General features: G+C 72.3%; 50 protein-coding genes and 1 pseudogene (2 of these 51 running past the window's edge). 28 read left to right on the forward strand and 23 right to left on the reverse strand.

From position 1 onward, the window contains the following. Together ACZ4N4_RS34755 and ACZ4N4_RS34760 are read left to right on the forward strand one after the other, a co-directional pair. Positions 1 to 580 carry the 3' portion of an acyl-CoA dehydrogenase family protein gene (locus tag ACZ4N4_RS34755; RefSeq protein ID WP_453565446.1) on the forward strand. Its footprint begins 290 nt before the window's first position, so the window shows 580 of its 870 coding nt (coding positions 291-870); its start codon lies off the left edge, out of view; its stop codon occupies positions 578 to 580. A 552-nt stretch (positions 581 to 1,132) separates the two neighbouring features. Beyond that, the gene (locus ACZ4N4_RS34760; protein WP_467596493.1) at positions 1,133 to 1,609 is read left to right on the forward strand and encodes an ATP-binding protein; all 477 of its coding nucleotides are present in this window, start codon (positions 1,133 to 1,135) and stop codon (positions 1,607 to 1,609) included. 326 nt (positions 1,610 to 1,935) lie between these two features. On the opposite strand, the gene ACZ4N4_RS34765 is transcribed toward ACZ4N4_RS34760, so the two are convergent. After that, the gene (locus ACZ4N4_RS34765; RefSeq protein WP_453565443.1) at positions 1,936 to 2,871 is read right to left on the reverse strand and encodes a cyclase family protein; all 936 of its coding nucleotides are present in this window, start codon (positions 2,869 to 2,871) and stop codon (positions 1,936 to 1,938) included. Positions 2,872 to 2,957: 86 nt separating this feature from the next. Here ACZ4N4_RS34765 and ACZ4N4_RS34770 point away from each other — a divergent pair, with 86 nt between their 5' ends. From ACZ4N4_RS34770 to ACZ4N4_RS34780, 3 genes are all read left to right on the forward strand, one after another. Continuing rightward, positions 2,958 to 3,872: an SDR family NAD(P)-dependent oxidoreductase gene (locus tag ACZ4N4_RS34770; RefSeq protein WP_467596309.1), complete on the forward strand. Its 915-nt coding sequence runs from the start codon at positions 2,958 to 2,960 to the stop codon at positions 3,870 to 3,872. 283 nt (positions 3,873 to 4,155) lie between these two features. Then, positions 4,156 to 5,310, forward strand: a complete 1,155-nt coding sequence (locus ACZ4N4_RS34775) for an acyl-CoA dehydrogenase family protein (RefSeq protein ID WP_467596312.1) — start codon at positions 4,156 to 4,158, stop codon at positions 5,308 to 5,310. Beyond that, complete coding sequence (locus ACZ4N4_RS34780; protein WP_453565436.1) at positions 5,310 to 6,359, forward strand: Zn-dependent alcohol dehydrogenase; 1,050 nt, start codon at positions 5,310 to 5,312, stop codon at positions 6,357 to 6,359. The genes ACZ4N4_RS34775 and ACZ4N4_RS34780 overlap by 1 nt, the downstream gene beginning before the upstream one ends. 22 nt (positions 6,360 to 6,381) lie before the next feature. Here the strand turns inward: ACZ4N4_RS34780 and ACZ4N4_RS34785 are convergent, their stop codons facing one another. Next, positions 6,382 to 7,416, reverse strand: a complete 1,035-nt coding sequence (locus ACZ4N4_RS34785) for a GlxA family transcriptional regulator (protein WP_467596315.1) — start codon at positions 7,414 to 7,416, stop codon at positions 6,382 to 6,384. A 71-nt stretch (positions 7,417 to 7,487) separates the two neighbouring features. On the opposite strand from ACZ4N4_RS34785, the gene ACZ4N4_RS34790 reads away from it, so the two are divergent. After that, positions 7,488 to 8,801 carry an MFS transporter gene (locus ACZ4N4_RS34790; RefSeq protein WP_453565433.1) on the forward strand — a complete coding sequence of 438 codons (1,314 nt, stop codon included), beginning with the start codon at positions 7,488 to 7,490 and terminating at the stop codon, positions 8,799 to 8,801. A gap of 342 nt (positions 8,802 to 9,143) precedes the next feature. On the opposite strand, the gene ACZ4N4_RS34795 is transcribed toward ACZ4N4_RS34790, so the two are convergent. From ACZ4N4_RS34795 to ACZ4N4_RS34815, 5 genes are all read right to left on the reverse strand, one after another. Beyond that, complete coding sequence (locus tag ACZ4N4_RS34795) at positions 9,144 to 9,794, reverse strand: flavin reductase family protein (RefSeq protein ID WP_467596318.1); 651 nt, start codon at positions 9,792 to 9,794, stop codon at positions 9,144 to 9,146. Between the two features lie 88 nt (positions 9,795 to 9,882). Continuing rightward, positions 9,883 to 10,719: an enoyl-CoA hydratase/isomerase family protein gene (locus ACZ4N4_RS34800; RefSeq protein ID WP_467596321.1), complete on the reverse strand. Its 837-nt coding sequence runs from the start codon at positions 10,717 to 10,719 to the stop codon at positions 9,883 to 9,885. 7 nt (positions 10,720 to 10,726) lie between these two features. Continuing rightward, a complete protein-coding gene (locus ACZ4N4_RS34805; RefSeq protein WP_467596323.1) occupies positions 10,727 to 12,955 on the reverse strand; it encodes an acetate--CoA ligase family protein in 2,229 nt (742 codons plus the stop codon). A gap of 295 nt (positions 12,956 to 13,250) precedes the next feature. Then, entirely contained in the window at positions 13,251 to 14,405 is a 1,155-nt protein-coding gene (locus ACZ4N4_RS34810) for a flavin-containing monooxygenase (RefSeq protein WP_467596326.1), read from the reverse strand. 304 nt (positions 14,406 to 14,709) lie between these two features. Continuing rightward, a complete protein-coding gene (locus ACZ4N4_RS34815; protein WP_467596496.1) occupies positions 14,710 to 16,335 on the reverse strand; it encodes a subtype B tannase in 1,626 nt (541 codons plus the stop codon). 213 nt (positions 16,336 to 16,548) lie between these two features. Here ACZ4N4_RS34815 and ACZ4N4_RS34820 point away from each other — a divergent pair, with 213 nt between their 5' ends. Both ACZ4N4_RS34820 and ACZ4N4_RS34825 read left to right on the forward strand, forming a co-directional pair. After that, the gene (locus tag ACZ4N4_RS34820; RefSeq protein ID WP_467596329.1) at positions 16,549 to 17,010 is read left to right on the forward strand and encodes a Zn-ribbon domain-containing OB-fold protein; all 462 of its coding nucleotides are present in this window, start codon (positions 16,549 to 16,551) and stop codon (positions 17,008 to 17,010) included. Between the two features lie 98 nt (positions 17,011 to 17,108). Continuing rightward, positions 17,109 to 17,714 carry a GNAT family N-acetyltransferase gene (locus ACZ4N4_RS34825; RefSeq protein ID WP_467596331.1) on the forward strand — a complete coding sequence of 202 codons (606 nt, stop codon included), beginning with the start codon at positions 17,109 to 17,111 and terminating at the stop codon, positions 17,712 to 17,714. A 54-nt stretch (positions 17,715 to 17,768) separates the two neighbouring features. Here the strand turns inward: ACZ4N4_RS34825 and ACZ4N4_RS34830 are convergent, their stop codons facing one another. Next, on the reverse strand, positions 17,769 to 18,440 hold the full coding sequence (locus tag ACZ4N4_RS34830; protein ID WP_467596334.1) for a pyridoxine/pyridoxamine 5'-phosphate oxidase: 672 nt from the start codon (positions 18,438 to 18,440) through the stop codon (positions 17,769 to 17,771). A 152-nt stretch (positions 18,441 to 18,592) separates the two neighbouring features. Between ACZ4N4_RS34830 and ACZ4N4_RS34835 the strand changes: the two genes are divergently transcribed. Continuing rightward, positions 18,593 to 19,060 (forward strand): hypothetical protein, encoded by a 468-nt coding sequence (locus tag ACZ4N4_RS34835; RefSeq protein ID WP_453565411.1) that lies wholly within the window; start codon positions 18,593 to 18,595, stop codon positions 19,058 to 19,060. A gap of 8 nt (positions 19,061 to 19,068) precedes the next feature. Here ACZ4N4_RS34835 and ACZ4N4_RS34840 read toward each other — a convergent pair whose 3' ends face one another. After that, a complete protein-coding gene (locus ACZ4N4_RS34840) occupies positions 19,069 to 20,082 on the reverse strand; it encodes an expansin EXLX1 family cellulose-binding protein (RefSeq protein WP_467596337.1) in 1,014 nt (337 codons plus the stop codon). Between the two features lie 267 nt (positions 20,083 to 20,349). Continuing rightward, positions 20,350 to 21,519: a thiolase C-terminal domain-containing protein gene (locus ACZ4N4_RS34845; protein WP_467596340.1), complete on the reverse strand. Its 1,170-nt coding sequence runs from the start codon at positions 21,517 to 21,519 to the stop codon at positions 20,350 to 20,352. A 99-nt stretch (positions 21,520 to 21,618) separates the two neighbouring features. Here ACZ4N4_RS34845 and ACZ4N4_RS34850 point away from each other — a divergent pair, with 99 nt between their 5' ends. Then, the gene (locus tag ACZ4N4_RS34850; RefSeq protein ID WP_453565404.1) at positions 21,619 to 22,803 is read left to right on the forward strand and encodes an acyl-CoA dehydrogenase family protein; all 1,185 of its coding nucleotides are present in this window, start codon (positions 21,619 to 21,621) and stop codon (positions 22,801 to 22,803) included. Then, positions 22,800 to 23,276 (forward strand): nitroreductase family deazaflavin-dependent oxidoreductase, encoded by a 477-nt coding sequence (locus tag ACZ4N4_RS34855; RefSeq protein WP_467596343.1) that lies wholly within the window; start codon positions 22,800 to 22,802, stop codon positions 23,274 to 23,276. Before ACZ4N4_RS34850 ends, ACZ4N4_RS34855 begins: the two co-directional genes overlap by 4 nt. Before the next feature lie 101 nt (positions 23,277 to 23,377). Here the strand turns inward: ACZ4N4_RS34855 and ACZ4N4_RS34860 are convergent, their stop codons facing one another. Beyond that, a complete protein-coding gene (locus ACZ4N4_RS34860) occupies positions 23,378 to 23,998 on the reverse strand; it encodes a LysE family translocator (RefSeq protein ID WP_453565400.1) in 621 nt (206 codons plus the stop codon). 82 nt (positions 23,999 to 24,080) lie between these two features. On the opposite strand from ACZ4N4_RS34860, the gene ACZ4N4_RS34865 reads away from it, so the two are divergent. Beyond that, the gene (locus ACZ4N4_RS34865) at positions 24,081 to 24,533 is read left to right on the forward strand and encodes an Lrp/AsnC family transcriptional regulator (protein WP_453565397.1); all 453 of its coding nucleotides are present in this window, start codon (positions 24,081 to 24,083) and stop codon (positions 24,531 to 24,533) included. A 63-nt stretch (positions 24,534 to 24,596) separates the two neighbouring features. Here ACZ4N4_RS34865 and ACZ4N4_RS34870 read toward each other — a convergent pair whose 3' ends face one another. Further along, positions 24,597 to 25,244 carry a TetR family transcriptional regulator gene (locus ACZ4N4_RS34870; RefSeq protein WP_453381389.1) on the reverse strand — a complete coding sequence of 216 codons (648 nt, stop codon included), beginning with the start codon at positions 25,242 to 25,244 and terminating at the stop codon, positions 24,597 to 24,599. Positions 25,245 to 25,389: 145 nt separating this feature from the next. Here ACZ4N4_RS34870 and kbpA point away from each other — a divergent pair, with 145 nt between their 5' ends. Further along, positions 25,390 to 26,112, forward strand: coding sequence for an AfsK-binding protein KbpA (gene kbpA / locus ACZ4N4_RS34875; RefSeq protein ID WP_467596347.1), 723 nt, complete (start codon positions 25,390 to 25,392; stop codon positions 26,110 to 26,112). A gap of 199 nt (positions 26,113 to 26,311) precedes the next feature. Then, complete coding sequence (locus tag ACZ4N4_RS34880; RefSeq protein ID WP_467596350.1) at positions 26,312 to 28,654, forward strand: outer membrane protein assembly factor BamB family protein; 2,343 nt, start codon at positions 26,312 to 26,314, stop codon at positions 28,652 to 28,654. A 185-nt stretch (positions 28,655 to 28,839) separates the two neighbouring features. On the opposite strand, the gene ACZ4N4_RS34885 is transcribed toward ACZ4N4_RS34880, so the two are convergent. The 3 genes from ACZ4N4_RS34885 to ACZ4N4_RS34895 are packed head-to-tail and all read right to left on the reverse strand — an operon-like array spanning position 28,840 to position 31,182. Then, positions 28,840 to 29,616: an enoyl-CoA hydratase/isomerase family protein gene (locus tag ACZ4N4_RS34885; protein WP_467596353.1), complete on the reverse strand. Its 777-nt coding sequence runs from the start codon at positions 29,614 to 29,616 to the stop codon at positions 28,840 to 28,842. Beyond that, complete coding sequence (locus tag ACZ4N4_RS34890) at positions 29,613 to 30,026, reverse strand: Zn-ribbon domain-containing OB-fold protein (protein WP_467596356.1); 414 nt, start codon at positions 30,024 to 30,026, stop codon at positions 29,613 to 29,615. Before ACZ4N4_RS34890 ends, ACZ4N4_RS34885 begins: the two co-directional genes overlap by 4 nt. 1 nt (position 30,027) lies before the next feature. Further along, positions 30,028 to 31,182 carry a lipid-transfer protein gene (locus ACZ4N4_RS34895; protein WP_467596359.1) on the reverse strand — a complete coding sequence of 385 codons (1,155 nt, stop codon included), beginning with the start codon at positions 31,180 to 31,182 and terminating at the stop codon, positions 30,028 to 30,030. A 108-nt stretch (positions 31,183 to 31,290) separates the two neighbouring features. On the opposite strand from ACZ4N4_RS34895, the gene ACZ4N4_RS34900 reads away from it, so the two are divergent. After that, positions 31,291 to 32,880: a FadD3 family acyl-CoA ligase gene (locus ACZ4N4_RS34900; RefSeq protein ID WP_467596362.1), complete on the forward strand. Its 1,590-nt coding sequence runs from the start codon at positions 31,291 to 31,293 to the stop codon at positions 32,878 to 32,880. Positions 32,881 to 33,060: 180 nt separating this feature from the next. Here the strand turns inward: ACZ4N4_RS34900 and ACZ4N4_RS34905 are convergent, their stop codons facing one another. From ACZ4N4_RS34905 to afsR, 5 genes are all read right to left on the reverse strand, one after another. Further along, entirely contained in the window at positions 33,061 to 33,861 is an 801-nt protein-coding gene (locus ACZ4N4_RS34905; RefSeq protein WP_467596365.1) for a hypothetical protein, read from the reverse strand. A gap of 181 nt (positions 33,862 to 34,042) precedes the next feature. Continuing rightward, the gene (locus ACZ4N4_RS34910; RefSeq protein ID WP_467596367.1) at positions 34,043 to 34,246 is read right to left on the reverse strand and encodes a DUF397 domain-containing protein; all 204 of its coding nucleotides are present in this window, start codon (positions 34,244 to 34,246) and stop codon (positions 34,043 to 34,045) included. Between the two features lie 284 nt (positions 34,247 to 34,530). Then, complete coding sequence (locus tag ACZ4N4_RS34915; protein ID WP_467596370.1) at positions 34,531 to 34,758, reverse strand: hypothetical protein; 228 nt, start codon at positions 34,756 to 34,758, stop codon at positions 34,531 to 34,533. A gap of 178 nt (positions 34,759 to 34,936) precedes the next feature. Continuing rightward, the gene (locus ACZ4N4_RS34920) at positions 34,937 to 35,128 is read right to left on the reverse strand and encodes a hypothetical protein (RefSeq protein WP_467596372.1); all 192 of its coding nucleotides are present in this window, start codon (positions 35,126 to 35,128) and stop codon (positions 34,937 to 34,939) included. Positions 35,129 to 35,333: 205 nt separating this feature from the next. Next, positions 35,334 to 38,282: an SARP-family global regulator AfsR gene (gene afsR, locus ACZ4N4_RS34925; RefSeq protein ID WP_453565374.1), complete on the reverse strand. Its 2,949-nt coding sequence runs from the start codon at positions 38,280 to 38,282 to the stop codon at positions 35,334 to 35,336. 298 nt (positions 38,283 to 38,580) lie between these two features. Between afsR and ACZ4N4_RS34930 the strand changes: the two genes are divergently transcribed. The 7 genes from ACZ4N4_RS34930 to ACZ4N4_RS34960 all read left to right on the forward strand — a co-directional run bounded on the left by ACZ4N4_RS34930 (position 38,581) and on the right by ACZ4N4_RS34960 (position 47,074). Then, positions 38,581 to 39,816 (forward strand): amidohydrolase family protein, encoded by a 1,236-nt coding sequence (locus ACZ4N4_RS34930; protein ID WP_467596376.1) that lies wholly within the window; start codon positions 38,581 to 38,583, stop codon positions 39,814 to 39,816. Next, positions 39,798 to 40,757 carry an LLM class F420-dependent oxidoreductase gene (locus tag ACZ4N4_RS34935; protein ID WP_453565369.1) on the forward strand — a complete coding sequence of 320 codons (960 nt, stop codon included), beginning with the start codon at positions 39,798 to 39,800 and terminating at the stop codon, positions 40,755 to 40,757. The genes ACZ4N4_RS34930 and ACZ4N4_RS34935 overlap by 19 nt, the downstream gene beginning before the upstream one ends. Positions 40,758 to 40,770: 13 nt before the next feature. After that, on the forward strand, positions 40,771 to 41,541 hold the full coding sequence (locus ACZ4N4_RS34940; protein ID WP_467596379.1) for an SDR family NAD(P)-dependent oxidoreductase: 771 nt from the start codon (positions 40,771 to 40,773) through the stop codon (positions 41,539 to 41,541). A 97-nt stretch (positions 41,542 to 41,638) separates the two neighbouring features. Continuing rightward, positions 41,639 to 42,757: an LLM class flavin-dependent oxidoreductase gene (locus ACZ4N4_RS34945; RefSeq protein WP_453565364.1), complete on the forward strand. Its 1,119-nt coding sequence runs from the start codon at positions 41,639 to 41,641 to the stop codon at positions 42,755 to 42,757. Between the two features lie 92 nt (positions 42,758 to 42,849). Then, the gene (locus ACZ4N4_RS34950; protein ID WP_467596383.1) at positions 42,850 to 44,571 is read left to right on the forward strand and encodes an N-acyl-D-amino-acid deacylase family protein; all 1,722 of its coding nucleotides are present in this window, start codon (positions 42,850 to 42,852) and stop codon (positions 44,569 to 44,571) included. After that, entirely contained in the window at positions 44,568 to 46,028 is a 1,461-nt protein-coding gene (locus ACZ4N4_RS34955; protein WP_467596386.1) for an aldehyde dehydrogenase family protein, read from the forward strand. Before ACZ4N4_RS34950 ends, ACZ4N4_RS34955 begins: the two co-directional genes overlap by 4 nt. A gap of 119 nt (positions 46,029 to 46,147) precedes the next feature. Beyond that, positions 46,148 to 47,074 (forward strand): NmrA family NAD(P)-binding protein, encoded by a 927-nt coding sequence (locus ACZ4N4_RS34960; protein ID WP_467596389.1) that lies wholly within the window; start codon positions 46,148 to 46,150, stop codon positions 47,072 to 47,074. A 49-nt stretch (positions 47,075 to 47,123) separates the two neighbouring features. On the opposite strand, the gene ACZ4N4_RS34965 is transcribed toward ACZ4N4_RS34960, so the two are convergent. Next, entirely contained in the window at positions 47,124 to 47,519 is a 396-nt protein-coding gene (locus ACZ4N4_RS34965; RefSeq protein ID WP_467596392.1) for a nitroreductase/quinone reductase family protein, read from the reverse strand. Between the two features lie 116 nt (positions 47,520 to 47,635). On the opposite strand from ACZ4N4_RS34965, the gene ACZ4N4_RS34970 reads away from it, so the two are divergent. Then, positions 47,636 to 47,794, forward strand: a complete 159-nt coding sequence (locus tag ACZ4N4_RS34970) for a hypothetical protein (RefSeq protein ID WP_467596395.1) — start codon at positions 47,636 to 47,638, stop codon at positions 47,792 to 47,794. A gap of 235 nt (positions 47,795 to 48,029) precedes the next feature. After that, entirely contained in the window at positions 48,030 to 48,869 is an 840-nt protein-coding gene (locus tag ACZ4N4_RS34975; RefSeq protein ID WP_467596498.1) for an endonuclease/exonuclease/phosphatase family protein, read from the forward strand. A gap of 33 nt (positions 48,870 to 48,902) precedes the next feature. Here ACZ4N4_RS34975 and ACZ4N4_RS34980 read toward each other — a convergent pair whose 3' ends face one another. Next, entirely contained in the window at positions 48,903 to 50,414 is a 1,512-nt protein-coding gene (locus ACZ4N4_RS34980; RefSeq protein WP_467596398.1) for a CehA/McbA family metallohydrolase, read from the reverse strand. A 154-nt stretch (positions 50,415 to 50,568) separates the two neighbouring features. Here ACZ4N4_RS34980 and ACZ4N4_RS34985 point away from each other — a divergent pair, with 154 nt between their 5' ends. The 3 genes from ACZ4N4_RS34985 (at position 50,569) to ACZ4N4_RS34995 (ending at position 54,933) form a co-directional block, all read left to right on the forward strand. After that, positions 50,569 to 51,414, forward strand: a complete 846-nt coding sequence (locus tag ACZ4N4_RS34985) for an LLM class F420-dependent oxidoreductase (RefSeq protein WP_467596400.1) — start codon at positions 50,569 to 50,571, stop codon at positions 51,412 to 51,414. Positions 51,415 to 51,673: 259 nt separating this feature from the next. Continuing rightward, positions 51,674 to 54,262: a bifunctional FO biosynthesis protein CofGH gene (locus tag ACZ4N4_RS34990; protein WP_467596402.1), complete on the forward strand. Its 2,589-nt coding sequence runs from the start codon at positions 51,674 to 51,676 to the stop codon at positions 54,260 to 54,262. Between the two features lie 110 nt (positions 54,263 to 54,372). Beyond that, entirely contained in the window at positions 54,373 to 54,933 is a 561-nt protein-coding gene (locus tag ACZ4N4_RS34995; protein ID WP_467596405.1) for a hypothetical protein, read from the forward strand. A 22-nt stretch (positions 54,934 to 54,955) separates the two neighbouring features. Here ACZ4N4_RS34995 and ACZ4N4_RS35000 read toward each other — a convergent pair. After that, positions 54,956 to 55,510, reverse strand: a pseudogene (locus tag ACZ4N4_RS35000) (MmyB family transcriptional regulator); the annotation flags it as partial. Here ACZ4N4_RS35000 and ACZ4N4_RS35005 point away from each other — a divergent pair. After that, on the forward strand, positions 55,489 to 55,689 hold the 5' end (the start) of the coding sequence (locus ACZ4N4_RS35005; protein WP_467596407.1) for an NADPH-dependent FMN reductase. The gene runs 354 nt beyond the window's last position; the window shows 201 of its 555 coding nt (coding positions 1-201); it begins with the start codon at positions 55,489 to 55,491; its stop codon lies beyond the right edge, outside the window. The pseudogene ACZ4N4_RS35000 and the gene ACZ4N4_RS35005 sit on opposite strands and share 22 nt — an antisense overlap.

Below are 55,689 nucleotides of genomic sequence, written 5' to 3' on the forward strand. Positions count from 1 at the left end.
GGGCGCGGCCACCGGGGAGGCCGTGGTGGCCCGCGTGGACGGCGGCCTGGTGGAGTGGCTTGCCGAGGCCGACGCCGTACGAGGGGACGCGTCCGGGGCCGTGGCACTGCGTTCCGTGGACCCGTTGACACCCCTGCACCGGGTGCCGGGGACGGCGGCCGCGGCACCCGACCCGGTCGCCGTGCTCCTCACCGCCGCCGAGCAGCTCGGCACCGCCACGCGCGCGTGCGAGCTCGCCGTGCAACACGCCCGGACCCGCGAACAGTTCGGGCGGCCGATCGGGGCCTTCCAGGCGGTCAAGCATCTGTGCGCCGAGATGCTGGTGCGCGCCGAGACCGCGCGTGCGGCCGTCTACGCGGCCGCCGTGACCGCCGACCCGGTGGACATCGCGGCGGCCCGGCTGCTCGCCGACGAGGCCGCCGTACGTGGCGCCCGGGACTGTCTCCAGGTGCACGGCGGGATGGGCTTCACCTGGGAGGCGGAGGTGCATCTGCACGTGAAGCGCGCGTGGGTTCGGGCGCAGCGTCGCGGAGGCGACACGGAGAGTGAGGAGATGCTCGCCGCCGACCTGCTCGGGTGAGCGTTCGAAACGGCTCTGGGCTGCGGAATCAGGGGTCCGGACGGTGGAGTGTCGCGGATCGTGGCATTTCGGTGTCACGGAGCGTCGATATCGGGTTGTGTCCAACGCGTGACTCGTCACGGCCTGGAGTCGGGTCTCCCCTCGGGTACCTTCTGTGGGATGCGAGTGGTTCCGAGGACGAGCCATGCCGGCGGTGCCGTCGAAGCGGCCCCGCGGCTCATGGTGCGTACCGCCGCTCGCAGGGCGGTAAGGGCTTGCGCCCCCGCCTGTTCGACTCCCCGCAGCGAGCGTCGCACAGTATGCCGTACGCGTACTCCTTCGCGTTGGAATATGCCCGAAGCGCTTGTTGGGGTGACTGTACGTCAACCATGCTGTCTCGTAAGGGAATCACGTTCCGTGACCCTTGCTCTGGCCGTTGTTCTGGCCATGCAGAAAATGGCTACGATCGTGGCCCTCGTCGTCCTTGTCGTCGCGGTCCTTGTCGCGGCGCTCGCTCGGCGCGGGTTCATGTGTCCGCCGGTTCGGATGGTGTGAGCGGTGCAGGTGCTTCAAGTGCAGCTGGAGATCCGGCCCGACCCCGCGGAGGTGGGACGGGCCAGGAGGTGGGCGCGCTCGCGCCTCGCCGGGTCCGGTATAGCGGCGGACGAGCCGCTGGCCGAGACGCTGATCCTGCTCGTCTCCGAGCTGGTCACCAATGCCGTGGTGCACACGGGCTGTCCGGCCGTGCTGCGGCTCTCGCTGCCGGGGGTGGACCGCGGGGGCGCCGAGGAGTCGGTCACCGTGCGGCTGGAGGTCGCCGACACCAGCGACCGCGCGCCCGTACCGCGGTGCGTCGACAGTGACGCGACCGGCGGCCGGGGACTTGCCCTCGTCGACGGCCTGGCCGACCGTTGGGGCTGGAGCCCCGAAGGCGGCGGCAAGCGCATCTGGTGCGAACTCGACCGGTGTTCGGAGCCCGGTCGGGGCGCGGCGGTGGCGTACGGAGGCGGGCTGGCCTCGTTCGAGGGGCTGGCGTTCGAGGCGGTGTGATCCCGCCGTGCGGTGATGCGCCGGGGAATGCATCCGTGCGCGCCCGTGATGAACCGGGGCATAACTCCTAAAACCTCGAACGGGTGTTGACGCCTTGTGATCGCATGCTCACGCTTGAGGTCTGCGATTCGCCGCGAGGGGACGGCGAGGGGCCTGTTGGCGGACGCCCTCGTCGAGCGTGGGTCGAGTCGGACGGCGGCGTGCGGGACCGGGCTCGGGGCGGGCCGGTGCGCGCAGCCGTCCGGGTTCCAGGGGGAATGGGGGAGGGGCGGTGTCACGCCGGTCTCGGCGTGACACCGGCCTCGGGCGGCGACGCGTGCGGACCTTCAGAACACGGCCACCGGGGCGACCGGCGTGCCCGTCGCCCCGACGAACGGCTCCGGCATCGCGGACAGCAGGAACGCGTACCGTCCGGTTTCTCCACAGGCTGTGGACAACTTTTCGAGATTCCAGTTCTGGCCCTGCAGCATCCCCATCTCCACCAGGTCCAGGGCGTGCACGGGCAGCCACAGGTCCTCGATCTCGGGCGGGAAGATCTCGAACGTCAGGGTGTCGTTGGCGACGGCGGCCACATCGCGCGCGTGGAACCACTCCGGGGTACGCACCGACAGCCCCGGCGACGGATAGCCGTACCCGTGCTTGTCCCCGGCGAGGTACACCTGCACCTGCCCGGTCCGCACCAGCACGATGTCGCCGGCGCGGACCGTGGTCCCGGCCAGTTCCTCGGCCGCTTCGAGATCCTCGGGCGTGACCGCGTGGCCGCCCGCCAGCCGGTCCACGCCACGCGCGCGTGCCACGTCCAGCAGCACCCCGCGCGAGACGATGTACGGCGCCTTGTCGATGCCGCCGAACTCGGCACCGCCGTGCGCGGTCACGGACTGCGCCGGGCGGCCGTTGTACACCTTCCCCGAGTGCGAGACATGGGTGAGCGCGTCCCAGTGGGTGCCCGCCTGCAGGCCCATGGTCACCGCGTCGTCGCTGCAGGCGACCGTTCCCGGGCCGAAGAGCTCCTGGTTGATCTGCACCATGACGTGCAGGGGGTTGACCCGCCCCGGGATCATGCCGGTCTGTACGCCGTCCTGCCGGAGCGGGAGGGCGAGCGGGACGCGGCGGCCGGTCCGGACGGTCGCCGCCGCCTCCCGCACCACCTCGTCGGTGATCAGGTTCAGCGTGCCGATCTCGTCGTCGGCACCCCAGCGGCCCCAGTTGTTGACGCGCTTGGCGATGTCGTGAAACGCCGAATGGGCTGCAGGCAGTGACATCTGGGTCCTCCCCGGGGCTTGTGTCCGCGCATCCGTCGCGCCATAAAATCTAACGGTCCGTCAGAAACCGCGGGAAGGGGCCGGGCGTGGGGAACTTCTTGGCAGGCAAGGTCGTCGCCGTGACGGGTGCGGGGCGCGGGATCGGACGGGCGGTCGGGCTGGCGGCCGCGGCCCAGGGGGCGAAGGTCGTCGTCAACGACTACGGCGTCTCGGTCGACGGCGGATCTCCCACCAGCGAGATCGCCGAGGCCGTCGTCAAGGAGATCGAGGCGGCCGGCGGGGACGCGGTCGCGGTCGCCGACGACATCTCCACGATGGCGGGCGGCCGGCGGGTCGTGGACACGGCGCTGTCGTCGTACGGCCGCCTCGACGGGGTCGTGTGCGTGGCCGGGATCCTGCGCGAGCGGATGCTGTTCAACATGGCCGAGGAGGAGTGGGACCCGGTGGTCGCCACCCACCTCAAGGGCACGTTCACGGTGTTCCGGGCGGCCTCGGCGGTGATGCGCGCCCAGCGCGCCGGCACCCTGATCGGCTTCACCAGCGGCAACCACCAGGGCTCGGTCTCGCAGGCCAACTACAGCGCGGCCAAGGGCGGGATCATCTCGCTGGTGCGCAGCGCCGCGCTGGGCCTGCACAAGTACGGGGTGACCGCGAACGCGGTGGCGCCGGTGGCCCGGACCCGGATGTCGGCGGGGGTCCCGACGGAACTGACCGAGATCGGTGAACCGGAGGACGTCGCGGCGTTCGTGGTCTACCTGCTGTCGGACGCGGCACGGGACGCGGGCATCACCGGGCAGGTGTACACGGTGGCCGGGCCGAAGATCGCGGTCTGGGCCCAGCCGAGGGAGTTACGCGCCGCGTACGCCTCGGAAGGGTCCTGGACGCCGGAGCGGATCGCCGAGTTCCTGCCGGGGAGCGTGGGGGTGGACCCGATGCCGATGCTGGCACGTCTGACGGCGATGGAGTCCGCCGCGCGGGCCGGGGAGCGGCCGAACGCCTGAAGGGGGTGGGATGCGGTGCGTTGTGCGAGTGCGGCGCCGTCGTGGTTGCTCGCGCGGTTCCTCCCCCAGCCTTCGGCCGGGGGTACCCCAGCGCCCCTGGGCCGGCTGTCCACACCGGCGTTCACGGTACCCGCCTGCCGGGTTGCCGATCAGCTCACCCGTTTCCGCGGTCCATGCATCCTGTCGGCCCCCGACTTCTCTCCGCCGCGACGGCGATCGGTCACGAGGCGGTCTCCGGCGGTTCTCGTACGGCCGTAGCCCCGACACCTTTCTGGAGGTCACCGTGGAGTTCGGCTTCGCGCCGGAGGACGACGCGTTTCGCCGCGAAGTCCGCGCCTGGCTCGACACGCACGTCCAAGCCGATGCGGACCGGCGCGGCTGGGAGCGCACGCTCGGGGCCGCCGGATGGATCGGGCTCGGGTGGGCCGAGGGCGGGTACGGGAACCGGACCGCCACGCTCACCCAGCAGGTCGTGTGGGCCGAGGAGTACGCCCGGTCGGCCGCGCCCCCGCGCTCCGGGCACATCGGGGAGAACCTGCTCGCCCCGACGCTCATCGCCCACGGCAGCGACGAGCAGAAGGAACGCTTTCTGCCCGCCGTCGCCGCCGGGGAGGAGCTGTGGTGCCAGGGGTACAGCGAACCCGGCGCCGGCTCCGACCTCGCCGGCGTGCGGACCGCGGCCGTACGCGAGGCGGACGGCTACCGCGTCACCGGGCAGAAGATCTGGACCTCGCTCGCGCACGACGCCGACTGGTGTTTCGTGCTCGCGCGGACCGAGCCCGGCTCGCGGCGCCACCACGGACTGAGCTTCCTGCTCGTGCCCATGGACCAGCCGGGCCGGATAGAGGTCCGCCCCATCCGCCAGATGACCGGCACCAGCGACTTCAACGAGGTCTTCTTCGACGGGGCGCACGCGCGCGTGGAGCACGTCGTCGGCGGCGAGGGCAACGGCTGGCGCGTGGCCATGAGCCTGCTCGGCTTCGAGCGCGGCGTGTCCACCCTCGCCCAGCAGATCGGGTTCGCCGAGGAACTGGGACGGGTGGTGCGGGACGCCGTGGCGACCGGCGCCGCCGACGACCCGGTCGTACGGGCGCGGCTCGTGCGGCAGTGGGCCGAGCTGCGGGTCATGCGCTGGAACGCCCTGCGCACGCTGGGCGGTTCGGCCGCCGAGCCCGGCGCGCCCAGCGTGGCCAAGCTGCTGTGGGCCGGCTGGCACCAGCGGCTCGGGGAACTCGCCGTGCTGGTGCGGGGCGCCGGCGCGGGCGTCGGGCCGGCCGACTGGTCGGCCGCGGCGCCGTACGAACTGGACACCGCCCAGCACCTGTTCCTCTTCTCCCGGGCCGACACCGTCTACGGCGGCTCGGACCAGGTCCAGCGCACGATCATCGCCGAGCGGGTGCTCGGTCTGCCGAGGGAACCCAAGGGGGTCGAGTCGTGATGCGCGCAGTGGTGTTCGACGGGAAACAGGTGCAGGTCGTCGACGACCTGGACGTACGCGAGCCGGGGGCGGGGGAGGTGCTGGTCTCCGTCGCGGCGGCCGGGCTGTGCCACAGCGATCTGTCCGTGGTGGACGGGACCATACCTTTCCCTGTTCCTGTGGTGCTCGGACATGAGGGTGCCGGGGTGGTGGAGGCGATCGGTGTGGGGGTCAGCCATGTCGCGCCCGGGGACCATGTCGCGCTGTCCACGCTCGCCAACTGCGGTGCCTGCGCCGACTGTGACCGTGGGCGGCCCACCATGTGCCGCAAGGCCATAGGGCGGCCGCAGAAGCCGTTCACGCGCGGCGGCCGGGCCGTCTACCAGTTCGCGTCCAACTCGGCCTTCGCGGAACGGACGGTCGTCAAGGCCGTGCAGGCGGTACGGATTCCTAAGGACATCCCGCTGACCTCGGCCGCCCTCATCGGCTGCGGCGTGCTGACCGGGGTGGGCGCCGTACTGAACCGCGCCCGCGTCGACCGCGGCGACACCGTGCTGGTCATCGGCACCGGCGGGATCGGGCTCAACGTCATCCAGGGCGCCCGGATCGCGGGAGCGCTGCGGATCGTGGCCGTGGACGCCAACCCGGCCAAGGAGGAGGTGGCCCGGCAGTTCGGCGCGACCGACTTCCTGACCTCGACGGACGGCGTCAGGGACCTGCTGCCGACCGGGGTGGACCACGCGTTCGAGTGCGTCGGCCGGGTCGAGCTGGTCCGGCAGGCCGTCGACCTCCTGGACCGGCACGGCCAGGCCGTCCTCCTCGGCACACCCGCCGCCACCGCCGAGGCGTCCTTCGTCGTCGCCTCGATGTTCCTCGACAAGTCCATCCTCGGCTGCCGCTACGGCTCCTCCCGCCCCCAGCGGGACATCGCCCTGTACGCCGAGCTGTACCGCCAGGGGCGCCTGATGCTCGACGAACTGGTCACCGCGGCCTACCCGGTGGAGGACTTCGAGAAGGCCCGCGCCGACGCGGAGGCGGGACGGGTGGCACGGGGGGTGCTCACGTTCTAGCGAACCGGGGCGGCCCGGGAGGTCAGTGCCGGACGCCGACGCCGGTGCCGCCGGGGTGCCGGGCTTCGCCGACGCCGGACCGGAAGGTCCGGCGGTAGGCGGTCGGGGTGACGCCGAGCGCTGTCTGCAGGTGCTGCCGCATCGACTGGGCCGTGCCGAAGCCGGCGTCCCGGGCCACCTGATCCATGGAGAGCTCGGTGGACTCCAGGAGGTGCCGGGCGCGTTCGACGCGCTGCTGGGTGAGCCACTGGCCGGGGCTGATGCCGGTCTCCTCACGGAAGCGGCGCGTGAAGGTCCGTACCGACATGGCCTCCTGCTCGGCCATGTCCCGCAGTTGGAGGGGCTCGTGCAGCCGGGCGAGGGCCCAGGCGCGGGCGGCCGTGGTGCCGGCGACCTGCGGGTCTGGGACCGGCCGGTGGATGTACTGGGCCTGGCCGCCGTCCCGGTGCGGGGGGACGACCGTACGGCGGGCCACCTCGTTGGCGACGGCCGTGCCGTGATCGCGGCGGACCATGTGCAGGCACAGGTCGATGCCGGCCGCCACCCCGGCGGAGGTCAGCACGTCCCCGTCGTCGATGAACAGGACGTCCGCGTCCACGTTGACCCGCGGGAACAGCCGCTGGAGATGGTCCGCTTCGGCCCAGTGCGTGGTCGCCGGGCGGCCGTCCAGGTAACCGGCGGCGGCCAGCACGTAGACGCCGGTGCAGATGGAGGCGAGCCGGGTGCCGGGGCGGATGCGGGCGAGGGCGGCGGCCAGTTCGGGGGTGAGGACACCCTGCTCGAAGACCGGGCCCAGCTCGTACGACGCCGGGATGACCACCGTGTCGGCGGTGGCCAGCGCCTCCGGGCCGTGCGGCACGTGGACCGCGAAGTCGGCGTCGGTCTCGACCTGCCCCGGCGGCCGGACCGAGCAGGTCACGACCTCGTACAGGTGCCGTCCCCGCGCGTCCTTGGGCCGGCCGAAGATGCGGTGCGGGATGCCCAGTTCGAAGGGGAGCAGACCGTCCAGGGCGAGGACGACGACTCGGTGCGGGCGGAAGCCGGGGTCACTGCTCATGGCCCGATCCTAGCGAATACTGTCCTCCGGGCCACTCGATGGAGTGAATCCGCTGGCCGAAGCTGTATGGCGTGACCCAGACAAGCGAAGCCGCAGCCGCCCTCGCCGAGGGCTCCGAGCCGACCCGCTCGCCGCGCATCAACCGTGCCTGGTTCGTCGCCGCCGTCACCTTCGTCACGATCGTCGGCGCGGCCGCCTTCCGCTCCCTGCCCGGCCTGCTCATCGACCCCCTGCACCAGGAGTTCGGCTGGTCGCGCGGCACGATCGGCGCGGCCGTCTCCGTCAACCTCGCGCTGTACGGGCTCACCGCGCCGTTCGCGGCCGCTCTGATGGATCGTTTCGGCATCCGTCGGGTGGTGGCCGTGGCCCTGACCGTGATCGCGGTCGGCTCGGGCCTGACCGTGTGGATGACGGCGGCCTGGCAACTGCTGCTGTGCTGGGGCCTGCTGGTGGGCCTCGGCTCCGGCTCGATGGCCCTCGCCTTCGCCGCCACGGTCACCAACCGCTGGTTCACCACCCGGCGCGGCCTGGTCAGCGGCATCCTCACCGCCGGCTCCGCCTCCGGCCAGCTGATCTTCCTGCCGCTGCTGTCCTGGATGGTCGAGCGACACGACTGGCGCCCGGCCGCCGTCACCGTCGCCCTCGCCGCCCTCGCGGTCGTCCCCTTCGTCTGGCTGCTGCTGCGCGACCACCCGGCCGACGTGGGCCTGAAGCCGTACGGCGCGGCGGACTTCGTACCGAAGCCGGCGCCGGTCACCGGAGCCGCGCGCCGGACGGTCGGGGTGCTGCTCTCCGCCGTCCGCACCGGGCCCTTCTGGCTGCTCGCCGGCACCTTCGCGATCTGCGGCGCCTCCACCAACGGCCTGGTCCAGACCCACTTCGTGCCCGCCGCCCACGACCACGGCCTGCCGGTCACCACGGCGGCCTCGCTGCTCGCGGTCATCGGCGTCTTCGACGTCGTCGGCACGATCGCCTCCGGCTGGTTCACCGACCGCTTCGAACCCCGCCGGCTGCTCGCCGTCTACTACGCCCTGCGCGGCCTCTCCCTGCTCTTCCTGCCGATGCTGCTGGGCCCCGCCATCCACCCCCCGATGATCTTCTTCATCGTCTTCTACGGCCTCGACTGGGTGGCCACCGTCCCGCCCACGCTGGCCCTGTGCCGGGAGCACTACGGCGAGGACAGCGCCATCGTCTTCGGCTGGGTCCTCGCCTCCCACCAGATCGGCGCGGCGCTCGTCGCCTTCCTCGGCGGTGTCGCCCGCGACGCCTTCGGCACCTACGACATGGTCTGGTACGCCTCCGGAGCGCTGTGCGCGGCGGCGGCCCTGATGGCCCTGGTGATCCGGCGCCGGCCGACGGCCGTGGTGCCCGCCCTGGCCGTCTAGAGGGAGACCGTCGGGCGCCGTCCGGGACCGGCTCGGGCCGGTGCGTGGCGTCCTATGGTTCCGGGATGAGCAACTCCGCCGCGGCCGCCGTCCTCACCACCGCCGACCTGCCGGAAGCGATACGCGCGGTGCGTACCTTGTTGGGCCTGGCGGACATCGATCAGGGAGAGGTCGACTTCGAAGCCGTGATCAGGTCGCCGGATGTCCTGGCGCGAGTACGTCAGGTACTGCCGCGGGCACTGGCTCGCCGATCAAGTGGGTGGCCGGTTCACGGGCAGGGTGGAGTTGGCACCTCTGTAACCCCTCTCCGTGACTCCTCGGCAAGCGGGCGGGACGGCCGCCTCATCCGCCTCCGCCACCTGACCGGCCGGACATGTCCTGGCCGTCCGCTCCGAGCCCGGTGAACCGCCCCCGGTGGAACAGCAGCGGTCCGTCGGCGGGGTCGGCCGCGCCCAGCGCGTTCACCCGCCCCACCACGATCAGGTGGTCGCCGCCCGTGTGGACGGCGTGGATCGCGCAGTCGATCCACGCGGCGGCGCCGGTCAGGCGGGGTGCGCCGGACACCGGGGCCGTGTCGTACGCGACCCCCGCGAACTTGTCCGCGCCGCTCACCGCGAAGGCGCGGCACAGCTCGCCCTGGCCCGCGCCGAGGACGTTGACGCAGAAGACGCCCGCGCGGGCGATGCGCGGCCAGGTGGCCGATGTGCGGCCGACCATGAAGCAGACCAGGGGCGGGTCGAGGGAGAGGGAGGAGAAGGACTGGCAGGCGAAACCGGCGGGGGAGGGTTCGCCTTCGGCGGCCGGTGCGGTGACAACGGTCACTCCGGTCGCGAAGTTCCCCAGTACCCGCCGGAACTCCGTCGCGTCGACCGGCGCCCGCTCGTCCGCGCGTACACACCGCAACTCCGGGCGCGGCAACGCCTCCACGGGCCCCGGCGCGGGGGCCGACCTGAGGTAGCGGACGGCGGCCGCGGCCGCCCCTGCGTGTCCCATCACAGCTTCATTGAAGCTGACGCAGCGTCAGATGGGAAGTCCGGTGCCGGACCCCCTACGGCCGCGGCCGTAAGGCGTCCGGCCGGCGTCACCGGCCCCGGAACTGCGGGCTTCTGCGCTCCACGAAGGCCCGCAGCCCCTCCTGGGCGTCCCGCGTCGTCATGTTGATCTCCTGGGCGGCGGACTCGGCCGCGAAGGCCGCTGCCCGGTCGTTGTCCAGGGACGCGTTGACCAGCTGCTTGGTCAGGGCGAGGGCACGGGTCGGACCGGTGGCGAGCCGGGCGGCCCAGTCCCGCGCCGTCCTGGCCAACTCCTCGTCCCGTACGACCCGGTTGACCAGGCCGAGGCGCTCGGCCTCCGGGGCGGACAGGGCGTCGCCGAAGAACATCAGCTCCTTGGCGCGGTGCGGGCCGATCAGGCGGGGCAGGAGATAGGCGCCGCCGCCGTCGGGGACCAGGGCGCGGCGGACGAACACCTCGATGAAACGCGCGGATTCGGCGGCCAGGACCAGGTCGCAGGCGAGCGCGAGATGGGCGCCGAGACCCGCGGCGGTGCCGTTGACCGCCGCGATCACCGGCTTCTCGCAGTCGAGGACGGCGGCGACCAGACGCTGGGCGCCGAGCCGGATGGTCCGGGCCACGTCGCCGGGAAGACGTTCGGCCGCGGCGCCGCCGCGCAGATCGGCGCCAGCGCAGAAACCCCGGCCGGTCCCGGTGACGACCACGGCCCGTACCGAGGGGTCCGCGGAGGCCTCGGAAAGCAGTTGGATGATGCGTTCCCGCTGGTCAGGGGTGATGGCGTTGAGGGATTCGGGCCGGTTGAGGGTGATCTGCGCGACCTGATTGTCAGTGGCGTGCAGTACCAATGACTCAACGGAAATTTCCGGCTCGTCATTCTTTGCGGGCTCACGGGGGGAATGGGACATGTTCATCTCAGCGGCACACCGCCAGCGCGTCCAGCGCCACCGCGCCCTGGCCCTCGGGCAGCACCATCAGGGGGTTGATGTCGAGCTCGGCGAGCTGGTCGCCGAGCTCCAGGGCCATCCGCTGGACCCGCAGGATCACCTCGACGAGCGCTTCGACGTCGGCCGGCGGCCGCCCCCGGACCCCGTCCAGCAGGGCCCGCCCGCGCAGTTCGGCGAGCATGGACCGGGCCTGCTCCTCACCGAACGGCGGCACCCGCACGGCCGCGTCGTGCAGGACCTCGACCAGGACCCCGCCCAGCCCGACGGTCACCGTCGGCCCGAACAGGGCGTCGTGCGTGACCCCGACCACCATCTCCACGCCCCGCTCGACCATCTGGCAGACCAGCACACCGTCGAGGGCGACGCCCTCGTAGCGGGCGATGTCGGTCAGCTCCCGGTAGGCGTCCCGGACCTGGCTGGCGGAGGTCAGCCCGACCTTCACCAGGCCCAGCTCGGTCTTGTGGGCGATCTGCGCGCCGGACGCCTTCATCACCACCGGGTAGCCGACCAGCCCCGCCGCGCGCACGGCGGCGGCCGCGCTGGTCACCAGCTGCTCACGCGGCACCCGTATGCCGTACGCGCGCAGCAGCTGCTTCGCCGCGTGCTCGCTCAGCTGCTGCCCCGGCCGCATCAGCGCGAGCGCCTTGCGGTACGAGGGCGAGGGCGTGCGCGGGGCCTCGTCGAAGGGGGAGTGGTAGGCGCGGACGAAGCGGTGGTGGTCGAGGTAGGCGCGGACGGCGGTGAGACAGTTGCCGACCGTGCGGAAGGTGGCCACCCGGGAGGAGCCCAACAGGACCTCCCGGTAGGCGGGTTCGGTGCCGACCGGCGAGCCCCACACCACGCACACCAGCTTGTCGGTCGCCTCCGCCGCGTCGACCAGGTCCCGCACCAGCCGGTCGCTGAGCGGCGGGAAGGGGCCGGTGATCGGGCAGATCAGCACCCCGACCTCGGGGTCGGCGAGGATCGCGTCGATGATCTTCCGGCCGCGCCAGTCGCCCACCGGATGCCCGCCGTTGTCGACCGGGTTGGCCACGCTCAGGTACTCCGGTATCCACTGGTGCAGCTCGGCCTGGAGTGCCTCGGACAGCACCGGCAGCTTCAGTCCCGCGCCGGACGCCAGGTCGGCGACGTGCGCGCCCGTGCCGCCCGAGATCGAGTAGACGACCACCCCGTCGGCGCGCGGCGCCCGCGCCCGGGCCAGCAGGGCCGCGGTGTCCTGGAGTTCGTCGAGGCCGTCGACGCGGATCACGCCGTACTGGCGCAGCGCCGCGTCGATCACGTCGTCCGCGCCGGTCAGCTTGCCGGTGTGGGAGGCGGCGGTGCGGGCACCGGCCTCGGTGCGGCCGACCTTCACGGCGACCACCGGCACCTTGCGGCGGGCCGCGCGGTCGGCGGCCAGCAGGAAGGCGCGGCCGTCCTTGATCCCCTCGACATAGCAGGCGATGGCGCCGACCTCGGGGCGTTCGGCGAAGTAGGAGATGAAGTCGGCGCTCTCCAGGTCGGCCTCGTTGCCGGTGGGCGCCCAGTGCGAGAGGCGGATGCCGAGTTCCTGGGCGGCGAAGACGGGCCGGCCCTGGTGCCCCGACTGGGTGATCAGCGCGATCGCCGGTCCGTCCAGGTCGTCCCGGAACCGCTCGAAGGCGTTCAGGTTGGTGTTCGGCCCGAGCAGCCGCAGCCCGGAGCGGCGTACGGCGGCCGCGAGCCGGACCTGGGCCGCCGCTCCCTCCACGCCGGTCTCGGCGAACCCGGAGGCGAAGGCGACGGCGAACTTCACCTTGGCCTCGGCCAGTTCCTCGATCACCGGAAGAGGGTCGGCGACCAGGAGTACGGCGAGGTCGACCTGCTCGGGCAGGCCGGCGACGGAAGGAGCGCAGGCGATGCCGAAGACCGACGGCCGGGTCGGATGCACCGGGTGCACCCGGGCCCCGACCCGCTCGGCCCAGTCGAGGAGCTGCCGGGTGATACCGGTGTTGGGCCGTCCTTCGGCGTCCGAGGCGCCGATCACGGCGACGGACTCGGGCCGGAAGAACCTGTCCAGATCCGGTACGTCCGCGTACAGCGGCCGTCCGCTGACGTCCTGCTCGTCCGCGTCGGCCGTCCGGCCGTGGACTGCGGGCCCGGGACGCTGCTCACCGCAGGCGATGACCCGGGCCCGGCGGGAGTCGGTGGTGAGGGTGCCGTGGGTTGATCCAAGCATCGTTCCGCCCGCTCCTGTGTGACAGCACAATTAACTGACGCAGTGTCAGATTACTGAACTGACGCTGCGTCAGGAACTGGTCTGCACGCAAAGTTGAGGCCGAAAGCGCTCCTCGCCTCTCCCGTCACCGCCGGCCGGGGGCGGCCCCCACCCCTGTGGCATCCGCTCGCCCGGCCACACCGCATCGCACGGCCGCGCGGGAAACCCTCATTGTCCCAGCGCCGCGGCGCACGGCAGGCGGGAGATCCGGCCTTGTCCCGGGGCGGTCGGCGAGGGGCCTGTCCGGGGCGGCGGCCTACGCCCTCCGCTGTCGCTTGGCGACCGCCTTCGCGATCTTCTCCGCGTCGATCGCCATCTCCCGGAACATGCCGCTGATGGGGTTGGTGTAGCCGGTGAAGTAGAGGCCGGAGGCGTTCTTCGGGGTGCGCGGGCCGTGGGTGACCGGGTGGCCGCGGTCGTCGAGGACGTCGAGGTGGCCGACCAGGCTCTCCAGGGCGCGCACGTATCCGGTCGCGGCGATCACCGTGTCGGGGGAGACGAGGGTGCCGTCGGCGAGGGTGATCTTGCCGTCCTCGAAGCCGTCCACGGCGGCCACGATCTCGACCTTGCCCTCCCGTACCGCGTCGACGAGACCGACGTCCAGGACCGGGATGGCGCCCTGGCCGACCCGGCTGTAGAGGCCGGTGTCGGGGCGGGGCAGGCCCTGGGCGGCCAGGTCGGGCACGCTGACCTTGGCCATCGTGCGGGCCAGCCGGTCGACGAGGGACACCGGGAGGCGTCGTACCAGGATCGAGTTGTACTGGGCGGCCCAGCCGGCGGTGGAGCGGCGCACGATGTGCGGGACCGTGCGGACGGCGAGCCGTACCCGGGAGGCGCCGCCCTCCACCAGGTCGACGGCGATCTCGGCGCCGGTGTTGCCGACCCCGATGACCAGTACGTCCTGGCCGGCGAAGGGCTCGGCGTTCCGGTACTCGCCGGCGTGCAGGAACCGGCCGCCGTAGGTGTCCAGGCCGGGCCAGCGGGGGATGTGCGGGGTGTGGTTGAAGCCGGTGGCGACCACCACCGCGGAGCCGGTCAGCTCCCGGCCGCCGGAGGCGTGCAGCAGCCAGCCGTCACCCTCGCCACGCTCCACCCGGGAGACCTCGACACCGGTGACGATCTCCAGTTCGTGGTGCTCGGCGTACTTCTCCAGATAGCGCACCACGTCGTCGCGGGAGACCCAGCGGCCGAAGCGGCGCGGCATGGGCAGCCCGGGCAGCGCGGAGAGGCGGCGGGTGGTGTGCAGCCGGAGGCGGTCGTAGTGCCGGCGCCAGGACGCGCCGACGTCGTCGGACTTCTCCAGGACGACGGCGCGGATGCCCCGGGCTCGCAGCGCGTACGCGGCGGCGAGCCCTCCGGGGCCGGCGCCGATGACGTAGACGGGCGAAACAGTGGGGGGAAACACGGCCATGGGCGGGAGCGTAATCACGCGTCAGGTTGATGGGTCTCGGTCAAGACCGGAATTGGTTGCGGATTGATCACACCCGTAGGAGAAGTGGGTGGGACTTGTGACGTAGCCCACTTCATCTGAACGGAAACGAAAGGGAAGGGGCGTGAAAAGGCCCGCGCCGCCGGGCTCCGGTGCGCGGGAGCCCGACGGCGCGGGTGGGCGGTGTCCTTGGACAGACGGGAAAGGACACCGCGTTCGGGGAGGCTATCGCGGTCGTGAGGGGCCTATCTCGATTGTGAGAGGTTCTTACTTCCGCGGTGGTTTCTCAGCCCTGCTTGCCCTTCTCGGCCTTGCTGTTTCCCTTGCCCTTGCGGAAGCCCGTCACCTCGGCGATCCAGGTGATGAAGTCGCCCGGGTCGGTGTTGGCGCCATGACCCTGGTCCCAGTAGTAGAGGTGGTTCACGTCATCGCCGAGATTGTCCAGGCGGGCCGCCAGGTTCGCGGAGATGACGTGCGAGGTGTCGGTGTCATTGGTGCCGAGACGGATCCACCAGTGCTTCGAGCGCCTCTCGTTGACCTTTTCCACCAGGTGGAACATCGGGTTCATCAGGTTCAGCTTCTCGGGGATGTCGCTCGCGACCCGCTTGGTGCTGAGACCGGTGGAGTCATTCTTCGCGCCGAAGGCGGTGAAGTGACGGCTTTCGGTCGTACCCGCTCCGAACTCATTGTTTTCGCCGGCCGACAGATCGAAGGCGTCGAAGGCGGGGGTGGTCTTCTTGCGGGCGCCGACGTGCGTGAGATAGCCGTCCCAGTCGAAGGTGGCCCTGCCGCCGGACCAGGTGATGAAGGTGTTGGCGGCCAGGTAGGTCTCGCGGTCCGAGTCCGACAGAGCGGCCAGATAGGTGGTGGCGGACGGCTCCAGGTACTGCTTGAGCAGGTACGCGTCGTAGTTGCGGGCGGTCAGCGGGCCGAAGCCGTCCAGACCGCGCAGCTTCAGGGCCGCCTGGTACTCGGCGAACTGGCCCCGCAGGTCCTTGGACACGGTCTGGTCGACGACCTTGCCGGTGGACTGGGTGGCGTTGGAGCCCCAGTTCCACTCGTAGGCGCCGTCGGCGTGCTCCAGGTCGGTGATCGGGCACCAGGCGCCGGTCGCGAAGATCGCGTCCGAGGCGTCGGCCGCGCCGATCTCCTCGAGGTACTTGTCGTAGACCGGGCTGTCGCCGGACGCGCCGAGCAGCGAGGACAGGGCGCCGCCGGCGCTGGTGCCGGCCGACACGATCCGGTCGACGTCGCCGGGGACGAGGCCGCGGTTGGCCTTCAGGTACCGGACGGCCGCCTTGAGGTCGACGATCGCGGCGGGAGCGGTCCCGTAGTACTCGCCGCCGGAGTTCTTGAGGGTACGGCCGCGGGCGCCGGGCTCCACGACGACGTAACCGGCGAGCAGTGCCAGCAGCTGGTTGGAGGCGGTGGCGCCGCCGGTGGCGTTGGTGTTGCCGTTCGCGTTGGAGGTGGTGGAGGCCGACGCGCCGGGCGCGGCACCGCCGGCGGGGGCACCGCTGGGAGCGCCGCCGCCGGCGCTCATGCCGCCGGCGCCGACACCGGTGGCGTCCGCCACGGAGGAGGGCATGTAGCCGCCGACGGAGTTGGCGAACAGGATCGGCGCGTTCGTCGGGTCGACCGTCTCGCCGTCGATCTCGACCGGGGCGCTGACGACGAGCGACTGGTAGGTCTCGTCCACCGGCTTGGCGACGTAGGTGATCGCCTTCCAGAAGTGGTAGGTCACCGAGTGGTCGTCGCCGTCCGTGTCCGTGACGGTCGTCGTCAGCTTCGTGTACGCGTCCGGGTCGAACTTCAGGGAGTCCGAGGAGCCCGACGAGGAGCCGCTCGACGCCTGTGCGCTGAGGGCGATGCCGCCGACTGCCGCGACACCGGCCGTGGTGCCGATGCCCATGACCACGGTCCTGCGTTTCACTGCCCTGTGCTTCACCTTGCTGCCTCTCGTGTGCGGGCTCCTTGGCCTTGCGCATGCGAACGTAGTTCGATGCCGACAAAATCGTCAACAATATGCCGGGATTCATGGCCGACCCACAGCCCCATGGGAATCACACAGCTTTTGCCCAGCGCCCTCTGGGCTCCCGCAGTCATCTGACATAACGTCAGATTCATGGATGCGACGAGTGCGACAGGTGCGCCGAGTGCGCCGCCGACCGCGACGAAGGGCGACCGGGACCGGCCGGCCGCCCGGCGGTACGACCTTCCCGAACCGGACGCCTTCACCCGCCCCTACTGGGAGGCGGCGGCAGAGGGCCGGCTCCTGCTCCGCCGCTGCCGCTCCTGCGGCCGGGCCCACCACTACCCCCGGGAGTTCTGCCCGCACTGCTGGAGCGAGGACGTCACCTGGGAGCCCGCGACCGGCCGCGCGGTCCTCTACACCTGGTCCGTCGTGCACCGCAACGACCTGCCGCCCTTCGGCGGCCGCGTCCCCTACGTCGCCGCCGTGGTCGACCTGGCGGAAGGCCCGCGCATGATGACCGAGCTGGTGGACACGCCCGAGCCGCGGGCCGGACTGGAGCTGGAGGTCGCCTTCCGGGCAGGCGTGCCGGTGTTCCGCGCCGCGCCACGCTGAAAAGACAGCCGGTGAAAGAGCCGGTGAAGGAGCCGGTGAAAACAGGGACGCGCCGGAACGGGTGGGCCACCACCCGGCACAGAGGCTTCAATGACCCCATGGCCCAGATCGACGAACAGCCCGCCGCCCGCCGCCCCGACGTCCCCCCGCACGGTCACGACCTGCGCCTCGACCGCTGGAACCCGGACTCCCCGGCCCACGCCGAGGCCTGGCTGCGCGGCCGTACCGACCTGGACTTCCTGCGCTGGAACACCCCCCTCCAGCCGGACATCGACCTCGCCGGGGCCCGTGCCGCCCTGCTGAGGCAGCGTGAGCAGGCGGCCGCCGGCGGCTGCGCGCCGTTCCGGATCGCGGACGCGGAGAGCGGTACGACCCTCGGGCACATCGGCATCAACATGATCGACCGGGTGTCCCGTTCGGCCCGGGTCGGCTACTGGGTGCTCCCCGAGGCACGGGGCCGCCGGGTCGCCACCCACGCCCTGACCCTGGCCGCCCGCTGGACCTTCACCGAACTGGGCCTCTACCGCCTGGAACTGGGGCACGCCCTCGGCCACGAGGCGTCCTGCCGGATAGCGCGGACGTGCGGATTCCCGTACGAGGGGACCCTGCGCGGCGCGATGTTCGAGGCGGGCCGGCCGAACGCGTTCCGGGACGCCCACCTGCACGCCCGCCTCGCCTCGGACCCGGAACCGTCCCTGGATTAGTTCACGTGCGGGGTGCGGCGGCCGACCGCGACCCGCGAGTAGCGGGCCCAGCCCCTAGGGCCACAGCAGGTGCTTGCGCCAGGTGCCGTCCTCCTCCGCGACGTACCGGAGCCGGACGTGCCGCCGCTCCGGGTCGCCCTGGAAGAACTCGGCCTCCTCCGGGCGCAGTCGGTAGAGGGTCCAGGTGGGGGAGGGGGCGGCCGGGTCGGCGCGGGCCCGTTCCCAGGCCGCCTCCGACTCCTCGCGCAGCTCCTCCAGCGAGGACAGGATCCCGCTCTGCCTGCCGGTGAGGGCCGCCGCCAGGGCACCCGTGGAGCGGGCGTGCAGGTCCGCCTGGCCCTCCTCCGAGGGGGCCGCGGTGACCGGCCCGCGGAGCCGGACCTGGCGGCCCAGCACCGGCCAGTAGAAGGCCAGCGCCGCGTAGGGGTGGGCGCTCAACTGATGGCCCTTGCGGCTCGTCACATGCGACGCGAAGGACCAGCCCTCCGGGTCCGCGCCGTGCAGCATCACGATCCGTACGTCCGCCCGGCCCTCCTCGTCCGCCGTGGCCAGCGACACGGTGTGCGGCTCCGGCTGCCCGGCCGCCACCGCCTCCGCGAACCACGTCGTGAAGAGGGGGAGCGGGGTGTCGGGTGCCGACGCCGGGTCGAACGGCCGTAGCTCCGTGATCTCGGGGGACCAGACCCGGAGCGACTTCAGGAGCGTGTGGAGATCCGTTGCTGCCATGTGCCGAGTATCACTCGGGGACCCTGGACAGCCGCACCAGCAGGACCTCGTACGGCGGCCCGGCGTGCCCGGAGGTGCCCGGGTGCCGGACTCCCGGGCACAACCGAGCAAATCCCTGCGAACACCTGTGCCCCGGCCCCACACTGTCCGGCATGAGGGGACCCGGGACCGTGCGAGTGGCCGTACGCCACGTACTCGGCGACGCCGGACGGCCCAGGGCGCGGACCGCCACCTGGGCCGCACGTGACTTCCGGCTGGTCCGGCCGGCCGTGGGCCGGGACCGCGTCGAGCTGGAGTGCCCGGTCTGCTCGGCCGCACTCGTCGCCGAGGTCCGCGACCACGCCCGTACCCGGCGCGTCCGCCTGACCTGGGGTGCGGTCTGCCTCATGACCCTGGCCCTGTTCGCCGCCTCGCTGGCCTACGCCGTCCACGAGGGCGGCCGGACCCTCCCGGCCGGGCAGTCGCCGCCGCTGCTCCTCCCGGTCAGCGTGGCCGCGGCCGTCGTGACCCTGGTCATCACGCCAGCCGCCTGGGCGCTCGCCCGCAACCACGTCGGCGTCGCCCTCGTCGACACCCCCGGTTCCCGTCGCGGCCACCGCATCGTGCCGGTGCGCCGCTGAGGCACTCCTCAGTGCCGGGCGAACTGGACCCCGGTCCGCTGGACCGTGTCCGGGCGCACCGGGAGCGCGGGCACGGTGAGCTGTTCCCCGTAGATGTCGGTGAGGCGGAGCCCGCCGCCGCAGCCGGTGCCCTGTTCGGAGAGGAAGTAGTTGTACCCGGTGCGGGTCAGCGCCAGCCAGCCGCCGCCGGTGCGGACCTCCAGGCGGGCCAGCGGGTTGCGGTGGCCGATCGCCTGGATCCCGCACCAGTACTGGGTGGAACCGGTCTTGTAGCGGATCGAGACCGTGTCCGAGGTGGCCGGGCTCAGCAGGCTCCAGGTGATCGCGATCCGGCCCACCGAGAGCGGCGCGAGCTTCGCGAACGCCTGGTGGCTGAGGTCGAGTTGGCCGACCGCGCAGGGCGCCGGGCACTCGTTGGTGATGCGTACGGTGAGGGACGCGCCGCTCGCCGCGCGGACCGATACGTACGCCCCGCACGCCTTCGCCGTCTCGTAGTCCGCGGTGTTCATCGCCGCGGTCATGACGTCGTCGGTCGGGCCGTACGAGCAGGCGCCGTCGCCGTTGCCGGCGTCGTAGGAGGTGGCGACCCCCTGGTAGGAGGCGCCGGGGCGGATCCGGCCGGCGGCGGGGGCCGTGGTGGTGGACGGGGTGCGGGCGGTGCCGGCCGCCGTGCGCCGGGCCGGGGTGGCGGACGGAGCCGCGGAGGCCGTCGGCGTGGTCCGTGCGCCCGCCGTGGGCTTCGCCGACGCGGAGGACCTCTTCGAGGGTGTCGGCGAGGCCGTCTCCGCCGCGCCCCCCTCGGCTTCCGACGAGGAGGACGACGAGGCCGAGGCCGCGGACACCGCCCGGTCAGCGGCCCCCTGCCCGGTGCCGGCCGCGTCGCCGGGACGGAAGGCCACGACCAGGGTCACGACCAGGGCGACGGCGGCCACGGCGGCCACCGCGAGCAGGGGGCCGCGGACCGGCCGCCACTCGAAGTTGCGTCCCGGACGCGGGCGTCGGCGATGTGAGGAGGAGGCCACGGAGCGATCCTTACGTGGTTCGGCGGTGCACGTCCTTCGAACGTCTGCTTCTGAACGTCGAAGCTTCCGGTACGCAGTCGCCGCCGCGGCCCGAAGGGTTGCCGCGGTCCGAAGAGTTTCCGCGGTCCGAAGGGTTGCCGCGGCCCGAAGGGTTGCCGCGGCCCGAGGCGTTGCCGCGGTCCGAAAGGCTGCCGCCGTCCTCCCTCGCCCTCCGTGTCACCCCGGCCCCTGGACCCCAGGGTCACCCAGGCCCCTGGCCTCCCGCTGTCACCCCCGCCCCAGCACCACCGTTCCCGAGGAGCAGAACCAGCCCCCCGTCCCGGACGCCACCGCCAGCTCCGGCAACCCCCCGGCCGGGCGGCGCACCTGCCGGTCGCCGGCCTCGCCGCGCAGCTGCCGTACCGCCTCCACCAGCAGGAACAGCCCTCGCATCCCGGGGTGTTGGGCCGACAGGCCGCCCCCGTCCGTGTTCACCGGAAGTTCGCCGCCCTCGACCCGCAGCCTCCCCTTCTCCACGAACGCCCCGCCCTCGCCCTTCGCGCAGAAGCCCAGGTCCTCCAGGGTTACCAGCGTCATGTAGGTGAAGGCGTCGTAGATCTCCGCGAAGTCCATCTCCGAGGGCCGGACGCCCGCCCGCCGGAAGGCCAGTTCGCCGCTGACCGCAGCCGGGGACACCGTGAAGTCCGCCCACTCCGACATGGCGGCGTGGGAGAGGCACTCACCCGTGCCCAGCACCCAGACCGGCGCGGTACGGCAGTCCGGTACGTACTCCTCGGCCGCCAGCAGCACCGCCGCGCCGCCGTCGGAGCGGATGCAGCAGTGCAGCTTGGTGAAGGGGTCCGCGATCATCGGGCCGGACAGGACCTCGTCGACGGTGACCGGGGTCCGGAACATGGCCTCCGGGTTCAGCGCCGCGTTCGCCCGTGCCTGGACCGCCACCTCGGCCAACTGCTCGATGGTCGTGCCGTGTTCGATCATGTGCCGACGGGCCGCCATCGCGTACTTGGCGATGAGCGTGTGGCCGTAGGGGACCTCGAACTGGAGCGGGCCCCCGGCGCCGAAGGAGAGGTTGCCGGTCCTGCGGCCCGCCTTGATGTCGGCGCGGGCCGTCGAGCCGTAGACCAGCAGGACCGCGTTGGCGTGGCCGGCCGCGATCGCGTCCGCCGCGTGCGCCGCCATGACCTCCCAGGTGGAGCCGCCGACCGAGGTGGAGTCGGCCCAGGTGGGGCGCAGGCCCAGGTATTCGGCCACCTCCACCGGGGCCAGGGTGCCCAGCCCCGCGGAGGCGAAGCCGTCGACCACCTCCCGGCCCAGGCCCGCGTCGGCGAGCGCGCGGCGGGCCGCCTGGGCGTGCAGGGTGTAGGCGGTGGCGTCGTCCACGCGACCGCAGTCGGACAGGGCCACGCCGACCACGGCGACCTTGCGGAGTCCGGTCATGAATCTGACGGTACATCAGATCCGCTCGACTCCGCCCCTGTGCATCTGCATCCAACACCCCTAGCATGACGGGCCGTCAGATCGTCAGGAGGTCCGGTCATGGACGCCCGCTTCACCGACGAGCAGGACGAGATCCGGCGCGCCCTGCGTGAACTACTCCACAAGCGATGCGGGACGGAGGACGTACGGACCGCCGTCGACCGGCCGGAGGGGCACGACCCCGCCCTGTGGACCGCCCTCGGCGAACAACTCGGCCTGCCCGGACTCGCCCTGCCCGAGGCGTACGGGGGCACCGGCTGCTCCGTCACCGAAGTCGCCCTCGCGGCGGAGGAATTGGGGCGCGTCCTCGCCCCCTCCCCGTTCCTCGCCACCGCCGTCCTCGCCGCCCCGCTGCTGCTGGAGCTCGGCACCGACGCCCAACGCGCCGAGCTGCTCCCGGGGATCGCCGACGGCCGGCTCACCGCCGCCCTCGCGGTCCCCGGCGCCCATCTCGGCACCGCCCTCGCGCTCACCGGCCCCGGCGGCGGCGACTGGGCCGGCGGCGGCCGGGCCGGCGGCGTCCAGGCGCGGCACCGGGGGGACCGGTGGCAGCTGTACGGGGAGGCCGACCAGGTGCTGGACGGGCACAGTGCCGGACTGCTGCTGGTCCCGGCGCACGCCGGCGGGTACGCCCGCTCGCGCGTCCTGCTCTTCCTGGTGGCGGGGGACGCCGACGGCGTCGTACGGACCCGGCGCACCACCCTCGACCCGACCCGCCCCCAGGCCAGGGTCCAACTGCGCCATGTGGCCGCCCAGCCGCTGGGCGACGAGGACACCGACGTCCGGCCCGCCCTCGCCGCCCTCGGCGACTTCGCGGCCGCCGTGCTCGCGGGCGAGGCGGTGGGGGCCGCGGACCGGGCGCTGGAGCGGACCGTGGAGTACGTCAAGCAGCGAGAGCAGTTCGGGCGGCCGATCGGATCGTTCCAGGCCGTCAAGCACCGGCTGGCCGATGTGCACGTGGCGGTGCGGGCGGCCCGGTCGGCGGCCTACTACGCGGCCTGGGCGACGGCCCACGGGGAGCCGGCGGGCCGACTGGCCCTCGCCCAGGCGCTGGAGGCGCTGCGGATGGCCGCCGCGGAGGGGATCCAGCTGCACGGCGGGATCGGGTTCACCTGGGAGCACGAGGCGCACCTGTCCTTCAAGCGGGCCGCCGGGGACGAGCTGCTCTTCGGGCCCGTGCACCGGCTGCGCGCGCAGGCCGCCGACGCGGCGGGGCTGTTCGGGGGACGGGAGGTGGCGGTGTGATCGGCGAACGCCTGGTGCGGAAGGTGGCGGCCAGCCGGGGGTTCCTGAAGGTCGCCCCGCATGTGGTCCCGGCCCTGGACCGGACCGTGCACCGGCTCAGCGGGGGCCGGGTGCTGCTCAGCGCGCAGATGCTGCCGGGGGCGATCCTGACGTCCACCGGCGCGCGCAGCGGGCTGCCCCGGCGTACGCCGCTCGCGTGCATGCCCCAGGAGGACGGCTGGCTGCTCGTCGGCTCCAACTACGGCCGGACCGACCACCCCGCCTGGACCTACAACCTCCTCGAGCACCCCGACGCCGAGATCAGCTGGAAGGGCCGGGACATACCGGTCACCGCCCGGCTGCTGACCGGGGCGGAACGGGCGGCCGCCTGGCGGCAACTCCTCGGTTTCTGGCCGCCGTACGCGACCTACCAGGAGCGGGTGGACAGGGAGCTACGGGTCTTCCGGCTCACCACGTCCCAGCGGGTGCCGTAGGGGGCGGCCCGAGGCGTGGCTCTCGTGGCGGGTGCCGTGGGGGCGGGCCGGGGTCTGGGTCTCGTGGCGGGTGCCGTGGGGGATCCGCCAGGGGGCGGCCCTCACAGCGCGTGCTGTGCCAGCAGCAGGGCGCCGATGCCCAGCATCGCCGCTCCCGAGGTGCGGGTGACCGCCCGGGCCGCCCGCGGCCGGGCCGACAGCAGGCGGCGGGCCAGGGTGCCGACGGCGAGGTAGACGGCTGCGCAGGCCGCCATGTGGAGGGCGCCGAGTACGGCCGTCTGGACGGCCACCGGGGCGTGGTCGCCCTTCGTCACCAGGAACTGGGGGAGCACCGAGAGGTAGAGCAGCAGGCCCTTGGGGTTGAGACCGCTGATCGCCGCGCCCCGCCAGAAGCCCGGCCCGGCCGTCGCCTCCTCCTTCTCCACCGGCTTCTCCACCGGTACCGCCGGGCGCCGCAGCACGCTCCACCCCAGCCACACCAGATACCCGGCTCCGGCCACCGTCAGCGCGGTGAGCAGTGTGGGTGAGCTCGCCACCAGCACCGCGAGCCCCGCGACCGCGAGCGCCGTGTGCAGCGCGTACCCGGCGACCAGGCCCGCCACCGCGCGCGGCACCGAGCGGCCGCGCACCCCGGCGGCGATCACGAACGCCCAGTCGGCGCCCGGCACGCACACCAGCAGCAGGTCCACGGCGAGGAAGGAAATCAGGTGTCCGGTGTCCATGGCAGGGACATTAGGCGCGAACAGCCCGAAAGTGTTGTCGAAATTTGCTCGGGACCAGCTGTTCCGGGGGAGAATCTTCTCCATGGACGACGTGGACCGGAAAATTCTTGCCGAGCTTCAGCAGGACGGGCGGCTGACCGTGACCGAGCTGGCCGGGCGGGTGCGGCTGAGTGTCTCGCCGTGCCACCGGCGGCTGCGCGAGCTGGAGCGGGCGGGGGCGATCAGCGGGTACCGGGCGGTGGTGGAGCCGGCCGCCGTGGGGCTGACCTTCGAGGCGCTGGTCTTCGTGTCCATGCGGCAGGAGGACCGGGACACGGTCGCCGACTTCGAGCGGGCGCTCGCGGAGATCCCCCATGTGCTGGACGCACAGCGGCTGTTCGGCGAGCCCGACTACCTGCTGCGGGTGGCCACCGCCGACCTCGCCGCCTTCCAGCGGCTCTACGACGAGCGGCTCGCGACCCTCCCGGGCGTGCAGCGTCTCACCTCGACCCTGGTGATGAAGCACGTGGTCCGGGACCGGCCCCTCCCGGCATAGCGCAACAGGCGGTGGCCCACCTCCGGTGAACCACCGCCTGCCAGACAGGAACCAGGGCGCGGACTACTTCGTGGGTTTCTTCCCGGTCACGCCCAGATGCACCAACAGCGCGAGATTCGGCTTGAGTTCGGCCTGTTTCACACCCCAGGACTGGAAGCCCTTCTGGTGCGAGGCGACCGCCGCGAGCATCGCGACCAGCGAACCGGCCATGGCCGCCGGGTTCACGTCCTTGTCGACCTTGCCCTTGGACTGCAACTCCGCGATGGAGTCGGTCAGGGAGTTGTTCACCGAGTTCAGGATCTTCATACGGATCTTGTAGAACCGTTTGTCCCCTTCGGCCGCGCCGAGGTCGACCACGCGCAGGATCGCGTCGTTCTTGCGCCAGAACTCCAGGAAACCGTCCACGAGTTCCTGCGCGGTCGCCCAGCCGGCCTTGCCGACCCAGGAGCGCCCTGCCAGCAGCTCGGTCAACTGGCCACCCTCGGTGGCCATTTGCTCGGCGATCTCCAGGACGGCGCCTTCGACGTCCGGGAAGTACTGGTAGAAGGTCGCGGGCGAAGTACCCGCCTTCCGGGCGACATCGATGACCTTGACGTCCCGGTAAGGGGAGGAGCTGAGCATCTCGCTTAGGCAGTCGAGCAGCTTCTGCCGGGTCGCCTGCCCACGCCGACCGGCCACGCGGCCGTCGACGGTACGCACTTGTCCTGTCATGCCGTCAGCTTACCGAGGGGTGATCGGAGCGCGATTCGGCCGACTGCAAATGGGGTGCACGGGTGTATGGGGGGTGAGTGGGGGGCGCCGTCCCAGGTGGTGCGGCTGGTCTGCGGGGTGCGGGCCGGGCGGTTACTTTGACGACATGGCCGAAAACAGGGCATCCGGATACACAGAGGGCGTTCCGTGCTGGGTGGACGTGCAGCTTCCCGACGTCGAGGCGGGCAAGCGGTTCTACGGCGGGCTCTTCGGGTGGACCTTCGAGGACGCCGGACCCGGGGCCGTGTGGGCCCGGCTGGACGGCGCGGCCGTCGCCAGGCTGGCGCGGAAGCGGGACGGCCGGATGCCCACCGTCTGGACGGTGTACTTCGCCACCCCGGACGCCCGGAACCTCGCCCGGCGGATCCTGGCCGCCGGCGGCCAGATCGTGAACGACCCGGTCCCCGTCCGTGACCTCGGCACCGCCGCCCTGGTCGCCGACCCCCAGGGCGCCGTCTTCGGCCTCTGGCAGGCCGCGAGCCACCCCGGTTTCGGCGTCCGGCACGCCCCTGGCACCTTCGCCTGGGCGCAGCTCTACACCAGCGACACCGACGCGGCCAACGTCTTCTACGGCCACCTCTTCGCCGACGCCCTGTTCGGCGCCGGCGCCGACCCGGACTTCGGCCGCGCCCCCCTCTCCGACGTCTTCTACGCCGGGATGCCGCCGCAGTTCGTCGTCCACTTCCGCACCGGGGAGGTGGAGGCCGCTGTCGAGGCCGTGCGGCAGCTGGGCGGCCGGGTCCAGGCGCCGCCCTTCGAGACGTCGTACGGAAAAGTGGCCGTCGTGACCGACAATCAGGGGGCGTCCTTCGCGCTGCTGCAACGCTGAGGCCGGAAACGGACGGCTCTCGGCGGATAAATGTCTCACTTTGTCATGTGACACCCCGATTGGTCGCCGGGTTCGCAACCTGTGCCCGGGCCAGGAAGAATCGGGGTGCGTGCCGCCATGGCGGTGCGGTGGTGAGACGCTGCACGGGGTCGCGTACATATGTGGGTGGACGTGGCCCGTACGGGGAGGTGGCAGGCAAGTGGTGGATCAGCTGACGCAGCACGATCCGCGGCGGATCGGGCCGTTCGAGGTGCTGGGACGGCTGGGGGCCGGCGGCATGGGGCTGGTCTATCTCGCGCGCTCGGCGTCCGGCCGGCGTGTGGCGATCAAGACGGTCCGGACCGAGCTCGCCGAGGACCAGCTGTTCCGGGTCCGCTTCACCCGCGAGGTGGAGGCGGCCCGCGCGGTCTCCGGCTTCTACACGGCGGCCGTGGTCGACGCCGACCCGCGCGCGGCGGTGCCGTGGCTGGCGACCGCGTACGTTCCCGCGCCCTCCCTCGAAGAGATAGTGAACGACTGCGGGCCGCTCCCGGCCCAGGCGGTCCGCTGGCTCGCGGCGGGCGTCGCGGAGGCGCTCCAGTCCATCCACGGCGCCGGGCTCGTGCACCGGGACCTGAAACCGTCGAACGTCCTCGTCGTGGAGGACGGCCCCCGGGTCATCGACTTCGGCATCGCGTCCGGTGTCTCGAACACCCGTTTGACGATGACGAACGTCGCCGTCGGCACCCCCGCCTACATGTCCCCCGAGCAGGCCAAGGACTCCCGCAGCGTCACCGGCGCCAGTGACGTCTTCTCCCTCGGCTCCATGCTCGTCTTCGCCGCCACCGGTCACCCGCCCTTCCACGGCGCCAACCCGGTCGAGACCGTCTTCATGCTGCTGCGCGAGGGTCCGGACCTCGAAGGCCTCCCGGAGGAACTCCGCCCCCTCATCGAGTCCTGCATGCAGATGGAGGCCGTCGGCCGCCCCAACCCGGCCGACCTCCAGGCCCAGCTGGCCCCCCATCTCTTCGGCTCCGGCTCCGACGACAGCGGTACGGCGTCCGCGTGGCTGCCCGAGAAGGCGGTCGCGCTGATCGAGTCCCGCCGCGGCGGCCGCCCGGCGGTGAAACCCTCCGCCAACCCGTCCGGCGCCCGCAGCGGCGGCCGGCTCGCCGTTCCCCCGCCGCCCTCCTACGACCCCGTCGTCCCGGCCCCGGTCCCGGTCGGCGCCCCCGACGCCGGCCCGGTCCGGCTGGCCGGCGCCCAGGTGCCGATCGGCCCCGGCCCACGGGTCGCCGACGCCCGCGCCGCCGCCGTCAAGGCACCCCCGCCCGAGGCAGGCCTGGTGGCCAACTGGGCCCGGCCGCGCCCCGGCGTCAACGGCCTCGACCCCGCCGTACCGCCGGTGCCCGTCCAGCCCCCGGAGACGGCGTCCGGCTGGCGGCCCTGGCGGTTCCGGATGTCCAACGACGTCTGGGGCACCCCGGCCGTCGACGACGACCTCGTCTACGTCACCTCCTTCGAGGTGCACGCCCTCGACGTCGCCACCGGCCGACGGCGCTTCAAGACGAGGGACGTCGCCTGGTCCATGGCGGTGGCGGACGGCCGTATCCACGCCTCCGACGGCCCCACCCTGTTCGCGCTCGAAGCCCGCGAGGGCGGCGACCTGTGGCGGCTGTCCACCGACGCCTGGGTGTACGCCCTCAAGGCCGACCGCGGCACCCTCGTCACCGGTACCCGGGGCGGCGGCGTCCAGGCCTGGGAGGCCTCCAACGGGCAGAAACTCTGGGAACTGTCCGGCGCCCAGACCGACTTCGAGGCCCCCGAGTCCGGGCCCTCGCTGCACGAGGGCACGGTCTTCGTCTGGCAGGACGCCCGCCTGCGCGCGCTGGACGCCCGGACCGGCGACGAGCGCTGGTCCTACCCCATCGGTGACGCGGCCTCCTGCGGCGGCGTCCCGGTCCGCCTCACCCACGCCCCCGACGGCTTCGTGTACGCCTCGGCGGGCAGCCGCGTCATCGCCCTCGACGCCGCGACGGGGCGCGTCCGCTGGCACTTCGAGGCGCCGGCGGTCTTCCTCTCCCCACCCGCCTTCGTGCCCGGCCCCGCGGTCACCGGCGGCGGCGTCTACCTCGCCGACTACCTCGGGACCGTCTACGCCCTCGACGCCGCCGACGGCCGCGACCGCTGGCGCATCGCGACGGAGGCCCGCGCGTCGATCGAGCCGGTACTGGTGGCCGCCGGGCACGTGCACGTCGGCAGCGGCAAGGGGCTGTACACCCTGGACGCGGTCACCGGGACACCCAAGTGGCGCTTCCAGGCGGGCGGCGACGTGGTGGGGGCACCGGCGGTGGCGGAGGGCCGGATCCACTTCGGCTCCACCGACCATCTCCTCTACACCCTGAAGGCCGACGACGGCCGGCTGCGGTGGAAGCTGGCGACCGGCGGGGAGATCACCGGGTCGCCGGTGGTGCGGGACGGGGTGGTGTACGCGTGCAGCAAGGACCGGTGCGTGTATGCCTTGGACGCCGAGAAAGGCACCGGTACGGCACGGACCGCGTGAGCGCCGTGGGGGTGGTGCGGGTCGTACGGCCACTGCGGCGCCGTGGGGCCGTTCGCGCAGTTCCCCGCGCCCCTAAAGGCGCACGAGAGCAGCGCCCCTTCTTTTAGGGGCGCGGGGAACTGCGCGACAAGCCACGACGTGCCCGCAGTCGCCCGGCGGCCGTCGGCCCCCCGCCCCGCGGCGACTCAGCGAATGCGGGGCGGCGCGGTCCGGGCCCGGTTCCCGAACAGTTCGGCCTGCCGGTCGGACGGCAGGTTCCCCAGCGCGATCAGGTACGGCGCCTGCCCGTACCCCCGCTCCCGCGCCGCCTCCTTCGCCGCCCACAGCGCCCGCACGCTCCCCTGCACCCCCTCGGCCGGATACCCGGCGATCACGGTCGCGCACCGTACGGCCGCCGCCAACGCCTCGCCCGGCGCGGTCACTTCGGACACCAGCCCCACCTCGTACGCCCGCCGGGCGGAGACGCGCTCGGCGTTGCCCATGAGGACCAGCCGGGCCACCTCCCCGTACGGCATGCGCTGCGCCATCAGCACCGACTCGTAGGCGCTGACCATGCCGTAGGAGGTGTGCGGGTCGAAGAAGGCGGCCGTCTCGTCGGCGACGACGAAGTCCGACTCCCCGAGGAGATAGAAGGCGCCCCCGCAGGCCATCCCGGCCACGGCGGCGATCACCGGCTTCCACAGGTCGTTCGACTTCGGGCCGACGGCGATCAGCGGATCGTCCTGCATGTACGGCGAGGAGGGCTGCGGCACGACCGCGTCCCGGTCGAGTCCGGTGCTGAAGGCGCGCCCGCCGGCCCCGGTGAGGACGACGGCCCGTACGGCGTCGTCGAAGCGCAACGCCCGCCAGGCAGCGGCGAGTTCGGCGGCGGTCTCCAGGTCGATGGCGTTGAGTTTCTCGGGACGGTCCAGGGTGACGACGGCGACCCCGGCGTCCTTGTCCGTGTCCAGGCGCAGGCTCACGGCCGCTCCAGGACCCACTGCGGAAGACCGCCCGCGAACACCGCCTGCACCCGGGCGCCGATCCGGATCCGGTCGGGGGGGAAGGAGTCGAGCGGCGCCCCCGCCGCGCTGACCAGGTTTCCCACCAGGCGGATGCGCGGTGCGTCCGCCAGTTCCACGACCACGACGTTGTACGGGGCCTGGGCCGCGTAGTCCGGGAGGAGCGGCGGGTGCGGGACGACGTACGACCAGATCCGCCCCCGCCCGCTCGTCGGCCGCCACTCGCTCGCGAAGGACTGGCAGTGCGGGCAGCACGGACGGGGCGGGAAGCGGGGCTCCTGGCAGTCGGCGCAGGCCTGGACGCGGAGTTCGCCGAGCGCCGCGTACTCCCAGAAGGGGGCGCCGTCGGTGTCGATGGCCGGTCGCAGCATCTCAGCTCCGGTTGGTGAGGAGGAGGGCGGAGGTCGGCACGCCCTCGCCCGCGGTGACCAGGCAGGTGGCGGCGCCGGGGACCTGGGCGGTACTGGTGCCGCGCAGCTGTTTGACGCCTTCGGTGATGAGGTTGAAGCCGTGGACGTAGGCCTCGCTGAGCCCGCCTCCGCCGGTGTTGACGGGCAGCCGGCCGCCGATCTCCAGCGCGCCGCCCTCGGTGAACGCCCCGCCCTCCCCCCGCCCGCAGAAGCCGTACCCCTCCAGGGAGAGCGGGATCAGCGCGCTGAAGGCGTCGTAGATCTGGGCGACGTCGACGTCCTCCGGGGTGAAGTCGGCGTGCTTCCACAGGTGCCGGGCGGCGGTCCAGGCGGGCCCGGTGAGCGGGTCGTCGTTCCAGTAGTTGACCATGCCGTGGTGCTGGGCGGGGAGGCCCTGGGCGGCGGAGTGGACGTAGACGGGTTTCCTGGCGCAGTCGCGGGCGCGCTCCCTGCTGACCACCACGCACGCCAACGCCCCGTCCGTCTCCAGGCAGTTGTCGAAGAGGCAGAGGGGCTCGCTGATCCACCGGGAGGTCATGTACATCTCGCGGGTCAGGGGGCGGTCGTACATGACGGCGGCGGGGTTCTGGTTGGCGCGGTTGCGGCAGGCGAGGGCGACGTTGAAGAGGTGGTCGCGGGTGGCGCCGTACTCGTGCATGTAGCGGCGGGTGAGCATGGCTATCTCGTCGGCGGGCCGGAGCAGCCCGAAGGGCCGGGTCCACTGGGCCGGGGTGGGCAGCTGGACGGTGGTGTTCGTCCAGGGACGGGGTCCGGAGCCGCGCTTCCGCGAGCGCCAGGCGACGCCGACCGAGGCCTGCCCGGAGGCGATGGCCGCGGCGAGGTGGGCGACGGTCGCGCAGGAGCCGCCGCCGCCGTACCCCACCTTGCTGAAGAAGGTCAGGTCCCCGAACCCGACCGCCTTGGCCAGCTCCACCTCGTCGGTCTCCTCCATGGTGAAGGAGGCGAGGGCGTCGACCTCACCGGGGGCGATCCCCGCGTCGTCGAGGGCGGCGAGGACGGCACGGCAGGCGAGGGTCCGCTCGTCCTCGTCGAGCCGTTTGGCGAAGGAGGTCTGTCCGATCCCGACGATGGCGGTGGCGTCCCGGATCCCGGCCATGTGCACACCTCCGCGCGCTGCTGAAGGGCTGCTGACAGTCCGTCAGGCTACAGCTAATCTGACGTACCGTCAGCTATGCGTTCTGTGCTCTCGCCTGGGGAGGCCGTTGTGCGCGGTGACATGGAGTGGGGGACCGTTCCGGGACTGGTGCGGTCGGCGGCCCGGCGGTACGCGGACACCGAGGCGGTGGTGGACGGCCGTACCCGGATCACCTACGCCGAGCTGGGCGACCGGGTGGAGCGGGCGGCCGCCGCGTGCCTGGCCGCCGGCGTCGAGACCGGCGACCGGGTGGCCGTCTGGGCGCCCAACTCCCTGGACTGGATCGTCGCGGCGCTGGGCGCGGTGTCGGCGGGCGGAGTGCTGGTCCCGCTGAACACCCGCTTCAAGGGCGCCGAGGCGGCGGACGTGCTGCGGCGGAGCGGAACGCGTCTGCTCTTCGTGACGGGGACGTTCCTGGGCACGTCGTACGTGGCCTCGCTCAGGCGGGCGGCCGGGGAAGGCGACTTCCCGGGCCCGCTGCCGGGGCTGCCGCTGCTGCGGGACGTGGTGGTGCTGTCCGACGACGCGCCGGCGGACTTCCGCACCTGGAAGGACTTCCTGGCGGCCGGGGAGGGGGTGGCGGCCGGTGAAGTCGCGGCCCGCGCGGCCGGGTTGGCCGGCGACTCGCTCTCCGACATCGTCTTCACCTCCGGTACGACGGGCCGCCCCAAGGGTGCGATGATCACGCACGCGCAGACCCTGCGGGCGTACGAGGTGTGGGCCGACCTGGCGGGCCTGCGCTCGGACGACCGGTATTTGATCGTGAACCCCTTCTTCCACACGTTCGGCTACAAGGCCGGGGTGATCGCCTGCCTGATGCGGGGCGCGACGATGATCCCGCAGCCGGTGTTCAACGTGGAGACGGTGCTGGCGAACGTCGCGGCGGAACGGGTCTCCGTACTGCCCGGTCCACCGACCCTCCACCAGTCGCTCCTCGACCACCCGGCGCGCGACACCCATGACCTCTCGGCGCTGCGGCTGGTGGTGACGGGAGCGGCGGTCGTGCCCCTGCGCCTCGTCGAGCGCCTGCGCGGCGAACTGGGCGTCGGGACGGTCCTCACCGCGTACGGCCTCTCGGAGGCGAGCGGCATCGTGACGATGTGCCGCCGCGGAGACGCCCCTGCGGTGATCGCGTCGACGTCGGGGCGGGCGATCCCCGGCACGGAGATACGGGTGGACGCGGCGCCGGGCGCACCGGGCGAGGTACTGGTCCGCGGCTTCAACGTGATGCGCGGCTACTACGAGGACGCGACCGCCACCGCCGAGACGCTGACGGCGGACGGCTGGCTGCGCACGGGCGACGTCGGCGTCCTGGACGCGGCCGGGAACCTGCGGATCACCGACCGGCTGAAGGACATGTTCATCGTCGGCGGCTTCAACGCCTACCCGGCGGAGATAGAGCAACTGCTCGGCCTGCACCCCGACGTGGCGGACGTGGCGGTGATCGGCGTACCGGACGGGCGGCTGGGCGAGGTCGGCAGAGCGTTCGTGGTACGCCGCCGGGGCTCGGTGCTGACCGGCGACGACCTGATCGCCTGGGCCCGGCGGGAGATGGCGAACTACAAGGTGCCGCGGGAGGTGGAGTTCGTGGCGGAACTGCCGCGGAACGCGAGCGGGAAGGTACTGAAGGGCGAACTACGGGGGAGGCGGGACACCTAGGCGCGGCCGAGGCGTGCCCCAGCCCGGCTTTGCGCGGCCCCGGACCCGCCCACCCCTCCCCGGCATCGGTGAAAAGTGCACGATTGGAGGATCTGTGCCAGAAGCGTGAGGCGAGGCCCGTGGAAACACCTGGTGATCGAGACCCGGGGGTGTCACCCCTTGGCACAGATCCTCCCATCACTACCTGCGGTAAAGGGCTGTGCGGATTTCGTGGATCATTTGGGCCGGGTGGTGGAAGACTTCGTCCGCAGTGAAGCGGAGGAGGTGTCGGACTTCCGGGCACTGGAGGATCTCGTTGAAGCGGGACACGTCCCGGCGGTGGGCCTCGCGGGTGCCGTGATAGGCGTAGCCCTCGATTTCCACGGCCAGCCCCTCGGCCCGGAAGAAGAAGTCGAGGTAACAGCGGGGGCCGCTACGGGGGCGCACCTCCGCCTGCGCCTCGGGGCGGAGGCCGGCGTCGTGCATGTGCAGGCGGGCGACCGTCTCGGCGGGGGAGCCGGAGCGGCGATCGACGAGGCTCAGCCATTGACGAGCCCTGGCCGCGCCGCGGAGCGGAACTTCGAGGGCGACAGAGACGGCGGCCGGCGCGGTGAGCGGAGCCCGGCGTTCCTGGCCCACCCGGCGGTAACCGAGCGCGGATTCCACGGCGACGATTGCGTCGTCCCGGGGACCGGCACGGAGGAGATCGGCGACAATGCGCGGCACTTCGGTGACCCGCAGCCCCCACCGTTCGACAACCTCGTCCTCGGTGAGAGGGGTGCGATGCACACGTACGCCTGCGATGCACTGCTGCCGGAAGCTGAGCTCGGGGTCGGTGAACTCCAGGCCCCCCTGCCGATGCGTGTCCAGCGTCTCGATCTGCCAGAGGCGGGCCGCCGAGCGGTGACTGACGACGAGCTTCGGGTTGAGGAGCTGGGTCGCCTTCAGCTGTACAAGCTGATCGATCCGCGTCCCCGGTTCGGCCCACGCCCCGGACCGCACCCTGTTCCACCCCTCCGTCTCCAGTCGCCGGAAAGAGGGAGCGACGAGGCCACCCAGCCGCCAGCGCCCGCGAGGTGAGCAACACGCCTCCCTCGACGAGCGCCCTCAACTCCTCGCGTTCCACGGGCCCAGTGTCCCGGGGGCAGAGACGGGGCCCCGGGCCCTGTGGACAACTCGGCCTTCAGCCCTTCAGGGTGGAGAGGAAAACGGCCCAGGCGGACGACGGGAAGACGAGCACGGGGCCGCCGCCGACCTGCTTCGAGTCGCGTACGGGGGTGACGTCGGGGACGTCTACGGCGACCTCGACGCATTCGCCGCCGCTGCCGTTGCTGTAACTGCTCCTGCGCCACACAGCGGTGCTCAGATCAATCCCGTTGCTTGCCATCTCGGTAGTCCTCTGCCGCTTGTTCGGTTGACGGCAGGGTGCCTGGTCCGCCGCCGGCTCTGGACCTCGACCTGCTCGCCGTGCCCGAGACGGTGCCGTATGAGGTTCGGGTTGTTGCGCTGTGACGGAGCCGAGGAAGTTGCGGGCTGCTTTGACGGCCGTGGAGGACGTGCTCGATGAGTACGGAAATCTCAGCGAGAGCGAGAGAGCCTGGCTGAGGCACACAAACGGGGCCGGGTGATAATCCGGCCCCGTTGGGCGATGAGTGTGTCGGTCGTACGGCCTTACACCGAGACCACGGTGGCGTGGAAGTCGGCCGGGGTGACCACGGTGGCGTGGAAGTCGGCCGGGGTGACCACGGTGGCGTGGAAGTCGGCGGGGGTGACCACGGTGGCGTGGAAGTCGGCCGGGGTGATGGTGGCGTGGTTTTCGGCCAGCGCCGGACTCGCAGCGGCGGCGGTTGCGCCGAGCGCCAAGGCGACGGCGGCGACGATCTTCTTGGTACGGCGCACTTCGACTCCTGTCAGGAGGGGAGTTCCGAATGCAAGTGACGTTAGTTCAGGAGATCAAGAGTTCGAGTGGATCGAATGGTTTACGCCACACATTGACGTGAACCTCTCCGTGAACACACTTCGGCCGCGACGGCTCCCCCTCCGCGCCGTCGCGGCCGATGCCCCCGTCGGGCTGGTCCTACCGCGGGTCGCCGACGGTGATGTGGCTCTCCAGCGTCTCCACCTTGCTGAGGTCCGTCTCGGCCGCGTCTTCGTCGGTGATGTGGCTCTCCTGCAGGGTGACCTCGTCCGTGCTGGCCGTGACCGTCTCCTCGCCGGTGATGTGGCTCTCCTGCGGCGTGACGTCCTCGGACTTCTTGGCGTCGCTCATCTTCGTGGACTCCGTTGCTTCGTTGTGTGCTGGGGCGGCGAGGCCCGTCCGGCTGCTCCCCCGAGCGCGTCCGGACGGGCCATCCACAGCCGAACGCGCTCAGGCGCTCGGCCACACAGTCGAATCGCCTGCCCCCCGACGCGACGAACCGACTGGCTAAAGACTGCTCCGGAACGATAAACGAACGATGAACGCCTCGTTGGGACTACCCTGCCGTCGCTGGGGACAGCAGTCGCCGCAGTGATTCCGCCTCCGTTGCCCCCAGTTGTTCGAAGACCGTCAGCGCGTCGCTCCAGCAGGCCCTGGCCCGGTCCGACTCCCCGAGCGCGTCCAGCGCCTTACCCAGGAGTGTGCGCACGTTGGCCCGCCGCCAGTCGCCGCCGACGTGCAGGAGCACCGACAGGGACTGTTCGGCCTGCTCGGCGGCCACCGCGGCGCGTCCGAGGTCGAGTTGGACCTCGGCGAGGCGGAAGAGGGTCATGCCCTCCCACAGCCGCTGCCGACTGTCGCGGAAGATGACCAGGGCCTCCGAGAGTTGCTGGAGCGCCTCTTCGGAGAGCCCGGACTGGGTCAGAGCGAGGCCGAGGGCATAGCTGCCGTTCGCGACGCGGACGGTGAGACCCATGTGACGGTAGATGGCGACGCCGGCCTCCGCCAGTTTCACGGCGCTCTCCACCTTGCCCATGGCCAGATGCACACGGGAGAGATTGCACAGGGCGCTCGCCTCACCGGGCAGGTTGCGATCCGCCCGGTACGCGGTCAGGGTCCGCTGCAGAAATGCTTCCGCCTCGGCGTTCTTGCTGCGGTAGGCGGCTACGATCCCTCGCTCGCTGGGCGCGTTGCAGTCCATCCACGGGTCGTTGGCGTCGGTGGTGAGGTCCACGGCGCGACGGGTCTCTTCCTCCGCCTCGTCGAATCGGCCGGCGCTGATGTGCGCCTGGGCCAGGGTCGTCCGGGCCCGCCCCTCGGCCCTGGCATCTCCCGCTGCCTGGGCCGCGTCGCGGATGACGGTGGCCACCGCGCCGAACTGATGGGCGTTCGCCCCGGACTCGGCGAGGTCCTTCGACGCGAGAAGCAGGTCGACGGAACGGCGCAGGGTCGTGGGGGACACGTTTTGCCGTACACACGCCAGCAGGCAGTCGGCCTCCGAGTACAGCCAGTCCAGTGCCTCGCGGTGGCCCGTGAAGGAGACCCCGGGATAACGGGTCGGCTCCAGATGCTCCACGGTCCGGTCCCCGGGCCGCTCGATCGCGTACACCCCCGCCGCCGTCGCCAGGTAGAAGTCCAGGAGGCGGGACATCGCCGCGGCTCGTTCGCCGGGGGGCTGTTCGTCGCGTTCCGCGCAGGCGCGTGCGTAGAGGCGGACCAGGTCGTGGAAGCGGTAGCGGCCGGGGGCCGCCGATTCCAGGAGGGACGTGTCGACCAGGGCCTCCAGGAGGTCCTCGGTGTCCTCCGCCGGGAGGTCCAGCACCGCCGCGGCCGCCGCCAGCGAGATGTCCGGGCCGTCGGCCAGGCCCAGCAGGCGGAAGGCGCGGGCCTGGGCCGGTTCCAGCTGGCCGTAGCCGAGTTCGAAGGTCGCCTTCACGGCCAGGTCGCCGGCCTGGAGTTCGTCCAGGCGGCGGCGTTCGTCGGCGAGCTTCGCCGCCAGCACCGAGACCGTCCAGGTGCGGCGGGCCGCGAGACGGGACGCCGCGATGCGGATCGCGAGCGGGAGGAAGCCGCACGCCGCGACCACGTCCAGCGCCGCCTCGCGCTCGGCGGCCACCCGCTCCGCGCCCACGATCCTCGTGAAGAGCTGGAGCGCCTCGTCGGGGGACATCACGTCCAGGTCCACCAGATGCGCCCCGGCCAGGTCGACCATCCGCACCCGGGCCGTCACCAGCGCCGCGCAGCCCTCCGTGCCCGGCAGCAGCGGACGTACCTGTGCCGCGTCCTTCGCGTTGTCCAGGAGGACCAGCACCCGGCGGCCGTCCAGGACCGAGCGGTACAGGGCCGCCCGATCGTCTAGCGAGTCGGGGATGGACGAGTCCGGTGTGCCCAGGGCGCGCAGGAAGGAGCCCAGGACCGTCTCCGGCTCCGCCGCCCGCGGGCCGGCGCCCTGGAGGTCCACGTACAACTGGCCGTCCGGGAAGGCCGACCTGGCCTGGTGGGCCACATGCACCGCGAGGGTCGTCTTCCCGACGCCTCCGATGCCCGCCAGCGCCGACACGGCCATGACCCGGCCGTCGGCCGATGCCAGCACCTCGCTCAGTTCGGTGACGAACGCGGCACGGCCCGTGAAGTCCGGCACGGTGGCCGGGAGCTGGGCGGGACGGACAGGGCTGGCGGGGGGCTCCGAAGCCGGGGCCGACGGTTCCGCCAGGGCCGGGTCGGCCTGGAGGATGCGCTGCTGCAGGTCGCGCAGGCCCGGGCGCGGGTCGACGCCGAGTTCCTCGGCCAGCAGGCGGCGGGTGTCGGCGTACACGGCGAGAGCCTCGGCCTGCCGGCCGCTGCGGTACAGGGCCAGCATCAGCAGCTCGCGCAACCGCTCGCGCAGCGGATGCGCCGCGGTCAGCGCCGTCAGCTCCGACACCGCCTCCGCGTGGCAGCCCTGCTCCAGGTCCATGTCCAGGCGGGACTCGAGGAGCTGCAGCCGCCACTCGTCCAGGCGAACCCGGTGCGCGTCGGCGTACGGGCCGGGGACGCCGGCCAGCGCCTCGCCGTCCCACCGGGACAGGGCCCGGTTCAGCAGGTCCCGGGCATGGCCCAGATCGCCGGCGCCCCGCGCCTTCTCCGCCTCCGCCGCCAGGTCCTGCACCGCCGCCAGGTCCAGGGCGCCGTCACCCAGGCCGCGCACCGCATAGCCGCCGGACTCGCTGACCAGGACGCCCGGGTCCAGGATCTTCCGCAGCCGGGACGCGTACGTCCGCACCGCCGCCAACGCCTGCGAAGGCGGCTCGGGGCCCCACAGCGCGTCGATCAGCTCGGCCGCGGTCGCCGTGCGGCCCTCGCGCAGCAGCAGGGCGGCGAGCAGCGCGCGTTGCTGGGGGGAGCCGGTGTTGAGCGGCTGCCCCTCGCGCCAGGCGCGCACCGGACCGAGCACACTGAAGCGCAACGCCGCCTCCGCCGAGGAGGAGGGGCGCCGCTGCTCCGGTACCCGCGGTCCACCGTCCATGTCCGTCCCCCTAGACATCCCGATCCACCCCGTCAGTCTGCCTTGTCCACGGGAGCCGCGTCAGCCTGGCGAGACCCCGATCACAGCCCGGAACACGGTGGTCCACACACCCTTCACATCGAAGTGGCCCGCGAGCAGGACAAGTTCGCGGCGGAACGATTCCGCCAGTAGCTCCGCACGGTGCGGAACGTGCGGCCCGGAGACCGCCCCCGGTCGGCCGGGCACGCCGCCGTGCCTGCCTGACGAACCGTCATCGCAGTAGCTGACGGTTCGTCAGATCGGCGCTACCGTGAGCGCCATGGACACCCAGGACGGCACCTTTCCGCTGATCATCTCCGTCGACGACCACACCGTGGAGCCGCCGGACGTCTGGCAGTCCCGCCTCCCGAAGAAGTACCTGGACACCGGGCCGCGGATAGTCCGCGCCCCGCTGAAGGAGATGAGCTTCCTCGGCGGCCGGTTCAAGCCCGTGATGGGCAGGGCCGGGGAGGACGGCCCCACGGGCGACTGGTGGATCTACGAGGACCTGCACCGCCCCCTCACCCGCCTCGACACCGCGGTCGGCTACAGCCGGGACGAGATCAAGCTGGAGGTGATCACGTACGAGCAGATGCGGGCGGGTTCGTACGACGTCCCGCAGCGGCTCGCCGACATGGACGTCAACCACGTCCAGTCCGCCCTCTGCTTCCCGACCTTCCCCCGGTTCTGCGGGCAGACCTTCACCGAGGCCAAGGACCGCGAACTGGCCCTGCTCTGCGTCCAGGCCTACAACGACTGGATGGTGGAGGAGTGGTGCGGCCCGCTGGCACAAGGCCGGCTGATACCCCTGATCCTCATCCCCCTGTGGGACGCCGGACTGGCGGCCGCGGAGGTCCGCCGCAACGCCGCCCGGGGCGTCCGCGCCGTCGCCTTCTCCGAGATCCCCCCGCACCTCGGGCTGCCCTCCGTGCACACCGACGACTGGGACCCCTTCCTCGCCGCCTGCGACGAGACCGGCACGGTCGTCGCCATGCACATCGGCTCCAGCAGCAGGATGCCCTCCACCTCCGCCGACGCCCCGCCGGCCGTCGGCTCCACGATCACCTTCGCCAACTGCTGCTTCTCGATGGTCGACTGGCTGATGAGCGGCAAGTTCGAGCGCTTCCCGAACCTGAAGGTGATGTACGCGGAGGGCCAGATCGGCTGGATCCCCTACATCCTGGAACGCGCCGACGTCGTCTGGGAGGAGAACCGCGCCTGGGGCGGCGTCGCCGACAAGGTCACCCGCCCGCCCTCCGAGCTCTTCGCCGAGCACGTCCACGGCTGCTTCTTCGACGACGCCTTCGGCCTGCGGAACCTCGACGCGATCGGCCTCGGCAACGTCCTCTACGAGACCGACTACCCGCACTCCGACTCCACCTGGCCGAAGTCCCGCGAGGTCGGCGAGGCCCAGATGGGCCACCTCGCCCCGGACGTGATCGAACGCATCGTCCGCGGCAACGCGATCGACCTGCTGGGCCTCACCCCGGAGGGCCTGTGGGGCGGTACGAGGTGACCGACTTCGGCATCCAGCTCCCCGTCCAGTCCCAGTCCACGATCTACGCCGAGGAGTGGGAGGCGGGCGCGGGCGCCGCGGACCTGGTCGAGATCGCCCGCGCGGTGGACCGGGCCGGCTTCGCCTACCTCGCCGTCTGTGACCACGTGGCGATCCCGCACCGGCTCGCCGCCGCCATGAGCACGGTCTGGTACGACCCGGTCGCCACCCTCGCCCACCTGGCCGCCGTCACCGAGCGGGTACGGCTGCTCAGCCACGTCGCCGTCGTCGGGCTGCGGCACCCCCTGCTCTCCGCCAAGCAGTACGCGACCCTCGACCACCTCTCCGGCGGCCGGCTGATCCTCGGGGTCGGGGCGGGGCACGTGCGGGAGGAGTTCGAGGCGCTGGGGGTGGACTTCGGGCAGCGGGGCGCGGTCCTCGACGAGGCGATCGACGCGCTGCGGGCCGCCCTCGGACCGGACGAGTTCCCCTCCCACCACGGGAAGTTCTACGACTTCGAGGGACTCGGGCAGCGGCCCCGGCCCGCGCAGCGCCGGGTACCGGTATGGGTCGGCGGGTCGTCACCGGCCGCCGTACGACGGGCCGCGCTCAAGGGCGACGGCTGGCTGCCGCAGGGCGACCCGAGGGACCGGCTGCCCGCCCAGATCGCCCGGCTGCGGCGGCTGCGCGAGGAGGCCGCCCGCGGCGGAGCCGCTCCGGGATGCGGCACGGAGCCACTGGTCATCGGCGCGATCGCCGAACCGCTGTACATCGGCACACCGCGCTGGGAGGTGGGCCGCCGCACCCTCACCGGCACCCCGGAGGCCCTCGCCGAGTCGCTGCGGGCCTACGGCGAGATGGGCGTGCACCAGGTCCAGGTGCGGTTCCGCAGCCGGAGCCGGGCCGAACTCATCGACCAGATAAGTGCGTTCGGGGCTGACATCGCGCCCCGGCTGAGCTGAGGAGCGGATGGCCATGGGCAAGCTGGACGGGCGGGTCGTCATCGTCACCGGGGCGGCGCGCGGACAGGGCGAGCAGGAGGCGCGGCTCTTCGTCGAAGAGGGCGCGAACGTGGTCGTGGCGGACGTGCTGGACGACCTGGGCGAGGCGCTCGCCAAGGAGATCGGGGCGCGCTACGTCCACCTGGACGTGGGTGTGGAGGAGGAGTGGCAGGCCGCCGTCACCGCCACGAAGCAGGCGTACGGCCGGCTCGACGGGCTGGTGAACAACGCGGGCATCCTGCGGTTCAACGCGCTCGTGGACACACCCCTCGACGAGTTCATGCAGGTCGTACAGGTCAACCAGGTCGGCTGCTTCCTGGGCATGAAGACGGTGGCGCCGGAGCTGGCCGACGGCGGGACCATCGTCAACACGGCGTCCTACACGGCACTGACGGGGATGGCCGCGGTGGGGACGTACGCCGCGACCAAACACGCGGTGCTCGGGCTCACCCGGGTCGCCGCGCTGGAACTGGCCGACCGCCGGATACGTGTCAACGCGATCTGCCCCGGCGCCATCGACACCGCGATGTCCAACCCGGCGCGGCTCGACCCCGCCGCCGACCCGGAGGAGATGAGCCGGGCCCTGGACGAGCTGTACCGCAAGCTGGTGCCGCTGGGCCGGATCGGGCGGGCGGAGGAGGTGGCCAGGCTGGCACTCTTCCTGACCTCGGACGACTCCTCGTACATCACCGGGCAGCCGTTCGTGATCGACGGGGGCTGGCTGGCCGGGGTCTCGGTAATCTGACGGGCCGTCAACTATTGACGGTGGCAGCGGCCGGTGCGACAGTCGGCCAACGAACGGTATCTGACGGAGCGTCAGGAAATTGGGACGGTGAACCGCCTTGGAATTCGGGCTCTTTGTACAGGGATACGTGGGCAAGCGAGCCGAGACCGACCCGCTGGCCGAGCACAAGGCACTGATGGAGGAGACCGAGTACGTCATCCAGGCGGACAGGTCCGGCTTCAAGTACGCCTGGGCCTCCGAGCACCACTTCCTCGACGAGTACTCGCACCTGTCGGCGAACGACGTCTTCCTGGGCTACCTGGCGCACGCGACGGACCGCATCCATCTCGGCTCCGGGATCTTCAACCCGCTCGCCCAGGTCAACCACCCCGTGAAGGTGGCCGAGAAGGTCGCCATGCTCGACCACCTCACCGGCAACCGGTTCGAGTTCGGCAGCGGGCGGGGAGCCGGGTCGCACGAGATCCTCGGCTTCCTGCCGGGCATCACCGACATGAACTACACCAAGGAGATCTGGGAAGAGACCATCGCCGAGTTCCCCAAGATGTGGCTCCAGGACGAGTACGCCGGCTTCCAGGGCAAGCACTGGCAGCTGCCGCCGCGCAAGGTCCTGCCGAAGCCGTACGGGAAGTCCCACCCGGCGATGTGGTACGCGGCGGGTTCGCCGCCGTCGTACGCCATGGCGGCGAGGAAGGGGCTCGGGGTCCTCGGCTTCAGCATCCAGAAGGTCTCCGACATGGAGTGGGTGCTGGAGCAGTACAAGACGGCGATCGTGAACGCGGAGCCGGTCGGTGACTTCGTCAACGACAACGTGATGGTGACGACGACGGCGATCTGTGCGCCGACGCACGACGAGGCGATCCGGATCGCCGCTGCCGGCGGCCTGCACTACCTCCCCTCGCTGGTGTTCCGCTACCACGACACGTTCCCGCGGCCCGAGGGCTTCCCGGTGTGGCCGGAGACGCTGCCCGAGTACACGCCGGAGTTCGTGGAGCTGCTCGTCGAGGAGGAGCTGCTGATCTGCGGGGATCCGGACGAGGTGCTGCGGCAGTGCAAGCGGTGGGAACAGGCGGGGGCGGACCAGTTGAGCTTCGGGCTGCCGGTGGGGGTGCCGAAGGAGGAGACGCTGCAGACGATCCGGCTGATCGGGGAGCACGTCATTCCGAAGATCGACACGGATCCCGTTCACCGGACGACCCGATTCCGGGGTGCCGCGTAATCGCCGCCGCGGGGTGCGGGACCGTCGTGGCTGGTCGCGCAGTTCCCCGCGCCCCTAGGTAGGCATGCCTCACGGACTCAAGGAGTCACCCCGTGTTCGATCACGTCATCAAAGGCGCGACCGTCGTCGACGGGACGGGCGCGCCCTCGTACACCGCCGACGTCGGGATACGTAACGGTCGTATCGCCGCCGTAGGGAAGATCGACGGCGAATCCCGTACCAGCGAGGACGCCGCCGGGCTCGTGCTCGCCCCCGGGTTCGTCGACCCCCACACCCACTACGACGCGCAGCTCTTCTGGGACCCGTACGCGACGCCCTCCCTCAACCACGGGGTCACCACGGTCGCCGCCGGGAACTGCGGTTTCACCCTCGCGCCCCTGAAGCCGGGGGACGCCGACTACACGCGCCGGATGATGTCCAAGGTCGAGGGGATGTCGCTGGTCGCGCTGGAGGAGGGGGCACCCTGGAACTGGCGTGGCTTCGGGGAGTACCTGGACGCGCTGGAGGGGCGGATCGCCGTCAACGCCGGGTTCATGGTCGGGCACTGTGCCCTGCGCCGGTACGTGATGGGTCCGGACGCGGTCGGCGGCCAGCCCAGCGAGGAGCAACTGGTACAGATCGTGCGGCTGTTGCACGAGGCCATGGACGCGGGGGCGTGGGGCTTCTCCACCACCCAGTCCTCCACCCACTCGGACGGCGACGGACAGCCGGTCGCCTCCCGGCACGCCCGCCCGAAGGAGCTGCTGGCCCTCTCGCGGGCCGTCGGGGAGCACGAGGGGACGCAGATCGAGGCGATCGTCGCCGGCTGCCTCGACCAGTTCAGCGACGCCGAGATCGAGCTGTTCGCCGAGATGAGCGCGGCGGCCGGGCGGCCCCTGAACTGGAACGTGCTGACCGTCGACGCCGCCGTGCCGGAGCGGGTGCCGCGGCAGCTCCAGGCCAGTGAGCGGGCCCGGAAGGCGGGCGGCCGGGTGGTGGCGCTGACCATGCCCATCCTCACCCCGATGAACATGTCGCTCGGCACCTTCTGCGCGCTGAACCTGATCCCCGGGTGGGGGCCGATCCTCGGGCTGCCGGTCCCGGAGCGGATCGAGAGGCTCCGGGACCCGGACGTACGCGCCCGGATGCTGGAGCGCGCCCACTCGAAGGAGGCCGGCGTCTTCCGGCGGCTCGCGAACTTCGGGCGGTACGTCATCGGCGACACCTACAGCGCGGCCAACGCCGGGCTGTCGGGCCGGGTGGTCGAGGACATCGCGGCGGAGCGCGGGCTGGACCCCTTCCACTGCCTGGTCGAGATCTGCGCGGCCGACGGACTCCGTACGGTCCTGTGGCCCATGCCCACCGACAACGACCCCGCCTCCTGGGCGCTGCGCGCCGAGACCTGGCAGCACGAGGACGTGCTGCTCGGCGGGTCCGACGCGGGGGCGCACCTGGACCGGATGTGCGGGGCGCCGTACACGACCCGGTTCCTCGGCGACTGTCTGCGCGGCCGCCGGCTGCTCGGCCTGGAACAGGCGGTGAAGATGCTGACCGACGATCCCGCCCGGCTCTTCGGGCTGCGGGAGCGGGGCCGGATCGCGGAGGGCTGGCATGCGGACCTCGTGCTCTTCGACCCGGAGCGGATCGCCGCCGGACCGGCCACCCTGGTGCACGACCTGCCGGGAGACAGCCCCCGCCTGGACTCGAAGGCGATCGGGGTACGGGCGGTCTGGGTGAACGGGGTCGAGGCCATCCGCGACGACGTGGTCAGCGGGACGGTACCCGGGAAGGTGCTGCGGTCCGGTCGGGACACCAGGACGGTGAGCACCCGGTGAGCGATGCGGCGGACGGGCAGCGGCTGTTCGTCGGGGGACGCTGGGTGGACCCCGGCGGCGGGCACTACGCGGTCGTCGACCCGGCGACCGAGGGCACCGTCGGCTGGGCTCCCGAGGCCTCCGGGGAGCAGGTCCTGGCCGCCTGCGCGGCCGCCCGGGAGGCCTTCGACGGCTGGTCACGGACACCGGCGCCGGAACGGGCCGCGGTCCTCGGCCGGGCCGCCGACATCATCCGCGCCCGGCTGAAGGAGCACGCCGACCTGGCCCGGGCGGAGACCGGCGCGACCACCGGGACCGCCCGGGCGATGCAGGTGGGGGTGGCGGCGGCCCGGTTCCGGCGGTACGCCACCGTGGAGCCCGCCGAGTGGGCGATCCCGCCGCAGATCAACGAGGCCGGGCCGATGGGGAAGGCCGGGGTGATGGGTGCGCTGGCCGTGCGCCAGCCGGTGGGCGTGGTCAGCTGCATCACGTCGTACAACAACCCCTGGGCGAATCCGGCGGGCAAGGTCGCGCCCGCGCTGGCCATGGGCAACACGGTGGTGGTCAAACCGGCCCCGCAGGACCCGCTCTCCGTCTACCGCATGGCGGAGGCACTGGAGGCGGCGGGCGCCCCGCCGGGCGTGGTGAACGTCGTCTCCGGCCGGGCGGCCGGCGTCGGCGAGACGGCCGTGGCCTCGCCCGACGTCGACATGGTGAGCTTCACCGGGTCCACGGCCGTCGGGCAGCGCATCGCCGAGGTGTGCGGGCGGGACATGAAACGGCAGCTGATGGAGTTGGGCGGGAAGGGCGCGGCGGTCGTCTTCGCCGACGCGGACGTCGGCTCGGCGGTGGCGGGCATCGGCACCACCTTCTCCTTCTACAGCGGACAGATCTGCACGGCACCCACCCGGGTGCTGGTGCAGCGGCCGCTGTACGACCGGCTGGTGGAGCAACTCGCGGCCTACGCCGACCGGTTGACGGTGGGTGACCCGGCGGCGCCGGACACGGTGGTCGGACCGCTGATCACGGCCGAACACCGGGCGCGGGTCGAGTCGTACGTCGAACTCGCCGGGAAGGAGGGCGCGACGGTGGTGACGGGCGGCGAACGACCCGGCCTGGAAAGGGGGTTCTACCTCAGGCCCGCGGTGCTCGCCGACTGCCGTAACGACATGCGGGCCGCCCGCGAGGAGATCTTCGGCCCGGTCGTCGCCGTCATCCCCTTCGACGAGGAGGAAGAGGGCATCGCCCTCGCCAACGACTCCGACTACGGCCTCATCGACTACGTCTGGTCGGGGGACGTGGCCCGCGCCTTCCGGGTGGCGCGGCGGCTGAGGGCGGGGGGCGTAGGGATCAACACCGTCGGGCGGAACATGGAGGCCCCCTTCGGCGGGTTCAAGAAGAGCGGGGTGGGCCGGGACGTCGGCTCGTACGCCCTGCACGCCTACAGCGAGGTCCAGGCCATCGTCTGGCCGGGATGAGGGGACCGGTCGGCGACGGGCCGCTACTCCTGCCGTGTGGTCCGCGCGGCGGGGTGTGCCGGGAGACGGTCGGCGTGCCGTAGAAAGGCGGGGCGGGTTGCCGACTGCGGGAGGACGTCTTGCCGAGTACTGATCCGATCCTGGTCACCGGTGCCGCCGGCGGCGTCGGGGGTGTGGGCGGGAGGGTCCTCACGCAGCTGCGCCGACACGGGTTGCCGGTCCGGGCCCTCGTCCACCACGACGACGACCGTGCCACCGCGCTGCGGGCCCTCGACGGCGTCGAGGTGGTCGTCGGTGACCTCACGCGGGGGGCGGACGTGGTGGCGGCCCTGGAGGGGTGCCGCAGGGCCTACTTCGGGATGAGCCCGTCGCCCGACTACCTGGAGGCCACGGCGACCGTGGCGGCGGCGGCCCTTGCGGGCGGGCACCTCGAACTGCTGGTGCACATGTCACAGATGACCGTCTCCCAGATGAGCCTCACCAGCAGCGCGGAGTCGCACCAGCAGCGGCTGCACTGGCTGTGCGAACACGTCCTCAACTGGTCCGGGCTGCCGGTCGTCCACGTCCGGCCGACGGTGTTCATGGAGAACCCGCTCTTCGGCATGCTCGCCGTGGCCTCCGTCCGCCGTGACGGCACCATCCGTCTCCCCTTCGGCACCGCACGCACCTCGCCGGTGGCCGCCGGCGACGTGGCCGCGGTGGTCGCCCGACTGCTGCTCGACCCCGCGCCGCAGGCCGGCCGGGTCTACGAACTGACCGGCGCAGCCTCCCGGGACATGACCGCGATCGCCGCCGAGATCTCCGAGGCGCTGGGACGCACCGTGACGTACGTCGACGTGCCGTACGACGAATGGGTCGAGCACGACCTCGAGCCGCTGGGCCTGACGCCGCATCTCTTCGACCACATCGCCACGATGGCCCGGCTGCACGGGGAGAACCGCTACGACCGGGCGACCGACGACGTGACGGAGCTCCTGGGCCGCCCGCCGTCGGGCTTCGACAGCATGCTGGAAGCCGTGCCGGGACTGCGGGCGGGGCAGGGGTAGCCGCCGGGGCGGCAGGGGCGCGGGCCCGGCGGCCGGCCCCGGTGACCCTTCAGCCGTCCAGGTCCACCCGCACCGTCAGGAGGTTCGTCCCGAGCAGCCGTACGGCGGTGCTGTTGCCCCGGGGCAGCGTGCGCAGGCGGGCCACCGGGTCGTCGTCCGGCATGAGGTGGGCGGTGCCCGCGTGCCACTTCCCCCCGATGCGGACCCGCACCCGGGGGTCGGCCTTGATGTTGCGGACGTACTGCGAGTGCTCGCCGAACTCCGACACCAGCCAGAAGGCCCCGCCGACCCGCCGGCCGCCCAGCGGCGTACGGCGGGGCAGCCCCGAGCTGCGCCCGGTGGTCTCCAGGAGGGTCTGGAAGGGCATCAGGCGCGTGAGCGGGTTGGCGATGTGCCGCTGGAAGGCGGTGGTGGCGCGGAATCGGGCGTCGGTGGGGCGGGACATGGTCCGTGCGACTCCTCATGGTTGCTGCCGTGGCTGCCTTTGCGTCCATGGTCCCCGACACGCACGCGAGGTGCTTGCGGCATCGGGAAACCGGGTGGCCGCCGACGCCGTCTCTCATGCCGACAGCAGGCATTTTTGTCGGAGGCACCGATGGCCCTGGTCGGCCTGTTCTGAACACGGAGGGCGGCGTCGCCCCGGCCGCCGCCTGCACCGGCACCGACCAGGTGTCGGTGCCGTACTCCGCGACGTACGCGTTCTCCAAGGCGACCGTGTGACCTGGTCGCTGAGATCGACCCGGGGCGTCAGCAGCTGCCTCCCCAGCGCCGCAGGGTCTGGAAGGGGAGCAGCCGGGTCACGGGGTTGGCGACGTGTCGCTGAAAGGCGGTGGGCATACGGAATCCGCGGTCCGACATGGTTCCTCGGTTTCCTCTTCTGCCGCCCTTCGGCGCCGGTGTCCTCTTCGATGGCTCTCGTGCTTCCCCGACGAGAGACGGTGGGTCCGTGCGGATCATGACCTGGAACCTGTGGTGGCGCTTCGGGCCCTGGGCGGAACGGCAGAAGGCGATCCTCGCCGTGCTGCGTGAGCTGCGGCCGGACGTGGTCGGCCTCCAGGAGGTGTGGGCGGCCGACGGCGAGAACCTCGCCGGGTGGCTCGCCGGTGAACTCGGTCTGCACTGGGCCTGGGCCGCCTCCCCGGCCTCCGAGCGCTGGCAGCGGCGGATCGGGGAGCCGGGCACCGAGATCGGCAACGCGGTGCTCAGCCGCTGGCCGGTGGTGGAGAGTGCGGTGCTGCACCTGCCGGCGCCACCGGAACTCGACGACGGCCGCCTGGCTCTCTACGCCCGCCTCGCCGCCCCCGCCCACCAGGTGCCCTTCTTCACCGTCCACCTGACCTCACAACTGCACCTGTCGGCCGTACGCACCGAACAGGTCACTGCTCTGGCCGAGTTCGTCGCCGCCCACCGTGCGGGCACCGACTTCCCGCCCGTCGTCACCGGTGACTTCAACGCCTGGCCGGACTCCGACGAGATCCGCCGGTTCGGCGGGGTCCGCACCGCGCCTGTCGTACCCGGCCAGGTCTTCTTCGACGCCTGGGAGTACGCCGACCCGGCCGCCCTCTCCGCCACCTGGGACAACACCAACCCGTACGTCCCCCCGGGCCTCGGCCCCAGCGTCCGCGTCGACTACATCCACGTCGGCGCACCGGCCGGCCCCGGCGGCATCGGGACGATCAAGGGGGTGCGACGGGCCGGGGACGGGCCGGTCGACGGGGTGTGGTCGTCGGACCATGCGGCGGTCGTCGCGGATCTGGCCGACGGTGGACCCGCGGGCTCACCGTCCGTCGGATGACTTCAGCAGACCGAGAAGGGCACCGGTGGGCTTCTATCTGCCCAGGAAGATCGGGTTCGTCAGGGCCGCCAGGGCGCCGGGTACCGGGCCCGCCGCCGTCTCGTGGCGCAACTCCGCGCGGACGTACGCCGCGTACTGCGGGGTCGTCCGCCACTCGACCACGCCCGAGCCGGTCACCGGGAGCGGGTCGCTGGTCAGCAGGACGCCCTCGTCGGTGATGAAGCGGACGGTGCAGCGCGGCACCCCGGAGGCCTCCAGGCGGACGGTCACCGAGGTGTCGGCGGCCACCTCCAGCCGCTCGCCGATCCCGGCCTGCTCGCCGCGCCCGCCCGTCGCCGTGAAGCTCACCTTCACGTTCTTCGACTCGGCGATGTAGGAGCGGCCCGCGCGCAGGCCCTCCTGGATGGCCTCACGGCTCAGGTCGTCGGCGAGGACGACGGTCTGGGGCACGCCGACGGGGTCCGGGTCGCGGTGCGCGTCGCTGTTGCCCATCGCCGGCAGCCACTGCTTGTTGTCGCGCACCGAGGCGACCAGCGTGGCGTCCCAGGCGGACAGGGCCACCTCGTCGTCGGGGGTGTAGGGGCCGTTCCACACCTCGACCGCGTCCGCGTCCCCGAACCCGAACTTCCAGGCGCAGCCCACGCACGTGGCGTGCGGATGCGCCGGTACGACCAGACCGCCGGCCTTGTGGATCTGGTGCGCGAACTTCCCGAACCGGTTGTCGCGGGCCCGGTAGCGCCAGTCGACGAAGGTCCCGGGGTCGGTGCCGAGGGCGACGACGTGGCCGTTGCGGGTGGTGATCTCCTCGCCGAGCATGATCAGCAGGTCGTCGCCGGCCTGGTCCGCCCAGTGCGCGTGCGAGGAGTGCGTGTTGTGGTCCGAGGAGTTGATGAAGTCCAGGCCGGCGGCACGGGCCAGCGCAGCGATCTCGGCCGGGGTGCGGCGGCCGTCGGAGTACCAGGAGTGCAGGTGGCAGTCGCCCCGGTACCAGTCCCGGCCCCGGCCCTTGGCCCGCTCGGGCGGGTACACCGGGCGGACGGGGGTGCCGGGCTCGCCGTACGTCAGCGTGATCGTCAGCTCGTAGGTCAGGCCCTGCGGGGCCACCGTGTAGGGGCCGAGGGCGACATACCAGGTGCCGGCGTGGACCGGGCCGGGGAGGTAGCCGGGGGTCGCGTCGTCGGCACGGACGAAGAACTCTGTGCGCGCCCCGCCCGACCAGCCCCGGAAGCCCTTGCCGCCCAGCTCGGTGCCGTGCTGGTCGAAGAGGCCGATGTCGAGCGCGTTGCCCGTGGTGCCGGCCGGGACGGCCGGCAGGTCGTAGGTGTAGGCGACCTTGAGCTCGCGGACGCCGGCGGGGACCTCGACCGGGACGTACACGAAGTCCGGGCAGCCGGGCGGCAGCGTGCCGCGTACCGTCTTCGTCTCCTGAGTCCCCTGGCCCTGACCGTCCGCCGCTGCGAAGCTCACGGTTCCCAACGTAAGGGCTGCCGCCGCCCCCGTCACGAACAGTGCGCGTCTGCCGATGCCGTGCGTGTCCTCACCCATGCCGGTGACTCTCCTCTCCTGACGTGAACTCCCATGGAAGGACAGGGAATCCACAGGCATCCTTATGTCATGCGCATAGCCGTGTGAAAGACGGGGCGCGTGATGCCGACCAGTCGGTATGGACATATCGCGCCACCCCCGGTACAGATGGCCCATGCGTATAGCCGTCACGATCTTCCTCACCGACGAGACCATCACCCCCGTCCGGCTCGCCCGTGAGCTGGAGGCACGCGGTTTCGCCGGGCTGTACCTGCCCGAGCACACGCACATCCCGGTCGAACGGACCACCCCGTACCCGGCCGGCGGCGACCTGCCCCGCGAGTACGGCCGTACCCTCGACCCCTTCGTCGCCCTCGGCCAGGCAGCCGCCGTCACCGAGCGCCTCGGCCTCGGCACCGGCATCACCCTGGTCGCCCAGCACGACCCGATCGACCTCGCCAAGCAGATCGCCACCCTCGACCACCTGTCCGGCGGCCGCTTCACGCTCGGCGTCGGCTTCGGCTGGAACGTCGAGGAGGCCGCGGACCACCGCGTGGCCTGGCGGACGCGGCGGGAGCTGTCCCGGGACCGGATGGCTCTGATGCGGGCGCTGTGGGCGGACGAACCGACCGCCTACGAAGGAGAGTTCGGGAGCGTACGGGCGTCGTCGGCGTATCCCAAGCCCGTCCAGAAACCGCGCGGCCCGGTCGCCGGCCCCCGCACGCTGATCGGCGGGGCGGCGGGGCCGAAGCTGTTCGCCCACATCGCGGAGTACGCCGACGGGTGGATGCCGATCGGGGGCCGCGGGCTGTCGGAGTCGATGCCGGTCCTGCGGGGCGTGTGGGCCGACGCGGGGCGGGATGCGGCCGCGCTCCAGGTCGTCCCGTACGCCGTCTTCCCGACCCCTGGCAAGCTCGCGCACTACGCCGCACTGGGCATCGAGGAGGTCGTGGTGCAGTTGCCTCCGGCGGGGGAGGCCGAAGTACTGGGGGCATTGGACGGTTACGCGGAGTACCTCTGAGCGGGTTGCGGACTGTCCGCCGGATCGGGGTGGTGGGCGGCTGCGGGTCGGGGGTGATCGCTCGCGCAGTTCCCCGCGCCCCTGAAAGAGGGGGCGCTGCAGCGAGCGCCTCCTCAGGGGCGCGGGGCTGTATCGATCCGCGGCTGCCGCCGCGTCGGCGCGACCAGCCACAACGCAGCGACACCCGGCAACGCACCGCAGCCCATTCCCGGAACCCCCGTCCCGGCTGAACCGGCGGAGCCCTCCGTATGCTCGAAGAATGACGACTTCCGCGAGTCCCGGAACCGGCGGCCCCACCGAGAACTCCATGCGTCGCGCCCTCAAACGCGCCCGGGACGGCGTCGCCCTCGACGTCTCCGAGGCCGCCGTGCTGCTCCAGGCGCGCGGCGCGGCGCTCGACGACCTCGCCGCGTCGGCCGCCCGGGTGCGCGACGCCGGTCTGGAACAGGCGGGCCGCCCGGGCGTCATCACGTACTCGAAGAGCGTCTTCATCCCCCTCACCCGCCTGTGCCGCGACAAGTGCCACTACTGCACGTTCGTGACCGTCCCCGGCAAGCTCCGCCGGGCCGGACACGGGATGTTCATGTCCCCGGACGAGGTCCTCGACGTGGCCCGCAAGGGCGCGGCCCTCGGCTGCAAGGAAGCCCTGATCACCCTCGGCGACAAGCCGGAGGACCGCTGGCCGGAGGCGCGCGAGTGGCTCGACGCGCACGGTTACGACGACACGATCGCCTACGTCCGGGCCATCTCCATCCGGATCCTGGAGGAGACCGGCCTGCTGCCGCACCTCAACCCGGGCGTGCTGTCCTGGACCGACTTCCAGCGGCTGAAGCCGGTCGCCCCGTCCATGGGCATGATGCTGGAGACGACGGCGACCCGTCTGTGGTCCGAGCCGGGCGGGCCGCACCACGGCTCCCCCGACAAGGAACCCGCCGTCCGGCTGCGGGTCCTGGAGGACGCGGGCCGTTCCTCGGTGCCGTTCACCTCGGGGATCCTGATCGGCATCGGCGAGACGTACGAGGAGCGGGCCGAGTCCCTCTTCGCGCTGCGCCGTGTCGCCCGCTCGTACCACGGCGTCCAGGAACTGATCATCCAGAACTTCCGCGCCAAGCCGGACACGGCGATGCGCGGGATGCCGGACGCCGAGCTGGACGAACTGGTCGCGGCGGTCGCGGTGGCCCGGCTCGTCATGGGTCCGGCCGGCAACATCCAGGCGCCGCCCAACCTCGTCGACAGCGAGTACGAGCGCCTGATCGCGGCCGGTATCGACGACTGGGGCGGGGTCTCCCCGCTCACCATCGACCACGTCAACCCGGAACGCCCCTGGCCGCAGATCGAGGAACTGGCGGCGAAATCGGCGGCCGCCGGCTTCCAGCTGCGGGAACGTCTCTGCGTGTACCCGGAGTTCGTCCGCCGCGGCGAGCCCTGGCTGGATCCGCGGCTGCGCCCGCACGTGGCCGCGCTGGCCGACCCGGAGACCGGCCTGGCGGTCCCGGACGCGGTGGTCGAGGGGCACCCGTGGCAGGAGCCGGAGGAGGTCTTCGTCGCGACCGGCCGCACCGATCTGCACACCACCATCGACACCGAGGGCCGTACCGGCGACCGCCGTGACGACTTCGACGAGGTGTACGGCGACTGGGGCGCCCTCCGCGAGGCGGCCGCCCCCGGCATGGCGCCCGAGCGCATCGACACGGACGTCCGCCAGGCCCTGGCGACCGCGGCCGACGACCCCACGAAGCTGACCGACGACGAGGCCCTCGCCCTGTTCCACGCGGACGGCCCGGCGCTGGACGCGCTGACCCGGATCGCCGACGACGTCCGCAGGGCCGCGGTCGGCGACGACGTCACCTACATCGTCACCCGCAACATCAACTTCACCAACGTCTGCTACACCGGGTGCCGGTTCTGCGCCTTCGCCCAGCGCCGCACCGACGCCGACGCCTACACCCTCTCCCTGGACCAGGTCGCCGACCGGGCCCAGCAGGCGTGGGACGTCGGCGCGGTCGAGGTCTGCATGCAGGGCGGCATCCACCCGGACCTGCCCGGCACGGCGTACTTCGACATCGCGAAGGCGGTGAAGGAGCGGGTCCCCGGCATGCACGTGCACGCCTTCTCGCCGATGGAGGTGGTGAACGGCGCGACGCGCACCGGCATGTCGATCCGGGAGTGGCTGACCGCCGCGAAGGAGGCGGGCCTGGACACCATCCCCGGGACGGCCGCCGAGATCCTCGACGACGAGGTGCGCTGGGTCCTGACCAAGGGCAAGCTGCCCACCGCCACCTGGATCGAGGTCGTCACGACCGCCCACGAGGTGGGCATCCGCTCCTCGTCCACGATGATGTACGGCCATGTCGACCAGCCCCGGCACTGGCTGGGCCACCTGCGCACCCTGGCCCGCATCCAGCAGCGGACCGGCGGCTTCACGGAGTTCGTGACCCTGCCCTTCATCCACACCAACGCCCCCGTCTACCTGGCGGGCATCTCGCGGCCCGGCCCGACCATGCGCGACAACCGCGCGGTGACGGCGATGGCCCGTCTCCTGCTCCACCCCTACATTCCGAACATCCAGACAAGCTGGGTGAAACTGGGCGCGGAGGGTGCGGCGGAGATGCTCCGCTCGGGCGCGAACGACCTGGGCGGCACGCTGATGGAGGAGACGATCTCGCGGATGGCGGGCTCGTCGTACGGCTCGTACAAGTCGGTACGGGACCTGATCGCCGTGGCCGAGGCGGCGGGCCGTCCGGCGAAGCCGCGCACGACGCTGTACGGCGAGGTGCCGGAGGAGCGCCGACGGGCGGCGGAGGCGTCCGACGGCCACCTGCCGGAGCTGCTGCCGGTGCTGGACTGACTGGCCTGAGTGGACGGGGGAGCGGACGGAGCGGGCGGGCAGCGCACAGTACGATGATCCGACCCCTGTGCGAATACGTGGGGCCCTCATAACGGAGGAGATGCGTACCCGTGGCTGCCCGACTGCTGCCCTCCTGGGTCTGGGTCACCGGTCTGACGGCCGGGGCGACGGTGGCCGTCGTCTTCCTCGCCCTACAGGCCGACAAGGGGCCGCACCCCACGGCCGCGGCGGTCCGCCCGTCGGCGAGCGCGTCGGCGGGCGCCCACCCCTCCGCGTCCCCGAAGGCCCCCGCCGTGCCGGCCGCCTCCGGCACGGGCCGCCGTATCGTCTACTCGCTCGGCGACAAGCGGGTGTGGACGGTCGACGCGAGCGACAAGGCGACCCGCACGTTCACGGTGTGGCCGGGGACGGTGAGCCCCGACCCCGGCACGTACACGATCTCCAGGACCCTGGCGGCCACGACCGGCTCGGACGGCGTCCAGATCGAGCACATCCTCTACTTCGCCGCGAAGTCGGGCCTGTCGATCGCCTTCTCCAACGCGGTCGACGGCTCCTCCCCGCCGCCCGCGGCGGGCAAGCAGACCAGCGGCATCCGCATGCACAAGGCGGACGGCGCGGCCCTGTGGACGTTCGGTACGGAACCGAACACCAAGGTGACGGTGGTCAAGTAGCCCTCGGTGGCCGTCGGACCCGTCAGGAGATGGCCCGCAGTCCCGGGGCCGGGAGCCGGCGGAGTCGCTCGACGGCCTCCCCCGTCGACTCGTCCGCGGGCAGCAGGACGACCAACTGCTGGGCGTCCTCGGTGAGTTCGAGGGTCTCGCGGCGCAGCCGGAGTTCGGGGCCGGCCGGGTGGGCGAGGCGGAGGACGCCGCGTTTCGGGATCATGTGCCGGCTGAGGCGCCGGGTGAACTCGGCCCCGGCGACCGGGGCGAGTTCGGTCGTGAACCACTCGGAGTTCTCGACGGACGGCCCGAGCCGGATGTCGAAGGCCTGCTCGTCCGCGACGTCCTCCCAGTCGGGGAAGAGGGCGCGGGCGCGGGGATCGGTGAAGACGTACCGGGTGAGGTTCGGGACGTCGTCGGCGTCGAGCAGTCCGGTTCCGCCCATCACCGCCTCGAAGGCGCCGGTGCGGGCGAGGATGTCGCCGAGCCGGTTGGTGACCAGGGCGAGGCCGGGTTCGAGGAGGCGAAGCGTCTCCCGGACGGTGGGCCGTACTGATCGGAAGCGTGCGGGAGGGCCGGTTCGGGCCGGTGGTGGCCGAGTGGGTGGCCGAACAGGCGCGCACGCACGGTGGCTTCGACGTGGAGGTCGTGGACATGGCCGCCTACGACCTCCCCCTCGCGCTCCCCGCGGAGTCACCGAAGCACGCGGGCGACGCCTACCGCCGCCCGTCCGGGATGCGGTGCCTGACGGCGGCCCTGGCGGCG

This window comes from Streptomyces sp. NPDC026538 (genome assembly GCF_055567535.1).

Excerpts from the sequence above, each read along its gene's own strand:
- ACZ4N4_RS34765 (WP_453565443.1), bottom strand. The coding sequence starts at position 2,871 with ATGTCACTGCCTGCAGCCCATTCGGCGTTTCACGACATCGCCAAGCGC.
- ACZ4N4_RS34780 (WP_453565436.1), top strand. The coding sequence starts at position 5,310 with ATGCGCGCAGTGGTGTTCGACGGGAAACAGGTGCAGGTCGTCGACGAC.
- ACZ4N4_RS34785 (WP_467596315.1), bottom strand. The coding sequence starts at position 7,416 with ATGAGCAGTGACCCCGGCTTCCGCCCGCACCGAGTCGTCGTCCTCGCC.
- ACZ4N4_RS34795 (WP_467596318.1), bottom strand. The coding sequence starts at position 9,794 with ATGGGACACGCAGGGGCGGCCGCGGCCGCCGTCCGCTACCTCAGGTCG.
- ACZ4N4_RS34800 (WP_467596321.1), bottom strand. The coding sequence starts at position 10,719 with ATGTCCCATTCCCCCCGTGAGCCCGCAAAGAATGACGAGCCGGAAATT.
- ACZ4N4_RS34805 (WP_467596323.1), bottom strand. The coding sequence starts at position 12,955 with ATGCTTGGATCAACCCACGGCACCCTCACCACCGACTCCCGCCGGGCC.
- ACZ4N4_RS34810 (WP_467596326.1), bottom strand. The coding sequence starts at position 14,405 with ATGGCCGTGTTTCCCCCCACTGTTTCGCCCGTCTACGTCATCGGCGCC.
- ACZ4N4_RS34815 (WP_467596496.1), bottom strand. The coding sequence starts at position 16,335 with ATGGGCATCGGCACCACGGCCGGTGTCGCGGCAGTCGGCGGCATCGCC.
- ACZ4N4_RS34820 (WP_467596329.1), top strand. The coding sequence starts at position 16,549 with ATGGATGCGACGAGTGCGACAGGTGCGCCGAGTGCGCCGCCGACCGCG.
- ACZ4N4_RS34825 (WP_467596331.1), top strand. The coding sequence starts at position 17,109 with ATGGCCCAGATCGACGAACAGCCCGCCGCCCGCCGCCCCGACGTCCCC.
- ACZ4N4_RS34830 (WP_467596334.1), bottom strand. The coding sequence starts at position 18,440 with ATGGCAGCAACGGATCTCCACACGCTCCTGAAGTCGCTCCGGGTCTGG.
- ACZ4N4_RS34835 (WP_453565411.1), top strand. The coding sequence starts at position 18,593 with ATGAGGGGACCCGGGACCGTGCGAGTGGCCGTACGCCACGTACTCGGC.
- ACZ4N4_RS34845 (WP_467596340.1), bottom strand. The coding sequence starts at position 21,519 with ATGACCGGACTCCGCAAGGTCGCCGTGGTCGGCGTGGCCCTGTCCGAC.
- ACZ4N4_RS34850 (WP_453565404.1), top strand. The coding sequence starts at position 21,619 with ATGGACGCCCGCTTCACCGACGAGCAGGACGAGATCCGGCGCGCCCTG.
- ACZ4N4_RS34860 (WP_453565400.1), bottom strand. The coding sequence starts at position 23,998 with ATGGACACCGGACACCTGATTTCCTTCCTCGCCGTGGACCTGCTGCTG.
- ACZ4N4_RS34865 (WP_453565397.1), top strand. The coding sequence starts at position 24,081 with ATGGACGACGTGGACCGGAAAATTCTTGCCGAGCTTCAGCAGGACGGG.
- ACZ4N4_RS34870 (WP_453381389.1), bottom strand. The coding sequence starts at position 25,244 with ATGACAGGACAAGTGCGTACCGTCGACGGCCGCGTGGCCGGTCGGCGT.
- kbpA (WP_467596347.1), top strand. The coding sequence starts at position 25,390 with ATGGCCGAAAACAGGGCATCCGGATACACAGAGGGCGTTCCGTGCTGG.
- ACZ4N4_RS34890 (WP_467596356.1), bottom strand. The coding sequence starts at position 30,026 with ATGCTGCGACCGGCCATCGACACCGACGGCGCCCCCTTCTGGGAGTAC.
- ACZ4N4_RS34895 (WP_467596359.1), bottom strand. The coding sequence starts at position 31,182 with ATGGCCGGGATCCGGGACGCCACCGCCATCGTCGGGATCGGACAGACC.
- ACZ4N4_RS34910 (WP_467596367.1), bottom strand. The coding sequence starts at position 34,246 with ATGGCAAGCAACGGGATTGATCTGAGCACCGCTGTGTGGCGCAGGAGC.
- ACZ4N4_RS34920 (WP_467596372.1), bottom strand. The coding sequence starts at position 35,128 with ATGAGCGACGCCAAGAAGTCCGAGGACGTCACGCCGCAGGAGAGCCAC.
- afsR (WP_453565374.1), bottom strand. The coding sequence starts at position 38,282 with ATGGACGGTGGACCGCGGGTACCGGAGCAGCGGCGCCCCTCCTCCTCG.
- ACZ4N4_RS34930 (WP_467596376.1), top strand. The coding sequence starts at position 38,581 with ATGGACACCCAGGACGGCACCTTTCCGCTGATCATCTCCGTCGACGAC.
- ACZ4N4_RS34940 (WP_467596379.1), top strand. The coding sequence starts at position 40,771 with ATGGGCAAGCTGGACGGGCGGGTCGTCATCGTCACCGGGGCGGCGCGC.
- ACZ4N4_RS34965 (WP_467596392.1), bottom strand. The coding sequence starts at position 47,519 with ATGTCCCGCCCCACCGACGCCCGATTCCGCGCCACCACCGCCTTCCAG.
- ACZ4N4_RS34970 (WP_467596395.1), top strand. The coding sequence starts at position 47,636 with ATGCCGACAGCAGGCATTTTTGTCGGAGGCACCGATGGCCCTGGTCGG.
- ACZ4N4_RS34975 (WP_467596498.1), top strand. The coding sequence starts at position 48,030 with ATGACCTGGAACCTGTGGTGGCGCTTCGGGCCCTGGGCGGAACGGCAG.
- ACZ4N4_RS34980 (WP_467596398.1), bottom strand. The coding sequence starts at position 50,414 with ATGGGTGAGGACACGCACGGCATCGGCAGACGCGCACTGTTCGTGACG.
- ACZ4N4_RS34985 (WP_467596400.1), top strand. The coding sequence starts at position 50,569 with ATGCGTATAGCCGTCACGATCTTCCTCACCGACGAGACCATCACCCCC.
- ACZ4N4_RS34990 (WP_467596402.1), top strand. The coding sequence starts at position 51,674 with ATGACGACTTCCGCGAGTCCCGGAACCGGCGGCCCCACCGAGAACTCC.